This window comes from Siphonobacter sp. BAB-5405 (genome assembly GCF_002872335.1).
In the GTDB taxonomy this organism is placed as follows: Bacteria; Bacteroidota; Bacteroidia; order Cytophagales; family Spirosomataceae; genus Siphonobacter.
Genome location: NZ_NJAG01000019.1, coordinates 57672 through 102040, shown reverse-complemented (window position 1 = coordinate 102040; position 44369 = coordinate 57672). Strand labels below are relative to the sequence as shown.

Annotated in this window: 46 protein-coding genes, 1 tRNA gene and 1 pseudogene (1 of these 48 only partly in view); 31 read left to right on the top strand and 17 right to left on the bottom strand. The window is 48.0% G+C overall.

The window, feature by feature from the left end; translation table 11 throughout:
* From BWI97_RS16040 to BWI97_RS16015, 6 genes are all read right to left on the bottom strand, one after another.
* Positions 1–557: IS3 family transposase (locus BWI97_RS16040; RefSeq protein ID WP_233207872.1), on the bottom strand; the 557-nt coding region annotated here is incomplete at its 3' end.
* Positions 557–1087: a helix-turn-helix domain-containing protein gene (locus BWI97_RS16035; RefSeq protein ID WP_255403016.1), complete on the bottom strand. Its 531-nt coding sequence runs from the start codon at positions 1085–1087 to the stop codon at positions 557–559. The genes BWI97_RS16035 and BWI97_RS16040, both read right to left, overlap by 1 nt.
* 66 nt (positions 1088–1153) lie before the next feature.
* Positions 1154–1657 carry a hypothetical protein gene (locus BWI97_RS16030; RefSeq protein WP_102201781.1) on the bottom strand — a complete coding sequence of 168 codons (504 nt, stop codon included), beginning with the start codon at positions 1655–1657 and terminating at the stop codon, positions 1154–1156.
* 261 nt (positions 1658–1918) lie between these two features.
* The gene (locus BWI97_RS16025) at positions 1919–2959 is read right to left on the bottom strand and encodes a hypothetical protein (protein WP_102201788.1); all 1041 of its coding nucleotides are present in this window, start codon (positions 2957–2959) and stop codon (positions 1919–1921) included.
* Between the two features lie 52 nt (positions 2960–3011).
* Positions 3012–4028, bottom strand: coding sequence for a hypothetical protein (locus BWI97_RS16020; protein ID WP_102201779.1), 1017 nt, complete (start codon positions 4026–4028; stop codon positions 3012–3014).
* A 21-nt stretch (positions 4029–4049) separates the two neighbouring features.
* Positions 4050–4721, bottom strand: coding sequence for a hypothetical protein (locus BWI97_RS16015; RefSeq protein ID WP_094808364.1), 672 nt, complete (start codon positions 4719–4721; stop codon positions 4050–4052).
* A gap of 331 nt (positions 4722–5052) precedes the next feature.
* On the opposite strand from BWI97_RS16015, the gene BWI97_RS16010 reads away from it, so the two are divergent.
* The 4 genes from BWI97_RS16010 to BWI97_RS15995 all read left to right on the top strand — a co-directional run bounded on the left by BWI97_RS16010 (position 5053) and on the right by BWI97_RS15995 (position 9638).
* Positions 5053–6252, top strand: a complete 1200-nt coding sequence (locus BWI97_RS16010; protein ID WP_102201777.1) for an IBR domain-containing protein — start codon at positions 5053–5055, stop codon at positions 6250–6252.
* Between the two features lie 138 nt (positions 6253–6390).
* Positions 6391–7164 carry an ABC transporter ATP-binding protein gene (locus BWI97_RS16005; protein WP_094808362.1) on the top strand — a complete coding sequence of 258 codons (774 nt, stop codon included), beginning with the start codon at positions 6391–6393 and terminating at the stop codon, positions 7162–7164.
* Between the two features lie 11 nt (positions 7165–7175).
* Positions 7176–8846 carry a hypothetical protein gene (locus tag BWI97_RS16000; RefSeq protein ID WP_146010962.1) on the top strand — a complete coding sequence of 557 codons (1671 nt, stop codon included), beginning with the start codon at positions 7176–7178 and terminating at the stop codon, positions 8844–8846.
* An 18-nt stretch (positions 8847–8864) separates the two neighbouring features.
* On the top strand, positions 8865–9638 hold the full coding sequence (locus BWI97_RS15995) for an ABC transporter ATP-binding protein (RefSeq protein WP_094808360.1): 774 nt from the start codon (positions 8865–8867) through the stop codon (positions 9636–9638).
* On the opposite strand, the gene BWI97_RS15990 is transcribed toward BWI97_RS15995, so the two are convergent.
* The 4 genes from BWI97_RS15990 to BWI97_RS15970 form a co-directional block, all read right to left on the bottom strand.
* Positions 9628–12153, bottom strand: coding sequence for a DUF5686 and carboxypeptidase-like regulatory domain-containing protein (locus BWI97_RS15990; protein ID WP_102201773.1), 2526 nt, complete (start codon positions 12151–12153; stop codon positions 9628–9630). The two genes, BWI97_RS15995 and BWI97_RS15990, sit on opposite strands and share 11 nt — an antisense overlap.
* A 136-nt stretch (positions 12154–12289) precedes the next feature.
* Positions 12290–12937, bottom strand: coding sequence for a polysaccharide deacetylase family protein (locus BWI97_RS15985; RefSeq protein ID WP_233207870.1), 648 nt, complete (start codon positions 12935–12937; stop codon positions 12290–12292).
* Between the two features lie 455 nt (positions 12938–13392).
* A complete protein-coding gene (locus tag BWI97_RS15975) occupies positions 13393–14529 on the bottom strand; it encodes a glycosyltransferase (protein WP_102201771.1) in 1137 nt (378 codons plus the stop codon).
* The gene (locus BWI97_RS15970) at positions 14526–15521 is read right to left on the bottom strand and encodes a lysylphosphatidylglycerol synthase domain-containing protein (protein ID WP_102201769.1); all 996 of its coding nucleotides are present in this window, start codon (positions 15519–15521) and stop codon (positions 14526–14528) included. Before BWI97_RS15970 ends, BWI97_RS15975 begins: the two co-directional genes overlap by 4 nt.
* A 74-nt stretch (positions 15522–15595) precedes the next feature.
* On the opposite strand from BWI97_RS15970, the gene ruvC reads away from it, so the two are divergent.
* Both ruvC and BWI97_RS15960 read left to right on the top strand, forming a co-directional pair.
* A complete protein-coding gene (ruvC, locus tag BWI97_RS15965) occupies positions 15596–16177 on the top strand; it encodes a crossover junction endodeoxyribonuclease RuvC (protein ID WP_102201767.1) in 582 nt (193 codons plus the stop codon).
* Positions 16178–16349: 172 nt separating this feature from the next.
* Entirely contained in the window at positions 16350–18509 is a 2160-nt protein-coding gene (locus tag BWI97_RS15960) for a response regulator (RefSeq protein ID WP_102201765.1), read from the top strand.
* Here the strand turns inward: BWI97_RS15960 and BWI97_RS15955 are convergent.
* The gene (locus BWI97_RS15955; RefSeq protein ID WP_094808353.1) at positions 18506–19129 is read right to left on the bottom strand and encodes a 2,3-diphosphoglycerate-dependent phosphoglycerate mutase; all 624 of its coding nucleotides are present in this window, start codon (positions 19127–19129) and stop codon (positions 18506–18508) included. The genes BWI97_RS15960 and BWI97_RS15955 overlap by 4 nt on opposite strands.
* 42 nt (positions 19130–19171) lie before the next feature.
* On the bottom strand, positions 19172–20548 hold the full coding sequence (locus BWI97_RS15950; protein ID WP_102201764.1) for a Gfo/Idh/MocA family protein: 1377 nt from the start codon (positions 20546–20548) through the stop codon (positions 19172–19174).
* Positions 20549–20709: 161 nt separating this feature from the next.
* On the opposite strand from BWI97_RS15950, the gene BWI97_RS15945 reads away from it, so the two are divergent.
* On the top strand, positions 20710–21810 hold the full coding sequence (locus tag BWI97_RS15945) for an endonuclease/exonuclease/phosphatase family protein (RefSeq protein ID WP_102201762.1): 1101 nt from the start codon (positions 20710–20712) through the stop codon (positions 21808–21810).
* Between the two features lie 102 nt (positions 21811–21912).
* Here the strand turns inward: BWI97_RS15945 and BWI97_RS15940 are convergent, their stop codons facing one another.
* The 4 genes from BWI97_RS15940 to BWI97_RS15925 form a co-directional block, all read right to left on the bottom strand.
* Entirely contained in the window at positions 21913–23946 is a 2034-nt protein-coding gene (locus BWI97_RS15940) for a thioredoxin domain-containing protein (RefSeq protein WP_102201760.1), read from the bottom strand.
* 72 nt (positions 23947–24018) lie between these two features.
* On the bottom strand, positions 24019–25641 hold the full coding sequence (locus BWI97_RS15935; protein ID WP_158242772.1) for a T9SS type A sorting domain-containing protein: 1623 nt from the start codon (positions 25639–25641) through the stop codon (positions 24019–24021).
* Between the two features lie 160 nt (positions 25642–25801).
* Positions 25802–26248 carry a hypothetical protein gene (locus BWI97_RS15930; RefSeq protein ID WP_158242771.1) on the bottom strand — a complete coding sequence of 149 codons (447 nt, stop codon included), beginning with the start codon at positions 26246–26248 and terminating at the stop codon, positions 25802–25804.
* A gap of 38 nt (positions 26249–26286) precedes the next feature.
* On the bottom strand, positions 26287–26952 hold the full coding sequence (locus BWI97_RS15925; protein WP_102201754.1) for an XRE family transcriptional regulator: 666 nt from the start codon (positions 26950–26952) through the stop codon (positions 26287–26289).
* Between the two features lie 120 nt (positions 26953–27072).
* Between BWI97_RS15925 and BWI97_RS15920 the strand changes: the two genes are divergently transcribed.
* From BWI97_RS15920 to BWI97_RS15830, 19 genes are all read left to right on the top strand, one after another.
* On the top strand, positions 27073–27312 hold the full coding sequence (locus BWI97_RS15920; RefSeq protein WP_094808346.1) for a hypothetical protein: 240 nt from the start codon (positions 27073–27075) through the stop codon (positions 27310–27312).
* 4 nt (positions 27313–27316) lie between these two features.
* Complete coding sequence (locus BWI97_RS15915) at positions 27317–27655, top strand: helix-turn-helix domain-containing protein (protein WP_102201752.1); 339 nt, start codon at positions 27317–27319, stop codon at positions 27653–27655.
* 25 nt (positions 27656–27680) lie between these two features.
* The gene (locus tag BWI97_RS15910) at positions 27681–28088 is read left to right on the top strand and encodes a hypothetical protein (RefSeq protein WP_102201750.1); all 408 of its coding nucleotides are present in this window, start codon (positions 27681–27683) and stop codon (positions 28086–28088) included.
* A gap of 180 nt (positions 28089–28268) precedes the next feature.
* A complete protein-coding gene (locus BWI97_RS15905; RefSeq protein ID WP_102201748.1) occupies positions 28269–28772 on the top strand; it encodes a hypothetical protein in 504 nt (167 codons plus the stop codon).
* A gap of 22 nt (positions 28773–28794) precedes the next feature.
* Positions 28795–30054: a PD-(D/E)XK nuclease-like domain-containing protein gene (locus tag BWI97_RS15900; protein ID WP_102201746.1), complete on the top strand. Its 1260-nt coding sequence runs from the start codon at positions 28795–28797 to the stop codon at positions 30052–30054.
* Positions 30054–30467 carry a hypothetical protein gene (locus tag BWI97_RS15895; RefSeq protein WP_102201745.1) on the top strand — a complete coding sequence of 138 codons (414 nt, stop codon included), beginning with the start codon at positions 30054–30056 and terminating at the stop codon, positions 30465–30467. The genes BWI97_RS15900 and BWI97_RS15895 overlap by 1 nt, the downstream gene beginning before the upstream one ends.
* Before the next feature lie 143 nt (positions 30468–30610).
* Positions 30611–31216: a hypothetical protein gene (locus BWI97_RS15890; RefSeq protein WP_102201743.1), complete on the top strand. Its 606-nt coding sequence runs from the start codon at positions 30611–30613 to the stop codon at positions 31214–31216.
* Between the two features lie 261 nt (positions 31217–31477).
* Positions 31478–31765 (top strand): hypothetical protein, encoded by a 288-nt coding sequence (locus BWI97_RS15885; RefSeq protein WP_146010959.1) that lies wholly within the window; start codon positions 31478–31480, stop codon positions 31763–31765.
* Positions 31766–31812: 47 nt separating this feature from the next.
* Complete coding sequence (locus tag BWI97_RS15880) at positions 31813–32721, top strand: hypothetical protein (protein WP_102201739.1); 909 nt, start codon at positions 31813–31815, stop codon at positions 32719–32721.
* Entirely contained in the window at positions 32705–33535 is an 831-nt protein-coding gene (locus BWI97_RS15875) for an AAA family ATPase (protein WP_146010958.1), read from the top strand. The genes BWI97_RS15880 and BWI97_RS15875 overlap by 17 nt, the downstream gene beginning before the upstream one ends.
* Positions 33532–33900, top strand: coding sequence for a hypothetical protein (locus tag BWI97_RS15870; RefSeq protein ID WP_102201735.1), 369 nt, complete (start codon positions 33532–33534; stop codon positions 33898–33900). The genes BWI97_RS15875 and BWI97_RS15870 overlap by 4 nt, the downstream gene beginning before the upstream one ends.
* A 153-nt stretch (positions 33901–34053) precedes the next feature.
* Entirely contained in the window at positions 34054–34533 is a 480-nt protein-coding gene (locus tag BWI97_RS15865) for a hypothetical protein (RefSeq protein WP_102201733.1), read from the top strand.
* Positions 34530–34733 carry a hypothetical protein gene (locus BWI97_RS15860; RefSeq protein ID WP_102201731.1) on the top strand — a complete coding sequence of 68 codons (204 nt, stop codon included), beginning with the start codon at positions 34530–34532 and terminating at the stop codon, positions 34731–34733. The genes BWI97_RS15865 and BWI97_RS15860 overlap by 4 nt, the downstream gene beginning before the upstream one ends.
* Positions 34730–36259: a DUF4942 domain-containing protein gene (locus BWI97_RS15855; protein WP_102201730.1), complete on the top strand. Its 1530-nt coding sequence runs from the start codon at positions 34730–34732 to the stop codon at positions 36257–36259. Before BWI97_RS15860 ends, BWI97_RS15855 begins: the two co-directional genes overlap by 4 nt.
* Positions 36256–36885, top strand: coding sequence for a hypothetical protein (locus BWI97_RS15850; protein WP_102201728.1), 630 nt, complete (start codon positions 36256–36258; stop codon positions 36883–36885). Before BWI97_RS15855 ends, BWI97_RS15850 begins: the two co-directional genes overlap by 4 nt.
* Entirely contained in the window at positions 36872–37321 is a 450-nt protein-coding gene (locus BWI97_RS15845) for a PcfK-like family protein (RefSeq protein ID WP_102201726.1), read from the top strand. Before BWI97_RS15850 ends, BWI97_RS15845 begins: the two co-directional genes overlap by 14 nt.
* Before the next feature lie 2 nt (positions 37322–37323).
* The gene (locus BWI97_RS15840) at positions 37324–38643 is read left to right on the top strand and encodes a PcfJ domain-containing protein (RefSeq protein WP_102201724.1); all 1320 of its coding nucleotides are present in this window, start codon (positions 37324–37326) and stop codon (positions 38641–38643) included.
* Positions 38640–39032, top strand: coding sequence for a hypothetical protein (locus BWI97_RS15835; RefSeq protein ID WP_102201722.1), 393 nt, complete (start codon positions 38640–38642; stop codon positions 39030–39032). Before BWI97_RS15840 ends, BWI97_RS15835 begins: the two co-directional genes overlap by 4 nt.
* Before the next feature lies 1 nt (position 39033).
* Positions 39034–39891: a hypothetical protein gene (locus BWI97_RS15830; RefSeq protein WP_102201720.1), complete on the top strand. Its 858-nt coding sequence runs from the start codon at positions 39034–39036 to the stop codon at positions 39889–39891.
* Between the two features lie 34 nt (positions 39892–39925).
* Here the strand turns inward: BWI97_RS15830 and BWI97_RS15825 are convergent.
* Positions 39926–40012 (bottom strand) — tRNA-Gly (locus tag BWI97_RS15825).
* 98 nt (positions 40013–40110) lie between these two features.
* On the opposite strand from BWI97_RS15825, the pseudogene BWI97_RS28360 reads away from it, so the two are divergent.
* The 5 genes and pseudogenes from BWI97_RS28360 to BWI97_RS15795 form a co-directional block, all read left to right on the top strand.
* Positions 40111–40944, top strand: a pseudogene (locus tag BWI97_RS28360) (DUF5131 family protein).
* A gap of 74 nt (positions 40945–41018) precedes the next feature.
* Positions 41019–41486 (top strand): hypothetical protein, encoded by a 468-nt coding sequence (locus BWI97_RS15810; protein ID WP_102201714.1) that lies wholly within the window; start codon positions 41019–41021, stop codon positions 41484–41486.
* A 1122-nt stretch (positions 41487–42608) separates the two neighbouring features.
* On the top strand, positions 42609–43232 hold the full coding sequence (locus BWI97_RS15805; protein WP_102201712.1) for a ParB N-terminal domain-containing protein: 624 nt from the start codon (positions 42609–42611) through the stop codon (positions 43230–43232).
* Positions 43219–43737: a hypothetical protein gene (locus tag BWI97_RS15800; protein WP_102201710.1), complete on the top strand. Its 519-nt coding sequence runs from the start codon at positions 43219–43221 to the stop codon at positions 43735–43737. The genes BWI97_RS15805 and BWI97_RS15800 overlap by 14 nt, the downstream gene beginning before the upstream one ends.
* Positions 43715–44369, top strand: the 5' portion of a protein-coding gene (locus BWI97_RS15795; protein ID WP_102201708.1) for a hypothetical protein. The gene runs 185 nt beyond the window's last position; the window shows 655 of its 840 coding nt (coding positions 1–655); its start codon is at positions 43715–43717; its stop codon lies off the right edge, out of view. Before BWI97_RS15800 ends, BWI97_RS15795 begins: the two co-directional genes overlap by 23 nt.

The following is a 44369-nucleotide window of genomic DNA, read 5'->3' as shown; positions in this document are numbered from 1 at the left end:
CACCCCTGGTCTGAATGAATCATTAAGTTTTTGCCTACTTGTTTCTGTGCTTTTTGTAGCATGTTCATTACCAATTGAAACACGGGCTTACCAGAGAGTTCATAGCTGATAATTTCCTGGTTATACAGATCCATCAACGCCGATAGGTAGAGCCTCTCTCCTTTAACTTTAAACTCCGTAACATCCGTCACCCACTTCTGATTCGGGCCATTGGCCTTGAAGTTTCGAGCTAGAACGTTAGCGAATAACGTGCCTGTATCTCCCCGATACGAACGGTATTTTTTGACTCGAATGAGACTCTTCAGCCCGAGTTCGTTCATCAATCGAAACACGGTTTTGTGATTGATTAGCATACCCTTTTTCCTGAGCAGCAGTGTAATCCGACGATACCCTAAACGGCCTTTATGCTGATGATAGAGCTTTTCTATCTCGCCTTTGATGAACTCATACTTCTCAGGCTGAGTGAGTTTACTAGCCTGATAATAAAAGGTGCTTCGGGCTAGGCCGGCACACCTCAAAAGCGTATCCAAACCGAAGTGCTGCCTTAGTTCTAGAATTACTTTCGCTTTTTGTCTAGTTGAACTAAGGCTTGAAGCTTTTTTAAGTAAGCCACTTCAGCCCGTAAGTATTCATTTTCCCTGAGTAATTCTTCTTCGCGAGTCAGGGGCTCTACGGGACGTTTTCCCTTGGATTTGTCAGCTTGATTCTCGTTGGGTTGCATAGTCGGTCGTCCTTTCTTTTGAGGTTGTAAGCCTGCTGCTCCCTTCGATTTAAAGCGTTTCTGCCAGGTAAGGATAAGGCCTTCACTTGAAAGATGAAAGCGTAAGCAGGCTTCTGCTAAAGATAGGTGTTGCTGCTGCATAACGTTGAGAACCGCTAGCTTAAATTCAGCACTAAAAACTCGTTTACCTACCTTAGGCCGTAAAGCTTCCAGCCCCCAACGTTCATAGCTTCGACACCATCGTTTCACTAATGAATGATCAATCCCCTGTTGGCGGGCCACTCCACTCATCGAATCTTTGCCTGCCAATACTGTCTTTACGCATCTTAATTTGAATTCAAAACTGTGTTTCTTGTTCCTTGACATAATAAAATACCCCAAGTAGTGTCTAACTTCTTGGGGGCACTCCATTCTTTCAGGGCTTTTTTATTATTAAAATAAACGACTCCAGGCGAAGCGGATGAGTAGCAACACGCCCACAAAGCCCACCAGCAGGTATACAAACGGAACATAGGTAACGGCGTAAAAATGAAGCCGATCCAGAAAAAATAGAGTACCGATCAATGCAGCAATGAGGGTCAGAAACCCCGACAATTTACCAAAACCGGGGACGTACGAAAACGGAATCTTCTGCCGGATCATCCAGAGTGTAGCTCCCATGCTAATCATCGGCAAAATTTGTGTAATCAGGTTCATCGTCCAGACGCTCTGCCGTTCGAAGAGAAAAAGGTAGATATTCAGCGTGAAAGCAAAGACCCCCGGAATGGCTGCCGCGTAGACCAGTACGGTATACGCATATTTCCACCGCAAAATCTCCTCCGGCGTTCGCCCCGACCAGAGATTAACCAGTAAGGCCAGCAACGGAATACACATCAAGACCAAGGCGAAAGGTCCCGGCTGCTGAGAAACGGATCGGAACAAATCCTGAAGCGTCATGGATAGGGGGTGGATGGGGTTTTAGGAGGTTTGAATGGGTTTGAGCAGGTTTAAAAATGGAAGACTCAGAAGGGTAGTGGGCTAACTACTAAGCTACTAGCAACGTAAATCCTAAACCATCTTAAAACCCCGGAGGGGTTTAATACGAATAGCCAGGGGTCAAACCCCTGGCCACCTGAGCAAATTAAACCACATCAAACGTTCCCTCAAACCACTTTAAACCTTTTGAAACGATCAAACCTACCTCAAACATAATTCAAACTACTTCGGCAAATCCAGCAGGAAGCCGATCGTAAAGTTGGCATCCCAGTCGAATACGAATTTTTCACAACCCGTAGCGTCCGCAATGGCTTTGTAGATATTCAAGCCCGCCCGGGTTTTAGCATTGTCGAGTTTATAGGCGTCGGCTGCATCCAGTACGGTATACCGCTCTTTACCCTTGCGAACGGCTTTCGCCAATTCAAAAGGTACCCCACCAATGATAAAGCAGGTTTTGCGATGACTACTTGGTATTTGCTTGGCTTTGGCTTTCACTTCGTCGTAAACCGTATTATCGCTTTTACCTTCCTGAAAATACTTGGAACCGTAGCTTTCCAGAGCCGACGTTTTGTTTCCTTCTTTCCAGGAAATCTTCGTATTACCCGATCCAATGTCTACCACGAAAGCCGAGTCGTAAAATTCAGTCGGGAGTACACTTCGCAGAGCCAATTTACCTTCCTGTTCTGCTGAAACGGTGTTCACAAAGTAATTGAGCGACTTCAGCACCCGGATGATGCGTTGCGTCACGTCCGCCTTGACGGCTCCTGAACTCACTACAAAGTGAATGTCACGACCGCCCACGCCAAAGTCGAGCATCCCGCCGATGTATTTTTTGAGACCAGCCCGTACGTCGTCGTCGGTAGCCATGTTTTCAATAACCAAACTGTTGCCAAACTCAGCTTTTTCGAGTTTCCAGTTTTTCTGATCGTCTATCCGAATAATGAAGGAGTTAAACCCGCTGGCTCCTAATTCTACGACGCCCTTCAGCGTACCACCCTGGGGTACCGGAGCTTCGTAATCGAAACCGGGCTTGTTGGATTGCGTGGCCGAGGAAGAAGTCGTGGTAGTACGTTCCTCATCAATCCCTTCGGAGGAGGCACTTTCGGAACCTTCGTTCGAGGAGCGGCTGGTGGTTTCCTCCGTATTTTCCTTGCGAAGCGATTTGAGTAAATCAACTCCGCCTACGTACTTAAAGCCAAAGTAAATGGCTGCCAGGATAAGGGCGGTAATGAGCAGTCGGCCCGTTACGGTGAGTCGTTGCATATGAATAAAGGGATAAGTTGAAATTGAGAATCGGTTGTATGGGTAATGAAAATTATTCCAGCAGGCTCCGGTAGCCTTCATCCTTGGGGGGATTAATGGGTCGGTTACTGGGCGAACTAGGGGTGGGAGAGTCCAACTGGATCAGCTTGAAGTCACCTTTGTTATAGGCTTCCAGCATCGCCTGACCTTTGTCAGATAGTACCCCGTTTTGAATATCCACTGAGTTGATGAAATCCATCGACAGGTCCATTGCCCGCTTCATTTCGCCGAGTTTCTGGCTCATGTCGTCCTGAATGTATTCCATGGATTCGTCAAAGTAAAACTTCTTGTCCGGATTCCCTTTAAAGATACTCACCGCCGTTCGCAGGGCGTTCGAGCTTTCCTTGACAATCTGGTATTCGGCTTCTTTCAGCTTAACCTTGATTTCCGTTTCCTTAATGATGTAATCCGCACTCGTATTGACCTTTTCCATAAAGGCCAGTACGGTTTTCATGTTGCGTTGCAGGGGCAGCAGTTTCTCGTTCATTTCCTGTAAACCCGCTCCTTCAATCGTAGCCAGCGAAGCAGCTTCCTTCATTCCGGGCTTGTCGGCCAGACTTTGAGCCTTGTTCGCTTCCGCAAACTTCTGCTTGATGGCTTCGTTGTTTTCGTTGATTTTCCGGTTCAGCTTCACCAGTTGTCCCGCCAGCTGATCAATCTGACCCTGCATTTTCCGGCGTTTATCTTTCAGATCCTGCACATAGATTTTCATGATCGCAATCGGGTCGAGCTGAATCACCAGACCCGTGATTTTACGCATCATGGTTTTGTAGAGAAAGAAAACCGCCGTACGAACGTCTTTACTGGTAAAAAGAAAAATCAGTACGCCCAGCACCGCCAGCAGAGCCGCGAGGTACAAGGTATTTTCCGTCACTTTGATTAGAAATTCAACCACCCGGTTGAAGTACACCAGTCCAAATCCGGCCAGGGCAATCAGGAAAACAAAACCGACGACTCCCTCCGGACGACTCCAGAATGATTTTTTGGCGGCATCATCGGTACCTCCGCCCAATTGTGAGAAATCAGCCATGAATGTGTAGCGTTTTTGAGGTTATGATTTTAGATACTGACCAATTTTTAGCGTATCGTTTTTAATCTGCTCGGTGAATTGCTGGAAGGTCGCTTCGTAGTTCGCCCGGTTTTGCGTGAGCTTTCCACTTTGTTCGTCCACTTCGCCGCTGATCCGGGTCAGCCGTTCCTTGTTGGCGTTGATCTGATTCTGAATATCGAGAATCTGCTTTGCCAGGGCTTCGTTTTGCTGTTCCAGCGTTTTTTGTTCGTTCTGTAAGCCGCCTACTTTTTCGGTAACCGCCAGATCGACACTCTTCAAAAAAGCCTCCCGATCTTTCTGCAGGACGCTCAGGTATTGATTGGCCGTGGTGACCAGGCCGGATGGATCGGTACCGCCACTGAGGGCTTTGAAACTGGCCCAGGCTGCCTGAAATTGTTGTTCTTCACTCAGTCCGAGGTTAGTAAGATTTTTCAGCGTAGCCCGGAATTCGAAATAATCGGGGCCGGGCAGATTATTCTTTTCCAGTACGGAAGCAAAGTGATCGACAAACTTAGCATCGGTAGTGCCACTGGCTGCCACGGATCTCGGAATCGGAGCCGGAACGGGTTGCGAAGGCGTAGCCGGGGCAACGGGTGTCCCTTTCGCCGCTTCGGGAGCTTCCTCAAAAAAGATGTTTAAAATCTTACGGCCTAACCCTTTATTTTCTGACATAGCATTTCCAGTTAGTATAATTATGAAGCTTGACTGGCAAGGTAGTATTCCTGAGCAATCTCAGCCGTTTTTCTACTTAAAATTTTGATCCTGCACGCTTGCTACGCTTTTCAGTGCTGCTTCTTGCTTTCAAAGGTCCACAATCCTGCCTTTTTGTACCTCATGCATTCATACGAACGGATGCAGGACTTGACAGAATCCGGGAAAATTAGGTTGACTGTTGAAAGGATTTCAAAAAAATGCGTTTTTTCGGGAAGATAAATACGTTGAGTGTTCGGATCGGCGACGGGTTAGAAACGTCTGAAACGTGCACGAAACACTCATTTCCCCTATGGAACGCGAACTTGACGATATTCTTCATTGCCCTTGCCCCAGTTGCGGTGCCCAGTTGCAGTACAGTGCCGAAAAAGAAGCCATGACCTGTAATCACTGTGGCTATACTGAAAAACTGACCCTGGGCAACGATCGGATTGAAGAACTGGACTTCAACCGGGCCCGTACGGATACAGAGCATACGGTGGAACGGCGGTTGTTTTCCTGCCAGCGGTGCGGAGCTAAAACGGTAGTCAATTACGACACGCCAACGATTAGCTGCGGCTTTTGTGGTTCGCAGAACGTTAACCCCGAAGCCACGAAAACCCGGCTGTTCGAGCCGCAGGGTATTGTTCCCTTTCGAATCTCCCGGAATCAGGCTTCGGAATCCTTTAAAAAATGGATTGGTCAGAGCATCTGGGCACCGAATGATTTGAAAAATCTGGCCCGACTCGATACGTTGCACGGCATCTACATTCCCTTCTGGACTTACGATGTGCAGACGCATTCGGAGTGGGAGGGAGACGCGGGTACGTACTACTACGAAACCGAACGCGTACGCGATCCGAACGGAAATGTTCGAACGCAGCAGGTACGCCGCACCCGCTGGTGGTACCGCAATGGCACCTACGACCAGTTTTTTGACGATGTCCTGATTCTGGCTTCGCGGCAGTTACCCCAGCAAACCATCCAGGGCGTGTATCCTTTTCTACTGGATCAGGTCGTCAATTACGAACCTAAAGTCCTGCTGGGTTGGGAGTCGGAGGTATATAAGGTTGATCCGCAGGAAGGCTTTGCGGTGGCGAAACAACAGGTAGATCAACGCATTGAATCGGCTTGTGCGGATTTGTTATCCGATGATACGTACCGAAACCTGAGCGTGCGTACGCAGTATTCCAACCAAACCTTCAAACACCTGATTCTCCCGCTCTGGATTTGTGCTTACCAATACAATGGCAAAACGTACCAGTTTCTAATCAATGGCCAAACAGGAAGCATTGACGGTAAACGGCCCGTATCGTTCTGGAAAGTATTGCTGGCGATAATGGCTTTCCTGATGCTGGTCTTCGCTCTGGTAACCATAAGCGGGAATAAGAAACGCTCGAACTACGGAATGACCGTCCCTACGATGGAAACGCCGGTTGTTATAAAAAGGGCTGTTTCGGGTTTGAAGTTTGATGTAGTTTCAGGTATGAAAAAGTGGGTGGGCGAAAGCTAGTACCGTAGGGGCTGATGGATTGGAAGACGAAAGGTATTCTGTTTGTAGCCATCGACTGTGATCAAAGGCTCATCCCTCAAGTGAAACGAAATAGAGAACAAACGCTTAACGAACGAGTGCCTAACCAAACCCACCCTTATGTCTACCGTTATCTCGATTGAAAACCTGCAAAATTCCTACGGCGACGGCCAGCTCGTACTGAAAGGCATTAATCTGGAAGTACAGGCCGGAGAAATTATCGGCTACATTGGCCCCAACGGGGCGGGAAAATCCACGACCATCAAAATTCTGCTGGGGATGATTCCCAGCTTTACCGGTGAAGTACGGGTACTCGGACAGGACATCCGTACAGAGGCGATGGAAATCAAGAAGCAAGTTGGATACGTCCCCGAAAATGCGGCTCTCTACGAAGTACTGACTCCCGTGGAATACCTCACCTTCATTGGCCGTCTGTACAGCATGAGCGACGCCGTGATTCAACGGAAAGCGGAGGACTTACTGCATCTGGTCGGCCTCTCCAACCATATTAACAGTCGTATGAATACTTTCTCCAAGGGCATGCGGCAGAAAGTACTGCTCATCTCCGGCCTCATCCATAATCCCGAAATCATCTTTCTGGATGAACCCTTGTCCGGACTGGATGCCAACGCTGTGATTCTGGTCAAGGAAATTCTGGCTCAGCTCAAAACGGCTGGGAAAACCATTTTCTACTCCTCGCACATCATGGACGTGGTTGAAAAGATTTCCGATCGCATCGTCATCATCAATCAGGGACAGGTAATTGCCAATGGCAGCTTTGAAGAATTGAAAGCCCAGGCTCATTCGGGTTCGCTCGAACGTATTTTCCAGGGACTTACCGGCGACGATACCACGCAGAGTAAGGCTTCCGAATTCTTACAGGCTTTACAATAACCCGATCCCTTATGACCTCTTCTATACTTTGGTTACTGGATCGACTCCAGGGACTGTTCCGTATGCTCGGCGTGGATTATGCCATGATGCGAAACATCGTGGAAGTCAAGTTTACGATGGATAACCGTCGCAATCACGCTTCACTGGGCAAACGCTACCAGGAAAAAGAGTCCAGTCAACGTCTGCTGATGGTGTACGGCATCAATGCTTTGCTGGGCGGGCTCATCGGTTCTTTTCTATTCATCGCTCCTTCATTACTGCTGGCTCTGACCATTGTACTGGGCTACGTCATTGCCTGGGTGGCCCTTACCCTCATTACCGACTATTCGGAATTGTTACTCGATACAACGGATAATCTGATTTTACTACCTCGACCCGTAAGCGACCGTACCGTCTGGATGGCCCGACTGGTACACCTAACGGGTTATATTACCCTGCTGACGCTAAGCATTATTTTGTTGCCGACTGTATTTGTAGGCATTAAATATGGATGGGTAATCGTACCCGTTTTTGTATTACTAAGTCTACAGGCCGTTCTGATTGCCGTTTTTCTAACGACCTTACTCTATATGCTGGTGGTGCGTTTTTCGAGTCAGGAACGGGTCAAAGACATCATCAGTTACATCCAGATTGCCATGTCGATTTTCTTCACGGCGGGCTATCAGATTATGCCCCGCATGATTCGTTTCGGCGAAGTGATGGAAGCGGAGCATAGCATTCGAACGTGGTACTACGCTGTACCCTCCGCCTGGCTGGCGGGTTTGGTGGATATGTTTTATCAGCGACAGTACGATACGCCTCACCTGATTCTGTCGGCTCTGGCCATTTTGGTACCACCAGCATTGATCTACGTAAACAGCAAATACCTGGCTCCTTCATTTACCAAAAAACTGGCGGGTCTGGCCTCTACGGGATCAGAAGAGGATAAAGTGGTTGTTGAAAAATCCCGGCGGGGATTACTGCCCTGGCTGGCAGAAGCAGTTACGAACAGTCCCGCCGAGCGAGCCACCTTCGAGTTATCCTGGAACATTACGGGTCGCGATCGTCGCTTTAAAATGCGTACGTATCCGGCTATGGGCTCCATCGTTCCACTACTGTTTGTGATCATCGGACCGGTGCTGAATGGCCGCCAGTCATTCGATCAAATTCGGGAAGGGGCTCTTTATCTGGTGGGCATTTATGTATTACAGGTGGTCGCCGGAACCTTCTATGCCAATACCTATCAGTCCGACGATTACAAGGCCTCCTGGGTATACGACGCGGCCCCCGTTGCCGACCCGAGCGAGCTGATTCTGGGAAATTTCAAGGCCGCTATATTGAAATTTTATACGCCGTTCTATCTGGTTTCTTCCGTGTTGCTGCTGAGCATCTGGGGCTGGCACATCATCGATGATCTGCTGGCGGGCTATCTGTTTGCTCTTTTTGTGACCAGCCTGGAAGCCTGGGTAAAGAACTCGAATTGGAAAGTGCCGTTTTCGCAGGAACCCAAAGTGAAAGCGGAGGCTGGACGTACGACCCTGATGTTGATTATGATCATGCTGGTACTGCCTGTATGCGGTCTGATCCACTGGGGAGCAACGAAAGTGCCCGGTGGTGGCTTGTTCATGGTCTTACTCTACGGCGTATTGTTGTGGAGTACGCTGAAAAGTTATCGGCGACTTCGCTGGAGCCAGTTCGAGTAATTTCCCCATTTTTGTGGGATGAATTCACTTTTACAGGCCCAGCACTTGCAGAAAAGCGTAGGCGAGCACCTCATTATTGAAGACCTTTCGCTGGACTTGCGGGCGGGTGAAATTTTTGCCATGATCGGGGCCAGCGGGGCCGGTAAAAGCACGCTCCTGAACGTGTTAGCCTGCCTGACTCCGGCGGATGCGGGCGAATTATGGCTGGAAGGCAAGGAAATTTCGTCTTCGGCTAGGTACCTCATTCCCGGTCATGCGGAGATTAAACTCGTACCGCAGGAGTACAAGCTGCTGCCCAATCATACCATCCGGGAAAATATTGCTTACGCCCTGCGGGAGTATACCAAAGAATACCAACGCGAACGGCTCGATGAGCTGCTGGCGTTAACCGGACTGGAGGCAGTCCAGCACAAGCTTCCCCGGGAAGTGTCGGGTGGGGAAAAACAGCGTACAGCCATTGCCCGGGCCATTGCCGATGAACCCAAAGTACTTCTGCTGGATGAGCCTTTTTCGAATCTGGATACGCTCAATCGTCAGAAGCTAAAGCAGGAACTCAAACGGATTATTCAGGAAACAGGACTGGCCTGTCTGTTCGTAACCCACGATTTACTCGATGCCCTCACCATCGCTCAGCGGATGGGTGTAATGCAGGAAGGTAAACTCCTGCAAACGGGTACGCCTGCCGAATTGCTTCAGCAACCGGCTACGGGTTACGTGCGGGAGTTTCTGGCCAGTGGACTGTCCATCATCCGGGAAATTCAGCAGCAATTAGGCGATTCTTTTATAGCGTGAAATACGCCGAAGCTTTCACCGCAAAACGATTGATTTTAACACCGTCGATGGTCGTGGGCTGATTCAGGTACGTTAGTCGGTGAATGGCTTCGATCCGGAAAAACTTGAAAATGTTATCGATTCCATAGCCCACTTCCACATAAGGCGTATTCGAATTCAGCGATCCAAAGCCCGGAATCGGGTTTCCCTGCAAATCATAATCGGGGATAATATCCCGATTAGCCTGTCGGGCTCCACCATACAGTACATTGACGTTGAGTAAGGTCCGCCATTTCAAACGTTTGATGGCCGGAAGCCGGTTGAAGAGCAACCCTTCAAAGTTATGTTCATATTTCAGAGAAGCGTACCGATCGGAGAGGAACTCGAAGTAGTTCATCATGTTGAAGGCGTTGCCTACGTAAAAAAGGGACTGGTTTCCTAAATGCGGAAAGAGCAGGGGATAGGGCAGGGTGGAAGGCGTATAGCCCGCCGAAAGCGTGTAAAAGCTTCGTCCCAGGATGCCCACCCGAAAATTGTCCGCCATCGTAAGCGTAAACCGATGGTAATTGAAATCCCCACCCAGCGTGTTTTGAAGACCGAGGGAATACCGGAGCGTATAGATGGGCGACTGAGCCGTACCCAAGCTGACCCGGTCGTTGTCGTTGTAAATGAAGAGTTCGTTCTTCGCAATCCGTAACTCCGTTATGAGCTCCGTATTCTGGTACGTACCCGATTGACCGGACGGATCCCCATTGTTCACGTAAGCGAAATTATACAGTGGTTCGAAGCTCCGTCGGCGAATCCCGATCATGGGTGTCAGGCCTTTGATAAGTTCAGCCCGAATGTAGGACATGTACTCGCGTTGGTAATACCCCCGCCGATAGCGGCCAAAGCGGGAATAGGTGGCAAAGAGGCTATTATTCCCTACAGCTTCAGTCGTCAGACCAATCTGTTCCAGATCATAGCTGGTACTGGCTCCTATCTCAGCCCAGGGTTTACGACTGATGATGTATTTAGCGTCAGCACCGTACTTCATGACATTATCCTTGAAGCCGTAGGCCAGATACCCACTCAATACCCATACCTTACTGAACTCGGCGTTCGTTCGGAACCCCGCCCGTAAGCGTAGTCCTTCGATGGTGTTGAAGGCTCCCGTACTTAAAAAGGGTCCCAGTTCAATGCCGTTATAAATTCGCTGATACCCATTCGCAATGATGGATAAAATCTGGGTATATGACCGAACAATGGGAATATTCTTGACGGAGTCAATGAGTGAATACGCCGTTCTTTCCTCGGCCGTTAATGAATCCGGTCGAACCTGTTGCCAGTAATTATCCTTTTGTTCCCGGTAATGATCCGCCAGTTCAACCGCTGGATTGTAGAAAGTCGCTTCCCGGGGTTGATTAATCTTAAAGTTGCGATTGGAGACGAAAAATTTCGCCAGAAAACCCACGGAATTCTTCGTAAACTCCTTCACATCAATCAGTACGCGAGTCTGCTTGGGAAGCCAGGCTCGTTGTTTCGTGGTCGAATCTTCAACGGCCGTCAGTTGCTGCTGAATCGCGATGCTTTCCACGTAATTGATGTTGGCATCCCCCGAAATCCGTAAGTCCACCTGACGCAGGGCGTAATCGGCCGTATCAATCCAGATTTTGCCCACAAAAGCCAGATCCTGAGCCCGACGCGGCGTCACTTCTATTTCGTAGCAGGGGGCATTATCAATCTGAATCGTATCGCCAAGGAAATAATCGTAACTACCTCGCCAGCCATCGGCAATGGGTGAAATGAACTCTTTTCGAAGAATGGGAAGCCAGTTTTCGTAAAAGTTATACTGCTGGAAGGCACTACCAATGAACTGCGAAAAGGTGCTGCCATCCGTAATACCCACACCCGTAATCTTGGTTTTGTTGATACGTTCTTTGGTCAGCTCGGGATTGCGGCGGTGGTAATAATCCGAAAAGCTTTCCGAGAGGAAAATGGGAATAATAGGTTTGCCGTCGTCTCCGGCAATTTTCTGTAGTTTTTCGAGCGGTCCGGTGATTTTTTTACCAATGGGGCCTTTGCGAAACTGGTCCGAAATCTTGTTGACGTCAAACTCATTTTTGACGTAACTCTCGTATTCATACGCTTTCAGATTCCGCCAGTCGTGTGTGGCTTTGGCCGCCACGGCGTTGCGAATAATGCGGAACGCCGGATTTTCTCCCTTGGCGTATACCCGCACTTCCCGTAGCTGCGAAGAGCCCGCCGTAAGTTGAAAATCAATGGTTTGTTCCGCTAGACCGGGTTGTACGGATTTGGTCGCCCGTTGGTAACCAATGTAGCTGACAAAAATGGAATCGCTGAGTTGTCGGGCCGCAAAGCTGTAGTTTCCGTCAAAATCAGTATTGCCACCGGCTGAACCGCCTTTTAATCCGACTGCTGCGAAGGGAATTGGATCGCCCGTAGTGGCGTCGGTAATGCGACCTTTAATGACGTGTTGAGCCTGCGTAACGCAGGCCAGCGAAAGCAACAAAATTGCCAGGTACCATTTATTCATTGTTTTCAGGGCTCATCCGTACACTCTTGACCTTGGGTCAAGAGGTATGTAGTTCAAATGGGAAAATGCAAAAACCATTTTACTCTAGCGGAAGAAATCTACGATTCGTCCCGATTAAGTACAAAACGGTTCATTTTTAGCGACTACCGCCTTCGGCGTTGCCCATGGGTAACGCCGCAAACTTGAAATTTCGTTCCGCCAGGTAGTCCAGCGTACGGGGAAGAGCATAGCTCATATTCTTCCAGGCTTTAATACTGTCGTGAAAAACGACCAGACTCCCCGATTCGCAGGCTTTGGTCGTACCCCGTAAAACCTGCTCGGGTTTGAGAGAAGGGGAGTAATCGCCCGTCAGAACATCCCACATGATGAGTTGATGGTGCTGCTTCAGGTACGCCGCCTGCCGTTTCCGAATGCGACCGTAGGGGGGGCGAAACAGCCGCGTAGGTGGCAGTAAATCCTGACATTGAGCTACGTTAGCAAAATACGTTTCATCGTCTGTATTCCAGCCTTTCAAGTGGTTGAACGTATGATTTCCTACGGAGTGGCCCTGTTCTAGTAGTTGCTGAAAAATGGAAGGATGTTTACGTATATTATCGCCAATACAGAAAAACGTAGCTTTTGCCTGATACCTGGCCAGCTCTTGCAGGACAAATTCCGTTGCTTCAGGAATCGGTCCATCATCAAAGGTGAGATAAATCGTAGGCTCCGATGACGGGATCCGCCAGGTCATTTCCGGGTAAATGGATCGCAGGATCGGAGTAACTTTATGGAAGAAGAAAGCCACAGTGCAACGGATTAATCAGATTTGGTGTCAAATATCGTAAAACAACCTCTACTGCTATGAAAAGATTTAGTCAGTGGTACCTTCTGGCTCTGTGCTCAGTAGTACTAACCGCCTGTTGCACGAAAGAGCTTTGCGTATCTTATTTACAAATTCAACTACAGAACTATACGCCGGAAGAAATAGCCCAAAGTTACGTGTTAGGTAAAACGCAACTACCTGGACCTGGACTGGACTCCGTACGTTTTGGCGACAACGGAATCGCCAGTATTTCAGACAAGCTTGAAAATCAGATACATGTTGTAACACCCGTGGATACGTTAACAATTGAACTGATATTCGATAAACGAACGTGTAACACGTGTGTTACTTGGAAGAGTACGTATCAGGCCATAGTAGCTTACGAAATAGCCGGAAAACGAATGAAAGGCAATTTTGTACAAATTACCAGACCCTGATTACTGTAACTTCCGCCCCTTCCACTGGTACCCTTTACCCTGAGCCAACAATCCAAAAAAGCAAACGTAAAACGGGTAAATCAATTGTACGAACGGAATATACGCAATGCTTTTTGACTGTCTGAGAAAGTGGAGTACGCCCGCCAGAAACAGAAATTCAAGTGAGAACTTCAAACCTAGGATACTAGCCAATACAAAGCCCGAGATAGTGCCCGCGAGGTAGGCTCCCAGGCCAACGATGGTACTGGCATTGGCCATAAAAACGAAAATCGCCAGGGCGGATACTTTCCAGTCGGTATAATGTCTCCACTTACTGGCCCAGCGGCGACGCTGGTGGTAAAACGAACGGAAACTCTGGTGGGCTCCGGTATGAACCAGTGCCAGCGAGTTTTTCAGGAAATGGACTTCGCCGGGAAAACGGGCGGCCATTTTATGCATCAGAAATTCATCGTCACCCGAGGCCAGGTTTTCGTTTCCCTGGAATCCATCGACCGCCAGAAAGGCCGAACGGGCGTACGATAAATTGGCTCCGTTACACATATTGGGTTTCTTCCAGAACATGGCAACCGCCGCGGATCCGACCAGACTGGCAAACTCAACAATTTGAATTCGACTCCTGAGCGAACCTTCGTCGTGAAACGTGACCGGTCCCGAAATCAATTGGGCCTGGGTCGTTTGCTGGTACGAAGCCAGGATCTGTAGCCACTGCGGACCTACGCGGCAGTCGCCATCCGTTGTGACAATCCACGCGTGTTTCGCCTGTTGGATGGCCTGTGAAATGGCCCTTTTCTTGGGCGAAGAATGGTTTTCTTCCGTTAGGGTTAACAACGTAAGAGCGTAGCGGGCTTTCGACTGAAACGCCCGTACCAATTCGGCTGTACGATCCGTAGAATGATCATCGGCGACGATGACTTCGTAGCGATCAGCGGGATAGCTTTGCCGATCCAAATCCTCCAGTAAAGCGATGATGTTTTCGGCTTCGTTGCGAACCGGAATCAATACACTGATGGTGAGTTGCTGATTGGCGTGCAGCGGTACGTATACGGGCATTTTCCACCAGCCATTCAGCAGAAAGGCATTGAACACAAACCATAACACGGGGCCAAACAGCAGCAAGCCGATCCATACGATACTCATGCCGGTTGATTTTTTAAATACCGAAGTTGAGCTACAAATACAATGCCGACTAAAACGGGCAACAGGATATTCAGTAGCCAGATCGTGAGTGAGGCTGAGGTTACCAGGGCCGGATCAACGCGGTAGAAGCTGAAAAAATAAAGCGTACTAAACGTTCGGATACCCAGGTCGCTCAGGAAACTGAAAGCCGGAATCACACTCTTGGTCAGAAACAACAGCCAAACCACCGTGAGCTGATCGAGCACCGGAAGCGATACGCCAAAGCCATACAGCACGAGCAGAAACTGGATGCTATACGTTAGAAAACGGAAGGAAGCCAAAAAAACCAGAAAGCGAACGTCACCGGAAGAATACGTCTCCAGTACGCGGAAAAACCGGGCCGAGGACGCCAGCCAGGAGATGCGTTCAAGGGTAGGGGCCGCCTTGTGTTTTAACGAAAGCACATAGACGGTTAACAACGTCGTTAACCAGAGCAAGCCCAGAGCAATGAAGTGCCCCACCCCGGGACGTTCGGGCATGCGGTACAGGAAATAAGTATAGGCCAGCGTACCCGCGAATAACGTCACCAGAAACTGCAGCGTACTACCGAGCAGAAAAGCTCCAATACTATTAAGGCGGTTTTTCGCCTGTAAGAATCCCATTTTACCAGTCAGGTCGCCCACATTGGCCTGCGAAATAAAACCCAGGGACTGTCCAGCCAGTACGCCCCGCAATGCGGTATAAAAACTGAGGGATTCCAGTTTTCGGGCGAGTACCTGCCACTTCCAGGCTTCAATCGACCAGTTCAACGCCGTGAGGAGTATGGTCAGGCCCAGCCACCAGCCATTTTGCCCGGTAAAAGCCCCCTGAATGGCTTCCCACACGCTACCCAGATCCTGTTGTTTTTGCTGAAGCGTACGGATCACCAGCCAGATAATCACTATTGGTAGTACCCACCGCAGCAGAAAGAGAAAAAATCGGCGAAAAGCCGCGTAATTGACGTTATTTTGCATAGGAATAAGGCTGACAAAAAGCATACGAAGGGCAGAGTGCTCCGTATATTCTTTGGGAAAGCCTTTGCAAAGCTATGGCAGAAAAGATCATTTTAGGCGTTGACCCCGGCACAAGGTACATGGGCTACGGATTGATTTTAGTGGAGAAGGGGAACATTACGCTATTGCAGTACGGCGTTATTAATCTCACCAAGTACGACAATCATGAGTTAAAACTGGGTAAAATTTTTGAGCGGATCACGGGCATCATCGACGAATTTTCGCCGGATGAGATGGCCCTCGAAGCTCCTTTTTTTGGTAAAAACGTACAATCCATGTTAAAGCTGGGTCGTGCTCAGGGGGTCGCCATGGCCGCTGCTCTGGCCCGGCAGATACCGATCGTAGAGTATTCACCCAAAACGGTAAAACAGTCGGTGACAGGCAATGGAAACGCTTCCAAAGAGCAGGTATCGTATATGCTGGAGAGTATTCTGAAAATGAAGCTTGAAGGCGAGCGACTCGATGCTACGGATGCCCTGGGCGTAGCGATTTGTCATTACTATCACGAAAACACATTAGCCTCTAATAAGGGTAAAAAAGCTCTAGGTATAAAACAGGCTAAAAAAGGAAGTTGGGCTGCTTTTCTGTCTGAAAATCAAGATCGTATTAAAGGTTAAGCTAAAAGTAATTTTCTATGAAAACAGCACTTTTTAAAGTGCTGTTTTTTTTATTTGCAGTAAAGCATGATTGAAAACTTACTACTTTTGAGTTACGTTGATTTTTAACGCTAGTTAAGTATTAAATATTTGAGTATAAATCACTATGCTTGTAGTATTTGTTTGACAGGAGATGGAGAAAGATACAAAAACAACCGTTGGTAAACGTTTTCTTTGGCTAGCTTTTCTACTGCTTATCTTATCGACTTTCGCCCTCATTGTGCTGGTGCGTAAGAATAAAGCGAACGTAGTTAAACACAACATTGAGGGCCTGAGTAATATCAAAAATAACTATCAGAAAATAGATACGTGTATCTCTATTCTGTACATCGCTGAAAATAATAGTCGATTATTTACGGTTACAGGGGATACGGTCTATCACCGGCAGTTTGTATCGCAACTTGCCACGGTGTCGAAGATACTGGAAGAATTTAAAAATCAGAAAAATGAAAGGACATTACCAACAGACGTAAATCAGCTGCTAACTCAGAAAAAAGATAAGAATAAAGAGTTTTCGTATCTTAAAACACTTACCGATAGTTTATTGATTCTTTCAACGAAAGAAATTGCTATTCGCGAAGAACGACAACCGATGGTTGTACCTAAGCCTAAAGTAAAAGTCAGACGTTCAGAACAAGTTGTTAAAGTTGATTCAGTAAAAGTTACGCAACAACGTTCCCGTAAAAAGTTGTGGGGTCGCCTGGCGGAAGCAATCAGTAATAAAAGTTCGTATAATAACCAGATTCAGGTTTCTTCGACCCGTAATAAATCAAATTCGCTGCTTGAGGAAACTGCCGCCCTATACGAAACGAATCTGCGGGCAATGGATAATTATTACAAGGATTTACTGGCGTACCGAAAAGAGCTAAATGCAACGGAAAAAGAATTACTACGGCTAAACGGCCTGATTTTTTCAAAACTACAAGGGTCACTGACCGGACTAAAACAGAGCGAAGCGGAAGAAGCAGAATTGCAGCGAAAGCAGTTGCTAGCCGGTACTCTTACCGATGTGCAGGAGTTAAACCTCCTTTCTCAGGGCAGCATCGCCATCATTTTCTTTCTAACCTGCAGTATATTATACACGATCTGGCGATTGTACAGAAATGAAATTTCTTTATTACAATACAGCCGGCAGGTAACGAAGTACGCCAAAATGAAAGGCGACTTTCTGGCTACTATTAGTCATGAAATCCGCACGCCACTGAATTCAATTATTGGATTTTCGGAACAGATTGTTAAGACAGATTTACCGAAAGAACAACAGCCTAAACTGGAAGCCATTCGCTCATCTTCGGGCATATTAATGACGCTGGTCAACGATATTCTGGACTTTTCAAAACTAGAAAGTGGAAAGATTGAACTGAGTCAGAAACCGTTTCAACCCTATCTGATTTGTCAGGAAATGGTGGCAATGCTTGGTATACAGGCTGATAAAAAAAACATTACCTTACGTAGCGAACTAAAGTATGAGGCGGAAGCAACCTTGCTAGGCGATGGTTTCCGAATGAAACAGGTATTGATGAATTTATTAAGCAATGCTATTAAATTTACGCCTGTGGGGGGTAAAGTAACGTTAAGTTCTTCGCTGGCTCCGATTATGGGAAATCAGGTACTCTGGAGTTTTCAAATAAAGGATACAGGAATCGGCATTTCGAAAGAGAATTTAGGAATTATTTTCAATGATTTCCAGCAATTGGAACACGATTCAAAAGTGGAACGGTCGGTCGGTACAGGCCTGGGATTAGCGATTTGCAAACGCATTGTTGAATTAGCCGGGGGTACCATCAAAGTAACGAGTGAGTTAGGGGTAGGGTCCACTTTTTCAGTTGACATTCCAATGGAATTAACCACCCAATCAGAAATGAATACGCATAGCTCCAGTATAGAACGGGAAATTCATGAATTGTTGCAGGAAAAACAGGTACTCATTGTGGATGACAACAAGATGAATCTGTTACTGCTTGGTACCATTTTGAAGAAGAAAAACGTAACCTTCCAACAGGCTACAAACGGACAGATTGCGTACGAGATGTTCGATGCCCATCCCTTTGATCTGGTCATTACAGACATTCAGATGCCGGTCATGGACGGGGTCGAATTAACGCGGCAAATCCGTACGCACGGGGATAATAAAAAATCCTCAGTTCCCATTATCGGTTTCACCGCCCAGATTACGGCGGAAGAACAGGAACGGTACCACAAGCTGGGAATGAACGATTTTCTGAATAAGCCCTTTGTTGAGAAAGACCTCAAAGCCCTTCTCAACAAAGTATTAAGTACCGTGACGGCTTAGTGCGATTCGGTCAGGTAATCGGCCTTGAGCAGTTGCATGTGTTCATCGAAATGGTAGAAGCGGGGGGCTCCCGTCGGGATGTCTACCTGCGAGATGGCCTGCTCGCTTAAGTGTTCGAGATCCATCACCAACGACCGAAGGCTATTGCCGTGAGCCACGATCAGCACATTCTGCCCCTGCTGCAAACAGGGTACAATTTTTTGCTGGTAGTAAGGTAGCACCCGCTCCTGCGTCATTTTCAGACTTTCGCCGCCGGGCGGGGCTACGTCGTAACTTCTTCGCCATAAGGCTACCTGTTCGATACCGTATTTTTCGGCAGTTTCGGCTTTGTTGAGTCCCTGCAAATCCCCGTAGTTACGTTCGTTCAATGCAGCCGATTGATGCACGGGAATGGACGTTTGCTGAATATCTTCGAGGATAATAGCCAGTGTTTCCTGAGCTCGCTTCAAGGCTGAAGTGAAGGCGACCTGAAAAGAAATGGTTTTGAGTTTTAACGCCGTGAGGCGGGCTTCGTCCCGACCATGCGTGGTAAGCTCCACGTCTACTTCCCCGGTAAATCTATTTTCAAGGTTCCATTCGGATTGACCGTGCCGAACCAGGACTAATATTCGATCTTTCATAATAACAAAGAAAAGCCACGCCCAAAGGAGTGGCTTTTCGGTTTATCCAACAATTTTCATTTGATCAGGATCCCAGGCAATGGGCTTTTTCTTTTCTACCGACAAATTACAGGCCAGTGATGGAGCCGCCGCCCGCAAGCCAAACGTCGCATCTTCTTTAACCAGGGCCGGTTTATTTTCCCGAATGGCTTTCACGAAGACTTCCATGTGAGACAGCCGGGCGTTGTACTTCTCGGGAGCGTTGAAGACAATATCGGTTTGTTTTTCGACTCCACGACTAAACTTATCCTTGGGGTACTTAGCGTCGTATTCCTTCAAGAAGGCTTCCTGCATCGCCTTGGGGTAGGTGATCAGGGCGTCGTAGTTCAGACTGAAAGGCGGTGCTTGCGGGCGTTTGAAGCGACGCAGCACAAAACCATCTCCATTTAATTCCAGCGAACCTTCCGTTCCTACAATCCGGCTGCGGTGGGAACCACCCCCGCCGTCGGCCAGATTTACTCGTGTGAAAAACTGAAAGGAGGGATGCTGATCCGTTTTCGGGTAATCCATCACGCCTGTTACCAGATCGTAGGCGTCGCGGCCATCTTTCCAGTAATTTAAATCACCCAAAGCAAAAATTCGGTTGGGTCCTGTCGAGCCCGTAATGGTGTGCAGCGTGGTGAGCAGGTGTACGAATAAATCGCCCGCCACACCTGTGCCGTATTCCTTATAGTTTCGCCAGCGGAAAAAGCGATGGGCCTCAAAAGGCCGTTTCGGAGCATCCCCCAGGTAACGGTCCCAGTCCACCTGTTTCGGGTCCAGGTCAAAAGGAATGGTATATTGCCAGGCTCCCAGAGCGTCCACACGGTCATTGGTGGCTTCTACAAAAGAAATTTCTCCTAAAGCTCCGTCTTTTATGTACTTTTGAGCCTCGAGCACACCTACCGAACTGGCAGCCTGACTGCCCACCTGAAATACCTTTCCCGATTTTTTCTGGGCGGCGATTACGGCAGCACCTTCCTCGATGTGATGAACCATCGGTTTTTCGCAATAGACGTGCTTGCCAGCCTCCAGAGCAGCGATGGAAATGTGATCGTGCCAGTGGTCAGGAACGGCTACAATGACGGCGTCGATATCCGGACGGGCTAAAATCTCGCGGTAGTCACGAGTCGTATATAGGTGGTTACCCCATTTTTCCTTGGCTCGTACCAGGCGGGGATCGTACAAGTCGCAAGCGGCTACCAGCTCTACGCCGGGCACTTGAAGAATGGTGTCCACGTCAAAGTGACCAATGATGCCGGCTCCGATGAGTCCGACCTGAATCGTATCATTCGGGGAGAAAGCCGAGCCTAGAGCCTTAAGGGGCATCCAGGAGGCCATCGAGAGTGCCGCCGCCGAGCCGCCCATGGTGCGAAGAAAGGTACGCCGGGAGTTTTTCATAAAGACTGAGGTAAATGAGGTAGCGTGAAGAGTAACTAAAACATGGGTAAAATACAACTCTGCTCTGACATAGAAAGAGTTATCTAACGAATTTTTAAACTTTTTTAAAGAAGAACGATTAACCCCAAGAGCAAACTGCCGTGCTCGTATTTTCTAAGTATATGTCAATTGCCTTAACCATTGGTTCTTACGTAATTGTTCTTTTTTCGCTAATCCCCCTGATTCGAAGCGATCATTGGACTTTTCGCGTTTTCGAGTATCCCCGCAGCCAGAAATTTGTGCTGAATTTACTCTTCATTGTGCTTTGGGCCTTCTGGGGGGAAACTTCACAGCCCCTGACCTGGATTACCCTGGGCATACTGGGCCTGAATCTGATTTATCTCTTTTATCAACTCTTTCCGTATACATTCCTGGCCCGGAAGCAGTTGCTAAGTCAGCGGGATACCCAGCCCGACCGTAGCCTCAGTCTGCTGATTTCGAATGTCTATCAGTACAATCGAGTATCGGAAAAACTACTGCGTTTGATTGATCAGATGGAGCCCGATATTGTATTGCTGGCTGAAACGGACCAGTGGTGGGCCGAACAAATGCGGCCCTTGCACGAATCCTACCCGCACCGGGTGCTCAAGCCGATTGACAACACGTACGGTATGTTGCTGTACTCGCGGTTGAAACTGACGGATGCGTCGGTGAAGTTTCTGGTGGAAGAGGACATCCCGTCCATTCACGCCAAAGTCTGGTTGCGTTCCGACGAGCCCATTCAGCTGTATTGTCTGCACCCGACTCCGCCTGTACCGCAGGAAAACCCACGATCAACCGAACGGGACAAGGAAATACTGATGGTAGGACGGGAAGCCAAGCAATCGGCTATTCCAGTGATTGTGGCGGGGGATATGAACGACGTGGCCTGGAGCTATACGACGGATCTGTTCTTAAAAACCAGTGGCTTGCTAGACCCCCGGCGGGGCAGGGGATTTTACAGTACGTTTCACGCCAAGATTCCTTTTCTGCGTTTTCCGCTCGATCACGTGTTCTGTTCCTCGGACTTTAAACTGCTACAGCTCCAGCGGTTGCCCGGTATTGGCTCGGATCACTTCCCGATGTTTATAAAATTGACCTATAATCCGAAAGCCGAACAGGAGCAGGAGCAAAACGAACTGGAAGCCAACTCGGAAGAAAAAGAATTAATCGCCGAAAAAATCAACGCCGACACGGAAAGTGACGGCGAATCCCAACCCGACAAAAATCCGCTGGGCACCTAGAGAAAGGCTTCAAAGTACCTAAGCTGCCTGTAAAAAGGTAGTAAAGACCTATCCCATCAAGTCTTTACTACCTTTTCGTTTCTATCAACTAAAAACCAGCAGCTATCCCACCAGCTCCCAGGCCGCCGCTACCGAATCCACGGGAAGCTGACAGGCTCGGTTGTAACAGACATACACCATGGTTCGACCCTCCGTCGAATCGCGGTGCAGTAACAGTGGGAGGGTACCGGATTGTTCAGCCCCCGTAAGCACCTTGTTGGGTAAGTATTTCGATTCCAGTTGCCGACGGTATTCCTGTGCCAATGGACCCACAATCGCAATTTCAACGGTGGGGGTACTGTGATAACTCGCCAGACTGGCCCAATGGGGTAAAAACTCCGGATTACTCGCTAACAGGCCCTTAACTTTTTGCAGCATTTGATGGGAACGCTCGCCAAAATCGGGCCGATCGAGCAGCAGACTGAGCGTGTACAAAGCCGTCGCCATGATACTGTTGGAGGAAGGAATGACGTTGTCGAACAACTCCTTCTTACGAGCAATCAACGCATCTGAAACGGTACGATCGGTAAAGAAAAACAGACCGTCGGCTTCGTCCCAGAAATGCGAAATGGCATAATCAGCCAGTTGTTCGGCTAGTCGTAACCAGCTTTCATCAAAGGTGGCCTGGTATAAATGGGTAAAGGCATCCGCTACGGCGGCGTAATCTTCCAGAAAACCCGGAATGCGGGCCTGACCTTCTTTGTAGGAATGAAAAAGCTGTCCGTCCTGCAGCAGACGATCTTTGATGAACTGAGCATTCTGTAAAGCCAGAGCCAGAAATTCCCCTTTGCCAAAGGTCCGGTACGCATCGACGAGTCCTTTCAGCATCAAACCATTCCAGGAAGTCAGAATCTTATCATCAAGTCCTGGGTGAATACGGGAATCACGAATCTGCTGTAACTTCTCGAAAAGTCCATCCATTTGTCCGGAAATCAATTCGTGCTTCTGCTCAAAGGATTCGAGCGTACGCTGGGGAAAGAGAATATTCTTGCCCGTAGCGTGTCCACTCGACTCTTCGTGGTAGTTGCCTTCTCCGGTCACCTGAAAATAGTCACATACCAGTTCACCCCAGACCGGCCCCAGAATTTCCAGAATCTCCGTTTTCGTCCAGGTATAAAACTTGCCTTCTTCTCCTTCGCTGTCCGCATCCAGTGCCGAATAGAAACCACCCTCGGGATGAGTCATTTCCCGCTGAAGCCACTCGACGGTTTGGTACACGACCCGTTTGTACAACGGCTCCTTCGTCGCCAGCCAGGCTTCCGAATACAGGCTCATGAGCTGGGCGTTGTCGTATAACATTTTCTCGAAGTGGGGCAGAAACCATTCGCCATCCGTGGAGTACCGGGCAAATCCGCCGCCAATCTGATCGTAAATGCCGCCCAGGGCCATGCGATCGAGCGTATGGCGTACGGCTTGTATGGTTTCCGGTTCGTACGTCTGCTGGAAATACCGGAGGGCAAATAGCCAGATGACGGGCATCGGAAACTTGGGGGCTCCCTTTGTACCGCCGCGTTCGACGTCAAAGGAAGCGGCCAGTTTGGTATACGTTGTTTTGAGTTCTTCCGGGGTGAAGTCAACGGGCAGACCTGTGGGTACGGGCAGTCCGTATTTTTCCGTTTCCGAATAATGCATGTTCTTGGTAAATCCTTCCGCTGAATCCTGGAGAGCTTGACGCTGCGTCTGGAATGCTTCCCCAATTTGCTGGCAGATGCTCATCCAGTTACGGGCCGGAAAGTACGTTCCGCCGTAAAAAGGCTTGGCGTCCGGCATGAGAAACACATTGAGCGGCCAGCCGCCCCGAATCCCCATGGCCTGTACTGCGTCCATGTAAATGGCGTCCACGTCCGGGCGTTCCTCCCGGTCTACTTTGATACAAACAAAATGTTCGTTCATAAGCCGGGCTACGCTCTCCTGCTCGAAGGATTCCCGCTCCATGACGTGGCACCAGTGGCAGGCCGAGTAGCCAATCGAGACCAGGATGGGTTTATCTTCTTCACGGGCTTTTCGCAGGGCGTCTTCCCCCCAGGGATACCAATCGACGGGGTTATGGGCGTGCTGGCGGAGGTAGGGAGAACTTTCGTGGACAAGGCGATTCATGGCAATAGAAGGTAGATGAAAGCGTATGAAAAATCGAGAAGTGACAGCGTTCCGCTGACGATTCCTCGGAAATTAACGGACGATAATCCGCTTGCTAACGGAATGCGTTCCATCCCAGAGCCGTACTAAATACATGCCAGGAGCCAGATTTTGTACAGAAAGTGATAGGGTAGTGGAACCACTCCCAAGGCTGACCGACTGCTCGTGTACGGTTTGACCCGACAAGGCCACCAGTTGTACGCGGACGCTGCGATTCTGGGAGGAGAAAATATCGAGCGTAAGTTGGTTTGAAGCCGGATTGGGAGTGGGTTTAAAATCCAGCAGACTCAATGCCGATTCGGGCAGATCATACGTACACAGGAGCGTTTCCCGACCGCGTAAGGTGAGCGTTTGTTTCCAGTTGCCAACCTCTGCCGTAATCGTAGTGGGCTCATTTTCTGCCGCGTAGGGATTGTGAGCCGCAATCAGGATCTGATTGTTTTTAATGATACCCCGCCAGATGGGGTCCTGATCCGCAAAGTGATCGCGGGCGGATTTGGGGGTGTAGGCCATTCCGCCCGTGAAAAAATCCTTGAACTGGGAAATGCGGTACAGGCCCTGAACGAAATATTCGTAATTCGCCAGGTTTTCATTTACGCCTGAGTTACCCGGACTTTCCCAAAGCCATAAGCCTTTTGCCCCGGCAAAAAACGGAAAAATAGCGGTAGCTTCGGCCATCCACGGACGGATGGGCTGGTTGATCCAGTTCCCCGTGTAGCGTAACCAGACAATGGGGATAATGTCTTTCGAAGACCAGGCTTTATTGGCTTCCACCTGAAAAAGCAGATACGCCAGATAATTTCCCGCGTACGGATTCGGATACTCGTAGAGGTAGTACGCTGACGGCAGCAGGAAATCCTGCCGGTTATAGAACCACCCACCCACCGTATTGGTCAACGTGTCTTTGGTCAGGTAATGGATGCGTTCGACGTTGCTGGTCCAGTCCTGCCAGCTATTTCCGTCAATATTCAGAAACGTATTTCGGATGGGCGTATCGGCGTAGGCGGTAAGTTTCGTCGAAGTACTGAGGCCATTTTCCCGGAGGTAGTTCAGGGGAGCCGCGTACAAATTCTGCATATCTCGTTGGTACCGCGTCAGAAAGGCCGCATCGTTGAGTTGACTATACGGAGGCGGAACCAGCTTGCGACGTTTAAGACTCAGTATACTATCATTCGTATTGTAATGCCGCTCAATATCAGCCATGAGAATGTCTGCTTCCGGAAAAGCTTTCCCCCGCGAGTCGTTAAACAAATTGGCAAAGGCTCGCATCTCGGTGGCCCATTTATCGCGGTATCGGTTGAGGTCATTGGCCCAGGGCGATTCGAGTACATCCCAGGGTTGCCCAATCCCCGTAGCGGTTCCGTACCACAACAAAGCCCGATTGGCCCTGGGCAGATTGCCGTCCGCTCCGGTAAAAGCCGCCAGGTGCGTAAACCCCTTACGCAGGGGCGTTTGTTGGGTATCGTTTAACCGCGGTCCACTATAAATCAGCGTGAAAGGCAAGGTGAAATCCGGGAATTGCTGCCAGTTGATAACTCCATTTTGCGTGGAAGGCTGAAAGGCGGGAGCCGGACAGTTCTGGGAAAAAGCGGAATGAACGCAGCTAGTCAGCAGGGCCCAAAAGGCAATCAGACGAATAACGTAAATGGATTTCAAGCCGATAGATTTAGGTTCAATGCAACAAAATAACGGCACTTTTTGCAGAGTGGAAAGGCAACCTGATCTGTAAACCATTAATAATTAGAACTTTATATAGGCATATGTAAGGGCTTATTGTAACATTGCAGAAACATTCCTAAAAAATGCCCTCTTTACTTTACTTCGTCGAATAAGACACTTCTCCCTGAGCCGCCTGGCTAAACTCTGTTGCCGCCTGGTTCAATGCTTCAAAAAATTCTGGGGCTCGTTTGCTCTTGCTTACCTTACCGGCCATACGTGGATCACTACCCCAGCCGTATCCCACGAACTGAACCACATTTTTTACGACTGTAACATGGATGGAAAGGAAGTAGGGGAACGATCCGGTTTTGATCTGCTTACCCTTCGTTTCGATGATGCCGAAATCTTTCTCCGTTTTGGCAAGCTCGTAGCCGTGTCCCTGTAGGTACCTGCCGGCTGCTTTATAATTATCCTCCTCGGATAAGGAGGTTGCTACTGAAATCGTATTAGATCCTTTTTCTGGCTCAGGACCTCTGAAGCTAAAAAGAACAATACACGTAAGTAAGGTAAATAGTCTTATCATAGAGGCGGAATTTTTGGACATTATTTCTAATATGGAAATAATGTCCAATTTTATTGATGCTAGTTTGTGAGCTGGTTCCAGTAGCCTTTCACAAGAAAAAGATGCTGAATGTCTTTTTTCTCAATCTCGAAAGGAGGGTAGGTTTTGTTTTCAGATACCAAAGTAACCAGTTCGTTATTATCGTTCTTCTGAATATACTTCACCATCCGTAGCCCATCTGCTACGATCAGATAGATCTGCCCGTAGTCGATGTACTTTTTACTTTCCATATAATATAGAAAGAGCACGGCACCTGGCATGATGCGGGTGTACATGCTATCTCCCCAGGCCCGCAATGCTTTGCAGCCGGTGAACTCTGGAGCATAGATGTAGCCTGTGGGTACCTCCGGAAAATCTTCGAACATCTCAACTTTCCCCATCGTCGCTTCAATATCATAATAGGGCACGTAGCCTGGACCGAACTGAGCAGCAACCTGGGTAGGCGTAGCATGAGAGATTCCGTTATTGGAATTTATTTCCGATTCTTCAAGGAAATGAGCCATCGGCAGGCCAGTGACAGCCGCTATTTTCTTCAAATCATTCTTAGACGGTTCTTTTGCCCCTCTTTCGTATTTGCCTAGTAGTGAGTTATCTATGCCGGATACCGTTGAAAACTGGACTTTATTAAGACCCATTTTTAATCGTGCCTCTTCAATTCTCTTGCCTGTTTTTTCGAATGGATTCATAATTCGGGGAAAAAAATTGGAAATAATTTCCTTAAATGCTTTGCGATTTGGAAATAAATTCCAACCTTTGAATTAACAAATAGATGAACGGTTTAATTAACTGCTAAAGTAACGAAAATCATGGATCAGAAAAGTCTTACTGCTCTGAAATTGAAGGTAGAGAGTTGCGGCGGCCAGAATAAGCTAGCGGAAATAATGTCCACTTCGCCCGCTTACATCAATTCTGTCTTGGGGGGCAGTAAGCCGATGTCGCTGAAACAGGAACAACGGTTGCTTGATAGTATTGAAGTGTTGGTGGATCGTCACCGCAAAGCGGAAATGGCTCACCAACAGCGAATTGATTCCATTCTTAACGCCTGAATGTATGAACACGCAGATCATTGTCCTACAGCCGCATGAGTTACAGGATATGCTCAAGCTGGCGGCCCATGAAGCAATCAGGGAGTACAAATCAACATTTCCTGATAGCCCTCAGCAAAAAGTCTTCACGGCAGAAGAGGCGGCGGAATACCTGCGTTTTTTTACCCATGATGGTAAGCCCAACGCAAGAGCCATCAATACGCTTCGTAAAAGTGGGGAGCTAGAGGGGATACAGAACGGCGGTGCGATTCGCTATACGCTGGAGCAATTACAAGCCTACCTCCGTGGTGGTGAGCCAATAAAAAACCCGCTTACCAGGAGCCAGCGGGTTTCGGGAAAATAATCAATTAATACTAATACACAAATGTATGAACTCTACTGTAAGAACCAAACTGCTGAATAGTTTGCAGGTTTCCCCCCAGGCTTGGGCTGAGGGACTTCGGGAATACTGGCAGGAAAAAGGAATTACCGCTGAGGTGGGTGGCTTCTCTACTGATCTCGATGAAAAACTATGCCGGGCTGACGTAACGATTTTCGTGTACCTGACTGACGAAAATCATCCGCAGCAAACCGAAGTGGACTGGATTAAAATCTTTGTCACCGCCCAAAATGCCACCGAAGACCCTTCGGATATGTTCGAGCTGGTCGTAAGTGCTTCAGCTCAGTTGGAAAATTGCTACAACAATCTGGAAGATAAAGTGGCTAAGGCTATCAAAGGCATTGAAAACGACTGGAAGAACCTGCAAGCTCACAACGACTTCCACCGATGGAACTAGTTCAAATTTTAGCTATCGCAGGGCTTATAGGAGCATCGCTTTACTTCTGGTTTTCGGTACCAAAACGGCCCAACGATCCTCCCGGATTTGATGAATTTCTGAAAAACGTACATCGGCAAAAACGCCGAATTCGGTAAAACTTCTTTCGCTTTTTTTCTTAATCAATTAATACATAACACGATGAAAACTGAATCAGTAAACGATGGTATCGCAGAAGTAGAAACGGTTGAAACCGAAACGGGGCTGGCTCCGGTGAGCAATAGCTTGGGAATGTCCATTCCGGCCATTGATTTGCTCGGTGGTGAGGTTCCTGATCTGGATGGCCATACGGCCCTTCCTTTCGATTTGAGTTCAGAATACTGGACGCCAGAAAAAGAGGGTGAAACCAAACGGGTAGTTTTTCTTAAACAGGAAGTTGATTACGTGCCTGATCAGCAAAATCCCGGTAATGTCCTGCCGCTACCCTGTGTACACTTTATTGAACCCACTGCCGATGGTGCGAAACAGGTTCGCAATGGTTCAAAGCGTCTGGTTGCCGCTTTGGAAAACGCCATCAATAATGGCCTTGTAAAACAGGGAACGCCGCTCGAAATTAAGTACCTCGGCAAACGTCGTAATAAGACGAATTCGAACCTCTCTGACATTTGGTCAATCAAGCCGCTGATTGTTCATCTTCATAACTAAGCCATTCAGTCCCGACTCAATCATGGAGGATTTATCTCATTCGGCAGGCTTTGCCCGCTGGATTGAGTCGGGGCCTTTATTTTCTACTCTGATGAATGCTTCTCCTGATTTCTCCGATATCCTCAATAATCTGGCTACGGCCGATCTGTCTGACAAGGAACTCAACCCGTACCGCATGGCGGCTGGTGAGTTTACCGACCTTACCGATTTTATTATTGGCTTAAAAACTACTGCGAATAAAAAGCCGCTGGTTCTGGACCCGGCGAACCTCTGCATGAATGGCCGGGCCATTGCTGACCCGATGGAAACGTACCTGGCTACTCCCTCCACCTCTAGTTCGGCACTGAAACAGGTGATGAAAACGCCGCTACACTACTGGTGCTATCTTAATGAGCCCGTGACGCGGCCCGAGAAAAAGGCGTTTGACCTCGGCACCTTCATTCATCAAGCCTTTCTGGAGCCAGATAAGTTTGATCAGCTGGTAGTCGAGCCGAAAGCCTCGATGAGTTCTATCGAGGGTTGCGACAAAATGATCACGTTCTGGGAAGAGCAAACCCGCAAAGTGGGTAAAGCGAAGGGTAAGCCGCTCGTTTCTTACGCTCGCAAGTCATTGAAGCGTATGGGCCTTTCTACCAAAAAGATCGACGGAAAGAAGGCGTACATCGAGGAGCTGAAGAAACGGGCTGGTAAAATTTCAGTTGATAACGATTCTTTTCTGAAGGCCCGCCTCATTCGTCGCCACTACGAAACCTACGGCGGCGGTATTCTTCCCGCTTTGATGAAAGGGGCCATGTACGAAACCTCTTTTTACGGGACGGATCCCGAGACAGGAATTCAGGTGAAGGTTCGTCCGGATGCGTTCAATCTGGAAGAGAACATCGGGGCTAACGTAGTGATTTCGCTGAAAACCACGTCGGCTGAGTCGGTTAAGAAGTTTCTCTACGATGCCGCCAAGTTCGACTACCCCATGGCTGAGGCAATGTATCTGGACGTTATGCAGAACGTAACGGGCCGGAAGTTCACTGGGGTTTTCTGTATCGCCCTGCAAACCTGCCCGCCGTACCTGCCCATCGTTGTCTACTACCCGGAAGAGGTACTGGCCGCTGGACACTATCGCTACCGTATGGCCCTGCAAACCCTCAAGGATATTCTCGATACGAAGAACTTCCCGGGCTTTGACTCTTTCGCGGAAGAGGGGCATTTAGGAATCATTTCGGGTGACGTTCCAGAATGGTACCTGCGGGAACTTCCGGCCATGCATATCGAAGGAGGGGAGGAGTAATGAAGATCGACGATATCAAAGCCGCTACGGGTGTCGCCATGAGCGAAAGGCTTTTTAACGTTCCCGATCCAATCACCTGGCAATGCGGGAAAATTGATAAGGTAATCGAGGCGATTCGCTCCATTGAACGGGCAGTAGGAAAAACCGAGAATGAACTAAAGGGGCTGGAAGGGGGAGAAGATGCCCTGAGTTCAAACAGCGATGCGGAATACCATACCTGGGGGCTAACAGACAAAATGGAGGAGATTCGTAAAGCCATTGAAGGGGTTCGCGAATGGGGTGAGGCCTGGAAACGTTTGGCAAAGCATCTAGCCGAGCACGTCCCCGATCAGGTTTTGCATTACATGATCAATCCTGAGCTTCCTGAACTCGACAAACTCTTCCCCCAATTCTATGAAAATGAAAACGCTTAAACGATTCATCCGCAGGCGTAAAGGATTCTTTAAAAGCTTGGATTGGGAGAATGTCACTACCTACCTGATCATTGCTTTGTTCTCCTACGCTTACGTCCACTTGTTTTTTATCTGGATTTACGAACATATCAAATCTTGTCACCATGTCTGAACTCAAGGAATACGTAGAAATCAAGTATTTCTACTCCCAGGAAGAAAAGAACAACTTGGCCATTTCGCTCGCTGAAAAGACGGTCGAAAAATCGGAACTGGAAGAGGAAAAGAAAGCCAGCGGGAGCCAGTATAAGTCGAAAATCGACGGGCTTGCGGCGAATATGAATATCCTGTCGCGGCAAATTAAGGATGGGTGGGAACATCGTAAGATTTACGCCCGCAAGCGTAAAAACCTGTTACTGGGCATTTGGGAGTGGGTGGATGAGGAAACGGGTGAGGTCATAAAAACGGAGCGGCTGTCGGGTAAGGATATGCAGCTTTCCATCGAAGAACAACGGGCCTATGAAGAACAGCAGCGGATGCAAAACGAGCCCATCGATGATGACTCGAAAGGTCCGTTCCTGCTAGGCTCCGGTGATCAGCCGAAAGACGATTCAGGGGTGGTCGAGGATATTGATCACGAGGATGTGAACGAGGAGAATCCGGATGAAGGGGAGACTGGGGAGCAAGAGTCGGCCACAGAAGATCCCGACCCCCTCGATGAAGAGGAACCCGAGCAGAAGCCGAAGCGGCCTCGTAAGCCTCGTAAAAAATAGCAATCCTTGGCGGAGGGTTGCTGAAGCGGTGGCCGGTGGCGGCTGGCCCCGCTTCAAATATTCAGAGTAGTTACACACTCGCTTTTAGCCCTGCTGATAGGGAGTGTTTCTTTTTCCATTATCAGGCTCCTTCGGCTAGTTAGCAAGCCGACTTTGGATTCGACGTATCGACGATCAAAAGGAAACATAGGTGCAATTCCTCTAAGAGCCACAGCTTGATTTCCGAAGCACGGAGGGCGGTACGTACTACAAACGTGTAATATGTCCCTACTCAAACCCGCCCATTTTTCACTTTTAAACATCAATCCAATGACAGCAAACGAAGCAAGACAGAAAGCACAGAAGGCCACTACAAAGGCCAGCAAAGATGCTTTCGATCAGAAGGAGTACGACGTGATTATTGGGAAAATCTCGGAAGCGGCTGAGGCCGAAAAATTTGAACTGATCGTATACAATCTGAGCGGTCCTGTTCAAAGGAAGTTAATAGGGATGGGATACATGGTGTCGCAAGTACGTACTCCCGGTTTTCCCATTACCATTAAGTGGTAAGAAAGTAGTCGGCGTGTATCAATAATCGTTAGTGAGCAATTAAAGGCATGGCGGGGTTTAATTATATCGAAATCATCAACAGTTTTTGGGATGAAGCTCCATACCTGGAAGGGTATAAGGGAGACCATGCCAGTCTGTTTTTCGCCGTCCTGGATTCAGTCAATCGTAACAAGTGGAGAGAGGTTGAGATTGAATACGACCGCTTGATTAGTAAGGTTCGCTTGGGCAAAAAGAATTATCTGGAGTGCCGTCGTTGGTTAGTTGAGAACCGTTTTATTACGCTTAAAGAGGGTCGTGGCGACTATGCTAAAGCTAAGTTTTTTGTGGGCTCTGCGGTGCCGGGTGCGGTATTAGGTAGAACCGCAAAGGGTATGAATGCGGTACCGAATGAGGTTCCAGATAGAACCGCAGACGAAACCGGACCCGAAACCGCCAACGAAACCCATTTAAATAAAACAATAAAACATCCCTACCAACCTACCAACCAAAGCGAGGACGAAAGCGATTTTTCAGAAAATTATCTTTCAAAAAAAGCGGAAGGTATTCAAAAACAAACCCCGGTTGCGGCGGCCCCCTTTTTGCCGGAAGTATGGCAAAAGGTTTACGACGGAATCAGTTCTAACGACATGTGCCAGGTGTTGGCGATGCGGGGAATCAAGGCAAACAACCTACTCGACGTTTATCCGGAATTTCCCAGTGTGCTTAACGAATTCATCGAAGGTGAAAGATTGAAAAGTCAGGTTCCCCGCTGGAAAGACGACAATGACATGAAATCGAATTTTCGGGATTGGCTGAAAACCTACCTCCCCAAAAAACGAGACCAAATCGACGGAAAAGGCAATGAAAACGATTCAGCAGGTTATTCAAAAAAACAATTCGGTGGAGCTAAATACGCAGGGCTCAAGCCTCCCGGTGTTCCGCCCTCCACGTCAAAGCGGTTTGATAAGAAGTTATAATCCGATCGAAGCGAAGGACGTGACATTAGATCAGGGAGACCGGGCTATTTTCCTAAAGGTAAAGGCCAAACAGAAAGACCTCTTTCAAAATTTCCCTTACCTGACTGCCATGGATGAGGTTCGCAAGGAGGTCCGAAAGGAAAAAGCCGCTCTGATTAATCGCCAGAATTACGCAGCGTATTGTTTCCGGGACATTCACTATCCCAAAGTTACCGCTGAGGAGTACTTTCGGTGGATTCAGCAAAATGCCAGGGCATGCGGGTTCCCGCTCCGAATCACTGAGGCCAACAAAGACATCATCAAAGCACTGGCCTTGTATTTCAGCAAAGATTACCGGGCAGAGGGGTACGGGTTGGATCTGGAAAAGGGACTAATCATTTTCGGGGGTATTGGTTGTGGAAAAACCTACACCATGAAAGCAGTTCGTACGAATCCGTCAGCGGCTTTTCTACTGGTTCCCTGCTCTGATATTTCAGACGCTTACACGCAAGACGGGGTTGAAGCTTTGGAAAAGTATGCTACTCCAGCAAAAGGCAGACCGAACCCGTTCAACGGGGATACGCAGTACGGATGGTGTTACGATGATCTGGGAACGGAAGAAACCTCTTCCAACTACGGAAACCGACGAAACGTAATGGCTGAGGTGATTCAGAAAGCCTACAATCGTCCTGATCTGAAAGGCCGGATTCACATTACTACCAACCTCGACCCAGACCAGATCGAAGCCATATACGGGCCCAGAGTCAGAAGCCGGATGCGGGAAATGTTTAATCAGTTGGCGTTTCCTGACGAAATCGGGGATTTACGAAAATGACGACTACCATCACCATCATGGAGGTTATTCCGGGCCTGAATGGATCAAAAGGACTCAAACGGGAAAACCATCATGCGTACAAGAAACGCCGCGATCGGTACCAGTGGACGGTCACTTATCAAACCCGAAACAGACACCCTGGCAAAGTAAAGTTCATCCTTACCCGGTATTCCATAGGCCCGGAAATGGATTTTGAAAACCTGACTGCTACTGGGAAATGCTTAACCGATGCCATCGTTCTGGCCGGAGTCATCAAAGACGATTCTCCTAAGATCATTGTCCAGCGAGAGTATCGTAACGTGATCATTCCCCGCAAGGAACGCAGTCAGCAAAAAACCACGATTACCCTTATTGACGCGGAATAAGTAGAGTACCCTTTTTAATCAATTAATACATAATCAATCTATGAAATCAGTAGTTGTTCTTGCCCTGCAATCCGTAACCGGATTCGGCGGCGTGTGGCTTATTCGCTTGTATTACACCGTTCTGACCAACGGTTTCGGGAAGGGAGGTGCAAAATGAGAAAAGCCAATTTCATCAAGCCCAAGCCTAAAAAGCAGGTCGCTCAGCCTGTTTTTACGGAATCTTTAAATCTGCATGAACTGGTAATGGCTCTTGAAGCCACGACGGCTATGCAATTTCTAATTGACAAGATAGACGAACTGAAAGGTACCTCAGTCTATAATCAGACCGTCCGCAATTTTGCCGCCCGTCTTCAGGAATCTATGAAAGCGGTACTGGATAAATCCCTTTGGCAAGAGGTACCCGAATTAGAGGCGAATCGTATTGCGGCCATGGACCAACAGGAATCCACGCTGCGGATGTTTCATAACCTGCTTACTATTTCGCTTTCAATGGATTATACGCATGAAGCTAAACACGCCATGTTTTGGCTGGATGCAAATAGTCTCTTTATCAAATACGGCATGCCGATGACAGTCGGCCCGGATGGGGTTGTTCGCTTCCTGGCTGTAGAAGTGGAAGGGGGTGAGCAATGAAAACGCACTCAGCTGAGGGGTGGGCCGTGGTTACGGACGCCACCCACCCGAAAGGGCAAACCGTTCTGCTCGATACGATCGGGACCACGCAGGCCGAAGCCTTACTACGCCGCGAACAGTTACCCAACACGGTACGGAAGGGTGAGCACTTGGTTAAAATCAAGATTGAGTACTTGGTACAGGAAGGGGGTGGAAAGTGAATCTGTTTGATATTGAATATTACCCCACTCCCGAGGGCGTTTTTGACAGCATGGAAGTAGGCTGTCACGGAAAGATTGTCCTCGAACCTTCCGCTGGTGTTGGTCACATCGTTGGCTACCTGAAAAAGAATGGGGCAACAGGAATTCTGGCTTGCGAGAAAGATCCTGATCTGCGTCGGATGGTGAGTTTAAAATGTGACGTGATCGCAGGGGATTTCTTTACGGTGAAAGCTATAGACGTGAGTCACATCGACATGATTGTCATGAATCCGCCTTTTAGCAACGCTGACCGACATATTCTTCACGCCTGGGAGATTGCCCCGGAAGGATGTGAAATCATCGCTCTGTGTAACTATCAGACGATCAGTAATACATACAATATGTACCGTGGTCAGGTAGGAAAGCTTATTGACAACTACGGGATGGCTTCAAATCTGGGTGATGTATTTACCCGAGCTGACCGTACTACCGGAATTGACATCGGCCTGATCAAGTTGTATAAACCCGTGGTCAGTGAATCAACCGATTTTGAAGGGTTTTACCTCGATGCGGATGAGGAGCCGCAGGAAAACGGCCTGATGCGTTACGATGAAATCCGGGCAACGGTTCAGCGATATGTAGCAGCGGCGAAATGCTTTGATCGGTTCGAGACGGTACGGCGGGAATTGAATGAACTCGTAGGTACGTCCGGAGGTCGTGTTTCCGCTAGCATTCGTTTAAACTCCGAAGACGGTACCGACCTGTCGAAAGAGCTTTTCCTGAAGCGTTTACAGATGCAGTCCTGGCAGCATGTGTTTGCCAAACTGGAGGTAGGAAAGTATGTGACGGAAGGGGTTTTGAAGGATTTGAATAAGTTCATTGACTCCCAAAAGAAGCTTCCCTTCACAATTAAGAACATCTACCGGATGTTTGAAATCATCATCGCCACACGGGGTCAGACGATGCAAAAGGCCATCGTCGAGGCGGTCGATAACTTCACTCAACACACCCACGAAAACCGCTACGGGGTGGAAGGGTGGAAAACCAACGAAGGCCATTTGCTTAATAAAAAGTTTATCATCAACGGGTTGACGTCGGTTAATTGGATATCCGGTAAGATTGAAATTGAAACCGATCGGCGGAACTACAAGGAAATTACGGACCTGGTCAAAGCCCTCTGTTTTATCACTGGTACCAACTTCGATGCTATTCCCAACATACGCCGGGCTTCGCTTTCTGCAGCAGATTTGGCAAAGGTCACAGCTGATGATGAGAAACATTTGCAGGAATGGAAGGAGAAGGGTTGCCCCAAACACGATAAGCCCTGGCCAGTATCCTATCCCTACCTAAAAATGACCGGGAAAGAGGTACCTAGCTTCAATAACTTCATTACAAATCACTGGTACGATTGGGGATTCTTCGAGGTCAAAGTTTTCAAAAAGGGTACGGGTCATTTCAGGTTCAAAGACGATAAGGTTTGGGAGCTTCTCAATCGAACCTATGCAAAAATCAAAGGGCAGGTTCTGCCGGAAGGGGGGCTGAAATGAAAGGGGTTCAACTTTCCCTCGACTACAAAACTATCATGTCGGTCGGGTACGATCAGGATCAAATGCTACGGGATATACTCGAGCTGCATTGTCCCCGGGGGATTGACTGCGACGCGACCTACGGCTACGGCGGTTTTTACCAAACGATTCCGAGGCCCGAGCACTGTTTCGACATCGCTCCGAAGAAAGCCGAAGCGATACAAGCTGATTCCCGGGCGTTGCCTCTCAAAACGAAGTCTATCCGTTCCCTGATGTTTGATCCGCCGTTTGTCGTCTCAAACCACGTTCAAAGCGAAACGTACGTGATGGACCGGAAGTACGGCGGGTACCGATCAATGACCCAACTACGGGAACACTATCGGTCGAGTATTAAAGAGTTCGCTCGGGTCCTGAAACGAGGAGGGGTATTAATTGTGAAATGTCAGGATCAGTGTCACGGCCGCATGAATTACGCCATTCACAAAGAAGTGATGGACATGGCCGAAGAGTCCGGTTTTCGCTGGGTGGATATGTTCATCCTGATTGCCCGAAACCGTTTCCTAGGGGCTGTTAAAAAGCAGAATCACGCCCGCAAGTTTCATTCCTACTTCCTGATTTTTAAGCGTCTGAACCATGAGCAAAAATAAAACAGTAACCGTAGCAAAGCCTGAGTCGGCAAAAGTTTCCGACCTCTTCAAAGTTGCTATTCGCAATTTCCTGGAAAGTCAGGCCCAAAAGGATTCTCTTTTCGCTGAAACCTTCGCAAAGCCTGGGAAGAATATCGACGACTGTTGCACTTACATTCTCAATCAAGTGAAAGCATCGGGTTGCGTTGGCTTTGCAGATGATGAGATTTTCGGAATGGCGATGCACTACTACGATGAAGATCAAATCGAAGTAGGTAAGCCCATCAATGCACGAGTAGTCGTCAACCACGTAGTAGAGCTGACGGAAGAGGAGAAGGAAAAGGCGAAGCAAGCCGCGTTTGATAAAGCCGTCGCCGAAAAGCAGGCCCAGTTGAAAAAACGGGCCGAAACCGCCGCTCAGAAAAAAGCTACTTCCAACGAATTATCCCTTTTCTAGTCATGAAGCCGAAAACTAAGCTTGAAAAACGAGTCGTTTCGTTGATTAATAAAATCAAACCCATCACGCCTGCTCAAAAGGCTTGGGGTATTGCTAATTGTTTGGAAAAACGAGCTTTGGTGACGAAACACAAAGTCAACTGTCTTGAATGCGGCAATACTTGGATCGTTGCTAATACCGCTGAATGTTCAAATTTTGTCTGTTCTAAATGCAGTTGTTCCCTTAATAAAGTTGAAACTAGGCTCCATAGAGATTTCCAAGCCGCTTACTACGCAATTCTGACTACGGTTGAGGACCTGCAGGTAGTTCGTATGTTTTACGTCCGGAAGTGGGGTAAGGTTGGCAAACCAGCTGAGTCTCACGTGATGGAGGTAATGCAACATTGGATTACACCTGAAGGTAAATTTTGCCTGATTTCCTGTCCCACCAATCCTATGAATGGATACATTGATTCGTGGACGGCTGGTGGGCATTTGCGGCTAACGACTACTGCTAGTCGTAATGCAACTCTTAGAAGTGCAATTCATGCAGATAAAGTATATCCACGTCAACGGGTTATTCCCTCTCTAAAGAGAAACGGGTTTACTGGAGATTTTTACGGTATATCGCCCGTGAATTTTTTCTGTGGTCTTTTACGGGATAGTGAGGTAGAAACGCTATTGAAGGCTGGTCAGACTGGCTTACTGCAGTACATTTTTCAGTGGAACGCTCCTGACAAAATACTTTCTGGAATGGGCCTTTGGCCGAGCGTTAAAATTTGTATTCGAAACCATTACATCGTTTCTGATGGTACCCTTTGGGTGGATTACATAAAAATGCTTCGTGACTTTCAAAAAGACCTCTTGAATAGTCATTTCGTGTGCCCGGTTGATCTGGTTGTTTCCCATGACAAACTCGTTGATAAAAAAAGGGAGCATCAGCGTCAACTAACGTTAACTCAACAACGTAAAAAAGCTGTTAATCATCGGGAAGCATACGTAAAGGCAAAAGCAAAGTTTTTCGGACTAGAATTTAGTAATGGCGATATTACGGTAAAGGTACTGGAGTCGGTAGATGAGTTTATAACCGAAGGCGATGTACTACGTCACTGCGTTTTTTCATCAGGTTATTATCAAAATGAGAATTCGTTAATTCTATCTGCCCGGATAGATGGTAAGCCCGTAGAGACAGTAGAAATTTCGCTCAATAATCTGAAAATAATCCAGTCCAGAGGCTTCAAAAACAAGCCTTCAGAATACCACGATCAGGTAGTTAGCCTTGTTAATCAGAATCTTCCTGCGATCGGTAAAGTGCTTCATTCATCGGAAGGGGGTGGGCGGTGAAAAAGACCATCATCACCGGATGTGAAGGTCGGGGGGATTCAAACTCCCCGTACCTCACTCGGTACACGCTCATCGAGCGAAAGAACTGGCAGCTCTGTCTGCACATTTTTCACCGCTCTGACCACGTCGATTTGCACGATCACCCTTGGGATTTTGTAACCTGGGTACTCTGGCGGGGCTACATCGACGAAACGCCTAAGAGCCGTCGACGGATTTGGCCCGGGATGATTCTCTACCGTCCCGCCAAACACATCCACCGGGTAGAGCTCATCGATGAAAAGCCAGCGGTAACGCTCGTTTGGATGGGAAAGCGAAAGCGGGTCTGGGGCTTTTACGAAAAGGGCATCTGGTCGGCCTTCTTTGATTACTTCAAAAAGAAACGGTGCTGATATGACAACCGTCAATAGCCTATCCGGAGGTAAAACCAGCTCGTACCTGGCTGTGCATTACCCGGCAAACATAGAAATCTTCGCTCTAGTCTGTATCGACTGTCACAACGCTGGAGGAAGGATTGATCCAGCCATCAAACGATTCGTCAATGAAAAATTGCAAAAGACCTCCTCCCAGTGGCCCGAGTTCAGGGCTACGGCCGAGGACCCAAAAACGCTCAAGGTCATCATGGATTTGGAGCAGATGATTGGACGGGAAATTATCTGGGTGCGGGGGATAGGGTTTGAGGAACTGATTGAGAAAAAGAAGTACCTCCCCAACCGGAGAACCCGGTTCTGTACGCATCAAATGAAGATGCAGCCCATTTTCGAGTACCTCTACCTGCGTACTGAATTACCTGTCGAAATGCGTATTGGTTTTCGTTACGATGAGATGGAAAGGCAGGAACGATTCACAACCAATTACCGGGCGGTCCTGCGATGCGATCATCAGGTAACTAAAAAAGTAGATCGATGGGTGAATCGGTGGGAGGAGTTTGAGTGGCGTACGGGCAAGTTTCCACTCATTGAAGACCGCATCATGCACCCGACTGTGCAAAGGTTCTGGCGAGACAAACCGATCGTATTTCCGGAAGACTCGAATTGTCAGTTTTGCTTTTGGAAGCACCCTCAGCAGAAGAGGAAGAATTTCGAAACGAATCCGGCTATCATGTACTGGGGTGCTATTCACGAAGACATGGTTTACAATAGGCTTGACGATGATTACTCACTCTTACAAATCTCTCGCTTGGGGTTGCAGCAGGACTTTCATTATGGTACTGGGACTGGATGTCAAGCGGATGGGTTTTGTACCAATTAAAAAAACAAACCCCTGACGGATTAGATCAGGGGTACAATGCGTGACGGGATTCGAACCCGCAAACCCTTCGAAGGGCAGCAGTTTGGTAAACTGCCGTGTCTTCCATTTCCACCACATACTCGTCTTCAGGCTTTCGCCAATGTGTTCGGCTTTGGTAGCCACGAGGAGTAAAGGATTTCAGCAAAAGTTTAGTTCACGCGTACCGAAATATTTTTCAAAATGGCAACTAACTCAAAAATTCAGTGGGCCACTGCCACCTGGAATGTCGCCCGCGGCTGTACCAAAGTCGATGAGGATTGCAAGTATTGTTACATGTACCGGGAAAGCTTCAACGAGACCCGCTACCAGCCCAAAGAGGTCGTACGCACCAAATCGGTTTTTAACCTGCCGTTACGCTTGAAAGAACCGTCGCTGATTTTTACTTCGTCGCTGACGGACTTCTTTCATCCGGATATTGATACTTACCGCTGGGAGGCCTTTCAAATCATAGCTCAGTGCCCGCAGCATACGTTTCAAATCCTTACGAAAAGACCGGAAAGAATATGGAAATGCTTGCAACAAGCTTTGAAACTAGCCATTGACAATAATGCTGTGTTTGCGGAATTGATGTTACGCCATTGGGTAAACGGCAACGCTCCTAAAAATGTCTAGTTAGGCACTTCTATTGGCTCCCAGAAAAGCATACACAGGGTTTATGATCTGATTGCGGCACCTGCACAATTACGATTTCTGTCCCTAGAGCCGCTTCATGGCCCTGTCTCCCTGCCGCTCAACGAGTCTGTAGATTACGCTAACAAGGTTAAGGATTTGATTGGATGGGTAATCGTTGGGGGTGAATCAGGGAACGAAAACGGCAAGTATCTCTATCGCCCCTGCGAGTTTAGCTGGATAACAAACATTGTTCATGATTGCATGCTCGCAGATGTACCGGTATTCGTCAAGCAATTGGGAACGCACCTGGCAAAGCAGCTGAAGCTACAGGATCGACACGGGGGGAATATAGACGAATGGCCGGCTTCACTTCAAATCCGGGAGATGCCGGAAGGTTTCTAACCAAGTCCCGTGCAAAATTTTTGCACGGGACTCTACCAATCAAACCACAACTTATTTTCTAATAAACACCAAGCATGAACTACCACGTTCAAATTACTTTCCTTTCTCCCATCGACGTGGAGAAAGACGGGGCAGCTTTTACAGCAGCTATCCAAAAGGCCGGATTAGTCTTTACGGGGGATATCCTTCACACCATTATCGATGGTACTGTACAAGGCCCGATTGATAGCCGGGGCAAAGTCTTGCTTGCGGTACGGGATGCGGGCCTTAGCCCTAAACTCAAATTGCTGGCAGTTACCGATGAATCCCCAGAGCATAACCTGGAATACCAGTGGAAACTGTACTTGGGACGGGCAGGGGTAAAGGAAGAAGATTTGCATCCTGCCCAGCTCCAGCAGACCAAGCAAGCCTTCTTTGGAGCGATGGGGCAAATGCTGGTACTTCAACGGGATTATCTGGCTGAGCTGCCCGAAATGCAGGCGGTCGCCACGCTGGAAAATATGTGGGAGCAGGTAGCAGACTTCTGGAAAGCCCAATTCTAATCAATCATAATCCGGTTTCGTTTGCAGGCCTGAAAATCTGCAAACGGAATGCCTCGTGTACGGTGAAATGATTCAATTACGGTAGAGAATCCTTGTTTTCTTACTACGATTTGTAGAAATTTTCAAAGCTCTTTATTATATATTATAATATATATACTATAATCCTTTATATATACTGTTTACAAACACAAAAAAAACTACAAAGTCAATATTGTTTAATGAAATTTTTCGTTGTAATCTTGCAAAACGATTTGCAGAGCACGATAGAGGGGAAAAATACTAGGGCCGAAGTTTAATCTTTACACCATTTTTGATTGTACATGCATTCCCCCGAACCCTCAATGAGGATGAAAAAAACACTTAGCATGGCAACTATTTCCACGTATTTTCAGTTAAGTTAATAAAAAAACGGGGGTCGAATCCTGGATTCAACCACCCGTCCGGTTCCCCTTAAGATTTAGTGATGTAAATCTTAAAAGGGTGTCCATTCGTCGCACGGATAACACGACCGTCTCGTAAACGGCGAGTCCAGCGAAGGATGAACGTTCCTCTTTCGTCTTGATACGTCATAGCGTTGCATCGAGATTAGGATGAACAAATCCCTCAACCATTGCAGAGGGCCCTACAAACATCCCGGTAGCTCGTAACTACCGGGTTGTATTTTTATAGTTAAATCCTCACGTTTGAGGAAGTCTACTTCTCGTATAAATCACCCAAAACTAATCAATACAGTGGTGCGTGTCAATAGGGCAGGCACGGGTTTTTTATATCCCAACTGTTTGGTTTTTAAGGAGTTTTTAAGCAAACCGTTAGCTCTCAACGAGTTATCCACATTTCTTCACGCGAAACTTTACAAAAAAAATTTTAGAAAAGACGAATTTTTTTTTTGTAATTCCATTTTTTCTTTTACGTATATACTACCGTTACCCCTCTGCACTACCATACAATTCATCTGTAAGCTGCGATCTACGATAGGGATGATCCGATGTATTGCTTTTTGGAAACAATCGAATCTGGGGCAAATGAAGTAGATATACGGCGGTCTTTTGGAAAACAAATGGATTCATTTTTTATCAAAATTATTGCGTATATTGCATACCGTTCAGTTTTTCTTAATGGTGTATGAAAAATGCTTCACAAAAAGTAGGTATTCATGTTGTACCGCTACCTACAATTCAACCCAATCCACTAAACCCTCGCATCATTAAGGATACAACTTTCCACAACCTGGTGCAATCGTTGAAAGAATTTCCTGAAATGATGGGTCTACGTCCGATCATCGTAAATTCGAAAATGATGATTCTGGGCGGGAATCAGCGGTATAAAGCCGCTGTCGAGGCCGGATGGAAGGAGATTCCAATCATCATCGCTGAAGGACTTACTTCAGAACAGGAACGTGAATTCATCGTTAAGGACAACGCTTCAGCTGGTGAATGGGATTTTGAAGCCCTGCGGACGGACGGATGGGAAGCGGATCTGCTTCTGGATTGGGCGGCCATTGAACTACCTGCAATTCCGGACCCGGAAGCTAAAGAAACCGACCAAGGGGATTTAAGCCAGTCGGCCGATTCTTACCTCAACGGTGCTATTCGCCAGATTGTCCTGTATTTCGACGTGGAGCAACACAAGCAGGTCTTAGCTGATTTAGCGGAGATAGGCGAACGGTACGGGATTGAAGAGGACAACAGTGCGACCGTTTTAAAACTCATCGAGCTTTACCGAGAGAAGGGAAATGAAGATAGGTAATATCATTTTGCTGACAGGCAATTTTGGTATTGGTAAGAGTAGCATCATTCAGGGTGAGGGAAGGCAGGAAGGAAGGTTTTACGTACACAGTAACGGTTGGCAGGTGTTGGGCGATAGGAATGGGGCTGACGTTGCGTTAAAGAACATCTCGAAAGCCGACCTGCTGAATGGGTTAAGAAACTACCCTGGTAATCTCATCATTACCGGGGTTTATTTTCAAAGCCACAAGGATCTGGATATCTACTCGAAGTACCATCACTTGCACGTGATTTTCCTCCGCACCTCCAAAGCAAACAATCGCCTTCGCATTAAGAGTCGGGGCGGGAAGTGGAACGAACAGACCTGGGCGGAAAATCACAATTCACTTTTAAAGCTTTTCGACTTATGCACCCGTAAGCGTATCACCCGGCTGGTTATGGACAATGACCGGCCTTTGGACGTTGTAAGGGCTGAGTTCTGGCAGTACCTCAATTCGCTTGGAAATGAAAACCCTGGAACTACTTAGAAAGCCACTGGAGCTATCCCAGTTCAAGAAGCGTTCCGCACTGGAATCGGATTGTTCGACTTTTATCAATCACGACTTACTCGTTACCGAAAACGGCGTTCCCCGCATTCTCTACAAAAAGCTTGATATTGATACGGCGGCCTTACTTCATGCTGTGCGGAAAATCAAGTATGAGAAGAATACCCGTACAACGGGATTGGTTACGGAATCGGCCATCTTCGGGTACAATCCCCGCAACGTGATCCGGAAGGACTTCTGCTCAGCTACGAGCATGGCTTACAATCACCCCTCCGAACATGCACTTATTGCGAACTTTGGAAGGGAGCTCTCTCGCCTGTATCAAGAGTACTTCCCCGATATCTTCAATACGCATGCCGGTTTCGTCGATGAAAAGATTAGTCCGGACTGGAAGATTAAGGACACCCCGTTTACCAGCGGGATTGTGAACCGAAACAACCCCTTGAAGTATCATTTCGACGCGGGAAACGTGAAGAATGTGCTTTCAAACATGGTGGTTTTGAAAAAAGATGTTCAGGGTGGCGGTCTGGCTTGCCCCGAATTTGATCTTTTATTCGAATGTGCCAATAACACGGTTATGCTTTTCGACGGGCAACAGATCCTGCACGGTGTCA

Bases quoted from the DNA above. Each gene is read 5' to 3' on its own strand.
- BWI97_RS16035 (WP_255403016.1), bottom strand. From the start codon at position 1,087: ATGTCAAGGAACAAGAAACACAGTTTTGAATTCAAATTAAGATGCGTA.
- BWI97_RS16030 (WP_102201781.1), bottom strand. From the start codon at position 1,657: ATGACGCTTCAGGATTTGTTCCGATCCGTTTCTCAGCAGCCGGGACCT.
- BWI97_RS16025 (WP_102201788.1), bottom strand. From the start codon at position 2,959: ATGCAACGACTCACCGTAACGGGCCGACTGCTCATTACCGCCCTTATC.
- BWI97_RS16020 (WP_102201779.1), bottom strand. From the start codon at position 4,028: ATGGCTGATTTCTCACAATTGGGCGGAGGTACCGATGATGCCGCCAAA.
- BWI97_RS16015 (WP_094808364.1), bottom strand. From the start codon at position 4,721: ATGTCAGAAAATAAAGGGTTAGGCCGTAAGATTTTAAACATCTTTTTT.
- BWI97_RS16010 (WP_102201777.1), top strand. From the start codon at position 5,053: ATGGAACGCGAACTTGACGATATTCTTCATTGCCCTTGCCCCAGTTGC.
- BWI97_RS16005 (WP_094808362.1), top strand. From the start codon at position 6,391: ATGTCTACCGTTATCTCGATTGAAAACCTGCAAAATTCCTACGGCGAC.
- BWI97_RS16000 (WP_146010962.1), top strand. From the start codon at position 7,176: ATGACCTCTTCTATACTTTGGTTACTGGATCGACTCCAGGGACTGTTC.
- BWI97_RS15995 (WP_094808360.1), top strand. From the start codon at position 8,865: ATGAATTCACTTTTACAGGCCCAGCACTTGCAGAAAAGCGTAGGCGAG.
- BWI97_RS15990 (WP_102201773.1), bottom strand. From the start codon at position 12,153: ATGAATAAATGGTACCTGGCAATTTTGTTGCTTTCGCTGGCCTGCGTT.
- BWI97_RS15975 (WP_102201771.1), bottom strand. From the start codon at position 14,529: ATGAGTATCGTATGGATCGGCTTGCTGCTGTTTGGCCCCGTGTTATGG.
- BWI97_RS15970 (WP_102201769.1), bottom strand. From the start codon at position 15,521: ATGCAAAATAACGTCAATTACGCGGCTTTTCGCCGATTTTTTCTCTTT.
- ruvC (WP_102201767.1), top strand. From the start codon at position 15,596: ATGGCAGAAAAGATCATTTTAGGCGTTGACCCCGGCACAAGGTACATG.
- BWI97_RS15960 (WP_102201765.1), top strand. From the start codon at position 16,350: ATGGAGAAAGATACAAAAACAACCGTTGGTAAACGTTTTCTTTGGCTA.
- BWI97_RS15955 (WP_094808353.1), bottom strand. From the start codon at position 19,129: ATGAAAGATCGAATATTAGTCCTGGTTCGGCACGGTCAATCCGAATGG.
- BWI97_RS15950 (WP_102201764.1), bottom strand. From the start codon at position 20,548: ATGAAAAACTCCCGGCGTACCTTTCTTCGCACCATGGGCGGCTCGGCG.
- BWI97_RS15945 (WP_102201762.1), top strand. From the start codon at position 20,710: ATGTCAATTGCCTTAACCATTGGTTCTTACGTAATTGTTCTTTTTTCG.
- BWI97_RS15940 (WP_102201760.1), bottom strand. From the start codon at position 23,946: ATGAATCGCCTTGTCCACGAAAGTTCTCCCTACCTCCGCCAGCACGCC.
- BWI97_RS15930 (WP_158242771.1), bottom strand. From the start codon at position 26,248: ATGTCCAAAAATTCCGCCTCTATGATAAGACTATTTACCTTACTTACG.
- BWI97_RS15925 (WP_102201754.1), bottom strand. From the start codon at position 26,952: ATGAATCCATTCGAAAAAACAGGCAAGAGAATTGAAGAGGCACGATTA.
- BWI97_RS15920 (WP_094808346.1), top strand. From the start codon at position 27,073: ATGGATCAGAAAAGTCTTACTGCTCTGAAATTGAAGGTAGAGAGTTGC.
- BWI97_RS15915 (WP_102201752.1), top strand. From the start codon at position 27,317: ATGAACACGCAGATCATTGTCCTACAGCCGCATGAGTTACAGGATATG.
- BWI97_RS15910 (WP_102201750.1), top strand. From the start codon at position 27,681: ATGAACTCTACTGTAAGAACCAAACTGCTGAATAGTTTGCAGGTTTCC.
- BWI97_RS15905 (WP_102201748.1), top strand. From the start codon at position 28,269: ATGAAAACTGAATCAGTAAACGATGGTATCGCAGAAGTAGAAACGGTT.
- BWI97_RS15900 (WP_102201746.1), top strand. From the start codon at position 28,795: ATGGAGGATTTATCTCATTCGGCAGGCTTTGCCCGCTGGATTGAGTCG.
- BWI97_RS15895 (WP_102201745.1), top strand. From the start codon at position 30,054: ATGAAGATCGACGATATCAAAGCCGCTACGGGTGTCGCCATGAGCGAA.
- BWI97_RS15890 (WP_102201743.1), top strand. From the start codon at position 30,611: ATGTCTGAACTCAAGGAATACGTAGAAATCAAGTATTTCTACTCCCAG.
- BWI97_RS15885 (WP_146010959.1), top strand. From the start codon at position 31,478: ATGTCCCTACTCAAACCCGCCCATTTTTCACTTTTAAACATCAATCCA.
- BWI97_RS15880 (WP_102201739.1), top strand. From the start codon at position 31,813: ATGGCGGGGTTTAATTATATCGAAATCATCAACAGTTTTTGGGATGAA.
- BWI97_RS15870 (WP_102201735.1), top strand. From the start codon at position 33,532: ATGACGACTACCATCACCATCATGGAGGTTATTCCGGGCCTGAATGGA.
- BWI97_RS15865 (WP_102201733.1), top strand. From the start codon at position 34,054: ATGAGAAAAGCCAATTTCATCAAGCCCAAGCCTAAAAAGCAGGTCGCT.
- BWI97_RS15860 (WP_102201731.1), top strand. From the start codon at position 34,530: ATGAAAACGCACTCAGCTGAGGGGTGGGCCGTGGTTACGGACGCCACC.
- BWI97_RS15850 (WP_102201728.1), top strand. From the start codon at position 36,256: ATGAAAGGGGTTCAACTTTCCCTCGACTACAAAACTATCATGTCGGTC.
- BWI97_RS15845 (WP_102201726.1), top strand. From the start codon at position 36,872: ATGAGCAAAAATAAAACAGTAACCGTAGCAAAGCCTGAGTCGGCAAAA.
- BWI97_RS15840 (WP_102201724.1), top strand. From the start codon at position 37,324: ATGAAGCCGAAAACTAAGCTTGAAAAACGAGTCGTTTCGTTGATTAAT.
- BWI97_RS15830 (WP_102201720.1), top strand. From the start codon at position 39,034: ATGACAACCGTCAATAGCCTATCCGGAGGTAAAACCAGCTCGTACCTG.
- BWI97_RS15810 (WP_102201714.1), top strand. From the start codon at position 41,019: ATGAACTACCACGTTCAAATTACTTTCCTTTCTCCCATCGACGTGGAG.
- BWI97_RS15805 (WP_102201712.1), top strand. From the start codon at position 42,609: ATGAAAAATGCTTCACAAAAAGTAGGTATTCATGTTGTACCGCTACCT.
- BWI97_RS15800 (WP_102201710.1), top strand. From the start codon at position 43,219: ATGAAGATAGGTAATATCATTTTGCTGACAGGCAATTTTGGTATTGGT.